This window comes from Kitasatospora sp. NPDC004240 (assembly GCF_053603215.1).
In genome coordinates, this window is sequence record NZ_JBSGFD010000013.1 from 1 (window position 1) to 56,144 (window position 56,144).

At 74.4% G+C, this 56,144-nt stretch carries 54 protein-coding genes and 1 pseudogene; 42 read left to right on the forward strand and 13 right to left on the reverse strand.

Translation table 11 applies throughout. The features are described from left to right. The coding region (locus ACWEQL_RS05815; RefSeq protein ID WP_452148914.1) for a helix-turn-helix domain-containing protein at positions 1-1,212 on the reverse strand (1,212 nt) is incomplete at its 3' end. A gap of 311 nt (positions 1,213-1,523) precedes the next feature. On the opposite strand from ACWEQL_RS05815, the gene ACWEQL_RS05820 reads away from it, so the two are divergent. The 24 genes from ACWEQL_RS05820 to ACWEQL_RS05935 all read left to right on the forward strand — a co-directional run bounded on the left by ACWEQL_RS05820 (position 1,524) and on the right by ACWEQL_RS05935 (position 36,584). Beyond that, complete coding sequence (locus ACWEQL_RS05820) at positions 1,524-4,718, forward strand: M28 family peptidase (protein WP_452148915.1); 3,195 nt, start codon at positions 1,524-1,526, stop codon at positions 4,716-4,718. Between the two features lie 218 nt (positions 4,719-4,936). After that, positions 4,937-6,910, forward strand: a complete 1,974-nt coding sequence (locus ACWEQL_RS05825; protein WP_452148916.1) for a phage tail sheath family protein — start codon at positions 4,937-4,939, stop codon at positions 6,908-6,910. Between the two features lie 13 nt (positions 6,911-6,923). Beyond that, positions 6,924-7,442 carry a phage tail protein gene (locus ACWEQL_RS05830; RefSeq protein ID WP_452148917.1) on the forward strand — a complete coding sequence of 173 codons (519 nt, stop codon included), beginning with the start codon at positions 6,924-6,926 and terminating at the stop codon, positions 7,440-7,442. Next, the gene (locus tag ACWEQL_RS05835; RefSeq protein ID WP_452148918.1) at positions 7,439-8,368 is read left to right on the forward strand and encodes a hypothetical protein; all 930 of its coding nucleotides are present in this window, start codon (positions 7,439-7,441) and stop codon (positions 8,366-8,368) included. Before ACWEQL_RS05830 ends, ACWEQL_RS05835 begins: the two co-directional genes overlap by 4 nt. Then, the gene (locus tag ACWEQL_RS05840; RefSeq protein ID WP_452148919.1) at positions 8,365-9,285 is read left to right on the forward strand and encodes a hypothetical protein; all 921 of its coding nucleotides are present in this window, start codon (positions 8,365-8,367) and stop codon (positions 9,283-9,285) included. Before ACWEQL_RS05835 ends, ACWEQL_RS05840 begins: the two co-directional genes overlap by 4 nt. Continuing rightward, entirely contained in the window at positions 9,282-10,517 is a 1,236-nt protein-coding gene (locus tag ACWEQL_RS05845; RefSeq protein WP_452148920.1) for a Pvc16 family protein, read from the forward strand. Before ACWEQL_RS05840 ends, ACWEQL_RS05845 begins: the two co-directional genes overlap by 4 nt. Next, positions 10,514-12,754, forward strand: a complete 2,241-nt coding sequence (locus ACWEQL_RS05850) for an AAA family ATPase (protein ID WP_452148921.1) — start codon at positions 10,514-10,516, stop codon at positions 12,752-12,754. The genes ACWEQL_RS05845 and ACWEQL_RS05850 overlap by 4 nt, the downstream gene beginning before the upstream one ends. Then, positions 12,745-13,008, forward strand: a complete 264-nt coding sequence (locus ACWEQL_RS05855; protein ID WP_452148922.1) for a hypothetical protein — start codon at positions 12,745-12,747, stop codon at positions 13,006-13,008. The genes ACWEQL_RS05850 and ACWEQL_RS05855 overlap by 10 nt, the downstream gene beginning before the upstream one ends. Continuing rightward, positions 13,005-16,238 (forward strand): eCIS core domain-containing protein, encoded by a 3,234-nt coding sequence (locus ACWEQL_RS05860; RefSeq protein ID WP_452148923.1) that lies wholly within the window; start codon positions 13,005-13,007, stop codon positions 16,236-16,238. The genes ACWEQL_RS05855 and ACWEQL_RS05860 overlap by 4 nt, the downstream gene beginning before the upstream one ends. Beyond that, positions 16,239-16,907: a hypothetical protein gene (locus ACWEQL_RS05865; RefSeq protein ID WP_452148924.1), complete on the forward strand. Its 669-nt coding sequence runs from the start codon at positions 16,239-16,241 to the stop codon at positions 16,905-16,907. A 75-nt stretch (positions 16,908-16,982) separates the two neighbouring features. Then, positions 16,983-17,288, forward strand: a complete 306-nt coding sequence (locus tag ACWEQL_RS05870; protein ID WP_452148925.1) for a tail protein X — start codon at positions 16,983-16,985, stop codon at positions 17,286-17,288. Further along, entirely contained in the window at positions 17,285-18,385 is a 1,101-nt protein-coding gene (locus ACWEQL_RS05875) for a phage late control D family protein (RefSeq protein ID WP_452148926.1), read from the forward strand. The genes ACWEQL_RS05870 and ACWEQL_RS05875 overlap by 4 nt, the downstream gene beginning before the upstream one ends. A gap of 5 nt (positions 18,386-18,390) precedes the next feature. Next, on the forward strand, positions 18,391-19,092 hold the full coding sequence (locus ACWEQL_RS05880; RefSeq protein WP_452148927.1) for a phage baseplate assembly protein V: 702 nt from the start codon (positions 18,391-18,393) through the stop codon (positions 19,090-19,092). Between the two features lie 91 nt (positions 19,093-19,183). Then, positions 19,184-19,624: a GPW/gp25 family protein gene (locus tag ACWEQL_RS05885; RefSeq protein WP_452148928.1), complete on the forward strand. Its 441-nt coding sequence runs from the start codon at positions 19,184-19,186 to the stop codon at positions 19,622-19,624. Beyond that, complete coding sequence (locus ACWEQL_RS05890) at positions 19,621-22,221, forward strand: hypothetical protein (protein WP_452148929.1); 2,601 nt, start codon at positions 19,621-19,623, stop codon at positions 22,219-22,221. Before ACWEQL_RS05885 ends, ACWEQL_RS05890 begins: the two co-directional genes overlap by 4 nt. Next, the gene (locus ACWEQL_RS05895) at positions 22,218-24,866 is read left to right on the forward strand and encodes a baseplate J/gp47 family protein (RefSeq protein ID WP_452148930.1); all 2,649 of its coding nucleotides are present in this window, start codon (positions 22,218-22,220) and stop codon (positions 24,864-24,866) included. The genes ACWEQL_RS05890 and ACWEQL_RS05895 overlap by 4 nt, the downstream gene beginning before the upstream one ends. Before the next feature lie 148 nt (positions 24,867-25,014). Beyond that, on the forward strand, positions 25,015-27,246 hold the full coding sequence (locus tag ACWEQL_RS05900; RefSeq protein WP_452148931.1) for a hypothetical protein: 2,232 nt from the start codon (positions 25,015-25,017) through the stop codon (positions 27,244-27,246). A 97-nt stretch (positions 27,247-27,343) separates the two neighbouring features. Then, positions 27,344-30,823 (forward strand): DUF6519 domain-containing protein, encoded by a 3,480-nt coding sequence (locus ACWEQL_RS05905; RefSeq protein WP_452148932.1) that lies wholly within the window; start codon positions 27,344-27,346, stop codon positions 30,821-30,823. Positions 30,824-30,857: 34 nt separating this feature from the next. Then, positions 30,858-31,283: a hypothetical protein gene (locus ACWEQL_RS05910; RefSeq protein ID WP_452148933.1), complete on the forward strand. Its 426-nt coding sequence runs from the start codon at positions 30,858-30,860 to the stop codon at positions 31,281-31,283. Continuing rightward, a complete protein-coding gene (locus tag ACWEQL_RS05915; RefSeq protein ID WP_452148934.1) occupies positions 31,274-31,642 on the forward strand; it encodes a hypothetical protein in 369 nt (122 codons plus the stop codon). The genes ACWEQL_RS05910 and ACWEQL_RS05915 overlap by 10 nt, the downstream gene beginning before the upstream one ends. Beyond that, positions 31,632-32,369 carry an AfsR/SARP family transcriptional regulator gene (locus ACWEQL_RS05920; RefSeq protein ID WP_452148935.1) on the forward strand — a complete coding sequence of 246 codons (738 nt, stop codon included), beginning with the start codon at positions 31,632-31,634 and terminating at the stop codon, positions 32,367-32,369. Before ACWEQL_RS05915 ends, ACWEQL_RS05920 begins: the two co-directional genes overlap by 11 nt. Before the next feature lie 214 nt (positions 32,370-32,583). Further along, on the forward strand, positions 32,584-34,014 hold the full coding sequence (locus tag ACWEQL_RS05925; protein ID WP_452148936.1) for a CBM96 family carbohydrate-binding protein: 1,431 nt from the start codon (positions 32,584-32,586) through the stop codon (positions 34,012-34,014). Positions 34,015-34,203: 189 nt separating this feature from the next. Next, positions 34,204-35,589 (forward strand): MFS transporter, encoded by a 1,386-nt coding sequence (locus ACWEQL_RS05930; RefSeq protein ID WP_452148937.1) that lies wholly within the window; start codon positions 34,204-34,206, stop codon positions 35,587-35,589. Then, positions 35,586-36,584 (forward strand): TolB family protein, encoded by a 999-nt coding sequence (locus ACWEQL_RS05935; RefSeq protein ID WP_452148938.1) that lies wholly within the window; start codon positions 35,586-35,588, stop codon positions 36,582-36,584. The genes ACWEQL_RS05930 and ACWEQL_RS05935 overlap by 4 nt, the downstream gene beginning before the upstream one ends. A gap of 95 nt (positions 36,585-36,679) precedes the next feature. On the opposite strand, the gene ACWEQL_RS05940 is transcribed toward ACWEQL_RS05935, so the two are convergent. Further along, positions 36,680-37,294 carry a TetR/AcrR family transcriptional regulator gene (locus ACWEQL_RS05940; RefSeq protein WP_452148939.1) on the reverse strand — a complete coding sequence of 205 codons (615 nt, stop codon included), beginning with the start codon at positions 37,292-37,294 and terminating at the stop codon, positions 36,680-36,682. 79 nt (positions 37,295-37,373) lie between these two features. On the opposite strand from ACWEQL_RS05940, the gene ACWEQL_RS05945 reads away from it, so the two are divergent. After that, positions 37,374-37,973, forward strand: coding sequence for a peroxiredoxin-like family protein (locus tag ACWEQL_RS05945; RefSeq protein ID WP_452148940.1), 600 nt, complete (start codon positions 37,374-37,376; stop codon positions 37,971-37,973). A gap of 64 nt (positions 37,974-38,037) precedes the next feature. Here the strand turns inward: ACWEQL_RS05945 and ACWEQL_RS05950 are convergent, their stop codons facing one another. After that, a complete protein-coding gene (locus ACWEQL_RS05950; RefSeq protein WP_452148941.1) occupies positions 38,038-38,640 on the reverse strand; it encodes a helix-turn-helix domain-containing protein in 603 nt (200 codons plus the stop codon). An 82-nt stretch (positions 38,641-38,722) separates the two neighbouring features. On the opposite strand from ACWEQL_RS05950, the gene ACWEQL_RS05955 reads away from it, so the two are divergent. Both ACWEQL_RS05955 and ACWEQL_RS05960 read left to right on the forward strand, forming a co-directional pair. After that, positions 38,723-39,223, forward strand: a complete 501-nt coding sequence (locus ACWEQL_RS05955) for an SRPBCC family protein (RefSeq protein ID WP_452148942.1) — start codon at positions 38,723-38,725, stop codon at positions 39,221-39,223. 90 nt (positions 39,224-39,313) lie between these two features. Then, the gene (locus tag ACWEQL_RS05960) at positions 39,314-39,619 is read left to right on the forward strand and encodes a hypothetical protein (RefSeq protein WP_452148943.1); all 306 of its coding nucleotides are present in this window, start codon (positions 39,314-39,316) and stop codon (positions 39,617-39,619) included. Here ACWEQL_RS05960 and ACWEQL_RS05965 read toward each other — a convergent pair. Continuing rightward, positions 39,612-40,019: a DUF3224 domain-containing protein gene (locus ACWEQL_RS05965; protein WP_452148944.1), complete on the reverse strand. Its 408-nt coding sequence runs from the start codon at positions 40,017-40,019 to the stop codon at positions 39,612-39,614. The genes ACWEQL_RS05960 and ACWEQL_RS05965 overlap by 8 nt on opposite strands. Before the next feature lie 106 nt (positions 40,020-40,125). Here ACWEQL_RS05965 and ACWEQL_RS05970 point away from each other — a divergent pair, with 106 nt between their 5' ends. The 3 genes from ACWEQL_RS05970 (at position 40,126) to ACWEQL_RS05980 (ending at position 42,388) form a co-directional block, all read left to right on the forward strand. Then, positions 40,126-41,178: a helix-turn-helix transcriptional regulator gene (locus ACWEQL_RS05970; RefSeq protein WP_452148945.1), complete on the forward strand. Its 1,053-nt coding sequence runs from the start codon at positions 40,126-40,128 to the stop codon at positions 41,176-41,178. Then, positions 41,139-41,486: a hypothetical protein gene (locus ACWEQL_RS05975; RefSeq protein WP_452148946.1), complete on the forward strand. Its 348-nt coding sequence runs from the start codon at positions 41,139-41,141 to the stop codon at positions 41,484-41,486. The genes ACWEQL_RS05970 and ACWEQL_RS05975 overlap by 40 nt, the downstream gene beginning before the upstream one ends. A gap of 155 nt (positions 41,487-41,641) precedes the next feature. Beyond that, positions 41,642-42,388, forward strand: coding sequence for a hypothetical protein (locus ACWEQL_RS05980; protein ID WP_452148947.1), 747 nt, complete (start codon positions 41,642-41,644; stop codon positions 42,386-42,388). Positions 42,389-42,620: 232 nt separating this feature from the next. On the opposite strand, the gene ACWEQL_RS05985 is transcribed toward ACWEQL_RS05980, so the two are convergent. The 3 genes from ACWEQL_RS05985 to ACWEQL_RS05995 form a co-directional block, all read right to left on the reverse strand. Beyond that, positions 42,621-43,436 (reverse strand): NAD-dependent epimerase/dehydratase family protein, encoded by an 816-nt coding sequence (locus tag ACWEQL_RS05985; protein WP_452148948.1) that lies wholly within the window; start codon positions 43,434-43,436, stop codon positions 42,621-42,623. A 33-nt stretch (positions 43,437-43,469) separates the two neighbouring features. After that, on the reverse strand, positions 43,470-44,168 hold the full coding sequence (locus tag ACWEQL_RS05990; protein WP_452148949.1) for a signal protein: 699 nt from the start codon (positions 44,166-44,168) through the stop codon (positions 43,470-43,472). Between the two features lie 109 nt (positions 44,169-44,277). Then, positions 44,278-44,463 carry a DUF397 domain-containing protein gene (locus ACWEQL_RS05995; RefSeq protein WP_452148950.1) on the reverse strand — a complete coding sequence of 62 codons (186 nt, stop codon included), beginning with the start codon at positions 44,461-44,463 and terminating at the stop codon, positions 44,278-44,280. A 189-nt stretch (positions 44,464-44,652) separates the two neighbouring features. On the opposite strand from ACWEQL_RS05995, the gene ACWEQL_RS06000 reads away from it, so the two are divergent. The 4 genes from ACWEQL_RS06000 to ACWEQL_RS06015 all read left to right on the forward strand — a co-directional run bounded on the left by ACWEQL_RS06000 (position 44,653) and on the right by ACWEQL_RS06015 (position 48,064). Next, on the forward strand, positions 44,653-46,152 hold the full coding sequence (locus ACWEQL_RS06000; protein ID WP_452148991.1) for an ISL3 family transposase: 1,500 nt from the start codon (positions 44,653-44,655) through the stop codon (positions 46,150-46,152). A 50-nt stretch (positions 46,153-46,202) separates the two neighbouring features. Further along, the gene (locus tag ACWEQL_RS06005) at positions 46,203-46,487 is read left to right on the forward strand and encodes a DUF6221 family protein (RefSeq protein WP_452148951.1); all 285 of its coding nucleotides are present in this window, start codon (positions 46,203-46,205) and stop codon (positions 46,485-46,487) included. A 105-nt stretch (positions 46,488-46,592) separates the two neighbouring features. Further along, entirely contained in the window at positions 46,593-47,402 is an 810-nt protein-coding gene (locus ACWEQL_RS06010; protein WP_452148952.1) for a hypothetical protein, read from the forward strand. Between the two features lie 161 nt (positions 47,403-47,563). Next, on the forward strand, positions 47,564-48,064 hold the full coding sequence (locus tag ACWEQL_RS06015; RefSeq protein ID WP_452148953.1) for an SMI1/KNR4 family protein: 501 nt from the start codon (positions 47,564-47,566) through the stop codon (positions 48,062-48,064). A 63-nt stretch (positions 48,065-48,127) separates the two neighbouring features. On the opposite strand, the gene ACWEQL_RS06020 is transcribed toward ACWEQL_RS06015, so the two are convergent. Next, a complete protein-coding gene (locus ACWEQL_RS06020; protein ID WP_452148954.1) occupies positions 48,128-48,328 on the reverse strand; it encodes a DUF397 domain-containing protein in 201 nt (66 codons plus the stop codon). Continuing rightward, the gene (locus ACWEQL_RS06025) at positions 48,325-49,158 is read right to left on the reverse strand and encodes a helix-turn-helix domain-containing protein (RefSeq protein ID WP_452148955.1); all 834 of its coding nucleotides are present in this window, start codon (positions 49,156-49,158) and stop codon (positions 48,325-48,327) included. Before ACWEQL_RS06025 ends, ACWEQL_RS06020 begins: the two co-directional genes overlap by 4 nt. A 112-nt stretch (positions 49,159-49,270) precedes the next feature. Between ACWEQL_RS06025 and ACWEQL_RS06030 the strand changes: the two genes are divergently transcribed. The 5 genes from ACWEQL_RS06030 to ACWEQL_RS06050 all read left to right on the forward strand — a co-directional run bounded on the left by ACWEQL_RS06030 (position 49,271) and on the right by ACWEQL_RS06050 (position 51,154). Continuing rightward, positions 49,271-49,498, forward strand: a complete 228-nt coding sequence (locus tag ACWEQL_RS06030; protein ID WP_452148956.1) for a hypothetical protein — start codon at positions 49,271-49,273, stop codon at positions 49,496-49,498. Beyond that, positions 49,495-49,758 (forward strand): hypothetical protein, encoded by a 264-nt coding sequence (locus ACWEQL_RS06035; RefSeq protein ID WP_452148957.1) that lies wholly within the window; start codon positions 49,495-49,497, stop codon positions 49,756-49,758. The genes ACWEQL_RS06030 and ACWEQL_RS06035 overlap by 4 nt, the downstream gene beginning before the upstream one ends. Next, positions 49,718-49,918, forward strand: coding sequence for a hypothetical protein (locus ACWEQL_RS06040; protein WP_452148958.1), 201 nt, complete (start codon positions 49,718-49,720; stop codon positions 49,916-49,918). The genes ACWEQL_RS06035 and ACWEQL_RS06040 overlap by 41 nt, the downstream gene beginning before the upstream one ends. A 288-nt stretch (positions 49,919-50,206) precedes the next feature. After that, on the forward strand, positions 50,207-50,425 hold the full coding sequence (locus tag ACWEQL_RS06045; RefSeq protein ID WP_452148959.1) for a hypothetical protein: 219 nt from the start codon (positions 50,207-50,209) through the stop codon (positions 50,423-50,425). A gap of 168 nt (positions 50,426-50,593) precedes the next feature. Beyond that, positions 50,594-51,154 carry a hypothetical protein gene (locus ACWEQL_RS06050; RefSeq protein ID WP_452148960.1) on the forward strand — a complete coding sequence of 187 codons (561 nt, stop codon included), beginning with the start codon at positions 50,594-50,596 and terminating at the stop codon, positions 51,152-51,154. Positions 51,155-51,321: 167 nt separating this feature from the next. On the opposite strand, the gene ACWEQL_RS06055 is transcribed toward ACWEQL_RS06050, so the two are convergent. From ACWEQL_RS06055 to ACWEQL_RS06065, 3 genes are all read right to left on the reverse strand, one after another. Continuing rightward, the gene (locus ACWEQL_RS06055) at positions 51,322-51,768 is read right to left on the reverse strand and encodes a hypothetical protein (protein ID WP_452148961.1); all 447 of its coding nucleotides are present in this window, start codon (positions 51,766-51,768) and stop codon (positions 51,322-51,324) included. A gap of 236 nt (positions 51,769-52,004) precedes the next feature. After that, positions 52,005-52,196, reverse strand: a complete 192-nt coding sequence (locus ACWEQL_RS06060) for a hypothetical protein (protein ID WP_452148962.1) — start codon at positions 52,194-52,196, stop codon at positions 52,005-52,007. Between the two features lie 10 nt (positions 52,197-52,206). Beyond that, entirely contained in the window at positions 52,207-52,671 is a 465-nt protein-coding gene (locus ACWEQL_RS06065) for a hypothetical protein (RefSeq protein WP_452148963.1), read from the reverse strand. Positions 52,672-52,855: 184 nt separating this feature from the next. Between ACWEQL_RS06065 and ACWEQL_RS06070 the strand changes: the two are divergent. The 3 genes and pseudogenes from ACWEQL_RS06070 to ACWEQL_RS06080 all read left to right on the forward strand — a co-directional run. After that, positions 52,856-53,539 (forward strand): annotated as a pseudogene (locus ACWEQL_RS06070) (maleylpyruvate isomerase N-terminal domain-containing protein); the annotation flags it as partial. A gap of 80 nt (positions 53,540-53,619) precedes the next feature. After that, positions 53,620-54,273: a class I SAM-dependent methyltransferase gene (locus tag ACWEQL_RS06075; RefSeq protein ID WP_452148964.1), complete on the forward strand. Its 654-nt coding sequence runs from the start codon at positions 53,620-53,622 to the stop codon at positions 54,271-54,273. A 537-nt stretch (positions 54,274-54,810) separates the two neighbouring features. Beyond that, entirely contained in the window at positions 54,811-55,194 is a 384-nt protein-coding gene (locus ACWEQL_RS06080; protein WP_452148965.1) for a VOC family protein, read from the forward strand. Here ACWEQL_RS06080 and ACWEQL_RS06085 read toward each other — a convergent pair. Continuing rightward, the gene (locus tag ACWEQL_RS06085; protein ID WP_452148966.1) at positions 55,181-56,095 is read right to left on the reverse strand and encodes a DUF6896 domain-containing protein; all 915 of its coding nucleotides are present in this window, start codon (positions 56,093-56,095) and stop codon (positions 55,181-55,183) included. The genes ACWEQL_RS06080 and ACWEQL_RS06085 overlap by 14 nt on opposite strands. Between the last annotated feature and the right edge of the window lie 49 nt (positions 56,096-56,144).

Consider the following 56,144-nt stretch of genomic DNA (forward strand, 5'->3'; position numbering starts at 1 on the left):
GTCGCCGCGCGGGGGGGGGTGGTGGGGAAGCGCGGGGGGGGCGGCCGACTCGACGCGTAACTGCATGGAGGCGATGGACAGCCAGGGGGCGTCGGTCTCGTCGCCCTCGCCGATGTGGTCCAGGTGCAGCCGGGCGCGGGCGATGTGACGGACGGTCTCGCGGACGTCGCCGGCCAGGGCGTGCGCGCGGGCCTGGCCGGCCTGGGCCATGGCGCCGGCCCAGTGCCGTCCGGGGGCGACCCGGGCGATCTCCCGGGCGTAGCCGAGGGCGGTGGCGGGGTCGCCGTCCATCCGGGCGAGGGTGCTCATGTCGCTGAGCGCGGCGACCTGGGTACCGCGGTCGCCGGCGAGTTCGGCCCAGGTGAGGGCCCGGTCGAAGCAGGTCATGGCGGTGGCGTTGCGGCCGTGGCGCATCCGCAGTCCGCCGGCCGCGTGGGCGTACTCACCGGCCAGGCGCACCAGCGCGCGGCCGGGGTCGGCGGGGGTGAGGGTGAGCCGGCGGACGATGGCGCGCAGGGTGTGCTCGACGAGCGGGATGCCGGCCTGCGGGTGCTCCTCGCCGGCCCGCAGGTGGACGGCGAGCATCCCGGCGAGCGCGTGCGCGGTGTCCGCGTCCAGGGGTGGCGGGGCGGCGTCGCCGGCGGCGCAGAAGGCGGCGTGCAGGGCGGCGGCCGCGGCGGGCGGCGGGACCTCACAACCGGCGGCGCCGTGCAACGGGCAGAGCAGTCCGTAGTCGGGCAGCCGGGCCGGCAGCAGCAGGGCGAGCGCGGGCGGCGGGACGGCCACCGGCGCGGAGGCGCCGGGCAGCGGCGGCCGGGCGGGGGCCAGTGGTACGGGCGGGGCTCCGGGGCCGCCGTCCTCGGCGGCGCGGCAGGCGGCGAGGAGGTCCCCGCCGGCGGCGAGCAGGGTGTCGAGCCGGTCGGCGAGGCGGACGGTGGCGCGGCGGGTGCCGTGTTCGAGCTTGCTGATGGCGGTGTGGTCGTAGCCGACGGCGGCGGCGAGTTGGGCCTGGGTGAGTCCGGCGCGGCGGCGCCAGTGGCGCAGCCGGGCGCCGAAGCAGCGCCAGGGGTCGCCGCCGCGCGGTGCGGCGGCCGCGGGCCCGACGGGGGTCGTGGCAGGGGTCGCCGCGGTGGCGGGCGGTGCGGCGGTGGCGGCCCGCGGGGCGACGGTCGGTGCCCCGGCGGGCGGTGCGGCGGCGTCGGCGCGGTACACGATCGGCCCCTCCCCCTGGTCGCGGCGGGCGGCGTGGGGTGCCGTCCGCCTGCGAGGACGGTACCGGTCCGGGTGCCGCTTCGTACATGAGGTGGTCTCAACCACTTGGTACCAATGGGCCTTTGACAGAACTTGCCGAAGCCCCTCCGCACTTGTCCAGACCATTGACCGAGCCATGACGACGTGTGAGTGTTCCGGCACCCGAGCGCGGACCTCACCCCCACAGCAGCGGCCGTCCGCAAGACGGCGTGCCGAGAGCGCCACGAGGGCGCCGTCCGCGATCGAGGACCCCCACACCCCGAGGAGCCTCGATGCACCACAGTCCGATCAAACGCCGGCTACTGACGGCCGGGACAACCCTGGCCGTGGTGGCCGGGCTGGTCACCGCGACCGCCGGCACCACGGCGGCCGCGGCCGAGCCGGCCCCCACTCCCCCGCCGAGCGCACTGGCCGCCGCCGTCTCCGCCGCCGACCAGGCCGCCTCCGCGGGCCTCGACGCCCTGGCCAAGGGCCCGGGCGAGGTCTACGAGCGGCGCACCGTCACCCCGTGGGTGGACGGCCTGTTCTCGGTCGCCTACGAGCGCAGCTACCAGGGCCTGCCGGTGGTCGGCGGCGACGCCGTCGTCATCGCCGACGGCCAGGGCCGGATACGCGGCCTGCAGTCGGCGTCCACCGGCCCGGTCGGCGTGCCGACCAAGGCGAGGATCAGCGCCGCCAACGCCGAGAAGACCGCGCGCGCCCAACTCGCCGTCGTGGAGAGCGTGGAGGAGCGCCGCCTGGTCGTCCGGGTCAAGGACGACACCGCGCGGCTCGCCTGGGAGACCGTCGTCACCGGCGCCACCGCCACCGCGCCCAGCCGGCTGCACGTCTTCGTCGACGCCCGCACCGGCGAGGTGATCGACAGCTACGACGACGTCCGCGCGGGCACCGCCAACAGCAAGTGGAACGGCCCCTCGCCCACCATCAGCACCACCAACTCGGGCGGCACCTACTCGCTGCGCGACCCGAACCGGCCGGGCCTGAGCTGCGCCGACTACACCAGCGGCCAGGTGTTCTCCAAGTCCACCGACACCTGGGGCAACGGCAGTTCGACCAGCAAGGAGACCGGCTGCGCCGACGTGATGTTCGCGGCGCAGAAGGAATGGGACATGCTCCGCGAGTGGCTGGGCCGCAACGGCCACAACGGCAACGGCGGCAGCTGGCCGGTCAAGGTCGGCCTCAACGAGGTCAACGCCTACTGGAACGGCTCCTCCGTCTCCATCGGCCGCAACAACGCCAACGAGTGGATCGCCTCGATCGACGTGGTGGGCCACGAGTTCGGCCACGGCATCGACCAGTTCACCCCCGGCGGCGCCAACAACGAGAACGGTCTCGGCGAGGCCACCGGCGACATCTTCGGCGCGCTGACCGAGGCGTACGCCAACCAGAGCGCGCCGTACGACAGCCCGGACTACCTCGTCGGCGAGATGATCAACCTCGTCGGCAACGGTCCGATCCGCAACATGTACAACCCCTCGCAGGTGAGCAACAACCCCAACTGCTACTCGTCCTCGATCCCGAGCACCGAGGTGCACGCGGCGGCGGGCCCGCTGAACCACTGGTTCTACCTGCTCTCCGAGGGCTCCAACCCGGGCGGCGGCAAGCCCACCAGCCCGACCTGCAACAACTCCACCGTCACCGGGGTGGGCATCAAGGACGCCGGCCGGATCTTCTACGGCGGCATGCTGCTCAAGACCAGCGGCATGACCCACAAGAAGTACCGCACCGCCACCCTGACCGCGGCCAAGACCCTGGACCCCGGCTGCAACCTCTTCACCCGCACCAAGGCGGCCTGGGACGCGATCAGCGTGACCGCGCAGCCCGGTGACCCGACCTGTACGCCGTCCGGCGACAACGACTTCTCGCTCGCCGTCGCGCCGTCCAGCGGTTCGGTCCAGGCCGGCGCCTCCACCAGCGCCACGGTCAGCACCGCCGTCACCTCCGGCACCGGCCAGACGGTGAACCTCAGCGCCAGCGGCCAGCCCGGCGGCGCCTCGGTCACCTTCAGCCCGTCCTCGGTGCAGGCCGGCTCCTCGGCGACGATGAACGTCTCCACCTCGTCCTCGACCCCGCAGGGCACCTACACCATCACGGTGACCGGCACCGGCAGCGCCACCCACACCGCGCAGTACACGCTGACGGTCGGCGGCGGCAACCCCGGCGGCAGCGCGCCCGACATCGACGTGGCCAAGGTCCAGGCGCACCTGAGCCAGCTCAACACCATCGCCTCGCAGAACGGGGGCAACCGCCGCACCGGCACCGCCGGCTACACGCAGTCGCTCGCCTACGTGAAGGGCAAGCTGCAGGCGGCCGGGTACACGGTCACCGAGCAGCCCTGCAGCAGCTGCACCTACGGCTCCAACAACCTGATCGCCGACTGGCCGGGCGGCCCCGCCGACCAGGTCACCATGTTCGGCGCCCACCTGGACGGCGTGTCGGCCGGCCCGGGCATCAACGACAACGGCTCCGGCTCCGCCGTGCTGCTGGAGAACGCGCTCGCCCTGGCCCAGCAGAACCCCACCCTGACCCGGCACGTCCGGTTCGCCTGGTGGACCGGCGAGGAGCAGGGCCTGCAGGGCTCCCAGTACTACGTCGGCCAGTTGAGCGCCTCCCAGCGCAGCGCCATCAAGGGCTACTACAACTTCGACATGGTCGGCTCGCCCAACGGCGGCTACTTCATCAACAACATCAACTCCGCCGCCTCGGCGCCGATGAAGGCGTACTGGGACTCGCTGAACGTCCAGCCGGAGGAGAACGTCGAGGGCCAGGGCCGCTCCGACGACTACTCCTTCCAGCAGGCCGGGATCCCGACCTCCGGGTACGCGGCCGGCGCCAGCGCCACCAAGAGCTCCTCCCAGGCCGCCAAGTGGGGCGGCACCGCCGGGCGGGCGTACGACTCCTGCTACCACTCGGCCTGCGACACCGCGAGCAACATCAACGCCACCGTGCTCGACCGCAGCGCCGACGGCGTCGCGTACACGCTGTGGAAGACCTCGGTCGGCGGCACCACCCCGGCCAACGACTTCAGCGTCTCGGTGAACCCGGCGACCGGCAGCACCACCCCGGGCAACTCGCTCACCGCGACCGTGAACACGGCCACCACCTCGGGCTCCGCGCAGACGGTGAACCTGAGCGCCAGCGGCCAGCCGAGCGGCGTCACGGTGAGCTTCAGCCCGTCCTCGGTGCAGTCCGGCTCGTCCTCCACGGTGACCTTCGCGGTCGGCTCCGCCGTCCCGAACGGCACCTACACCGTCACGGTGACCGGCACCGGCAGCGCCACCCACTCCACCAGCTACTCGCTGGTGGTCGGCACCGGCAACCCGGGCGGGACCTGGGCGGCCGGCACCACCTACCAGGCGGGCGACACGGTGACCTACGGCGGCGTCGGCTACCGCTGCATCCAGGGCCACACCGCCCAGGTCGGCTGGGAGCCGCCGAACGTCCCGGCCCTCTGGGGGCGCGTCTGACCCCTGAACCACCCGGCGACGGGTGAACTCCGGACCGGTTCCGGACGCACGACGCGCTGTGCCGCGACCTGTCGAGGGGACGGGTCGCGGCACAGCCGCGTCCGCATACGACCGATCGGGTGAACTCTGGCGATGTGACGCCGATGTGACGCTACGGCAGACGGCGTAGTGACGGCCCCCCGGGAGACTGACGGCGTCCCCCGAGGAGAGGAGCGCTCATGCCCGTCGCACCCACGTTCCCGGGCGTGTACGTCGAGGAGGTGCCCAGTGGGGTGCACCCGATCGCCGGCGTGCCCACCGCGATCGCGGCCTTCGTCGGCTGGTTCCCGCGCGGCCCGATGAACACCGCCGAGGAGGTCCTCTCCTTCGCCGACGTGGAACGCCGGTTCGGCGGACTGCACCGGGAGAGCGACACCTCCTTCGCCCTCCAGCAGTACTTCCTGAACGGCGGCGCCCGGGCCTGGGTGGTCCGGGTCGCCGGGGCCGCGGGGCTCGCCCGCGCCCACGCGGACGTCCCCCTCGCCGGCGGCGGCACCGCCTTCGTCGTCCGGGCCAGGGACGAGGGCGCCTGGGGGAACGCGCTGCGGGTCCAGGTCCTCGGCGGCGCCGCAGCCGACCGCTACGACCTGGTGGTCAGCCTGGTCGGCACCGACGGCGGCCGCCCGGCCGTGCTGCGCCAGGAGGAGTTCCGGGGGCTCACCAGCACCGCCGCCGGCGACCCCAACTTCCTGCCGACCGCGGTCAACGACACCTCCGAGCTGATCGTCGTCGAGCCGCCCGCCAGCGGTTCCTACGGCACCCCGGCCCTCAGCGGACTGGTCTCCACCGAGAGCTTCGCGGCCCCGCCGGACCGCGAAGCCAAGCGCCGGATCAAGATCGGACTGTCCGCCACCTCCGACACCTACCCCGTCACCAGCGCCGAGCTGGAGCTCCCCGGCAAGCTCGGCTCCCTGGAACAGATCGCGGAGACCCTCCAGTCCGGCGTCCGCACCGCGCACGCCGGCGACCCGCGCTGGGCCCAGGCCGTGGTCCGGCTGGTGCCCGACCCGGCCGACGTCACCAAGGGCCGGCTCCAGTTGCTGCCCGGTGTGGCCGACCCGCTGATCTTCAAGGCCACCGACGCCGAGCCCAGCGGCGGTGGGGGCGGTGGGGGCGGCGGCACCGAGCCCACCGTCAAGGAGCTGAGGCTCGACACCCTCACCCCGGCCGCCGGATCCGTCGGGCTGACGGGCGGCGGCGACGGCGCCCGCCCCGGCGCCGCCGACCTCGTCGGCAGCGCGACCGGCACCGGCAGCGGCATGTTCGCCCTGGAGAACACCGACTTCACCCTGCTGTGCCTGCCCAGCCTCGGCAACCAGCGCGCCGGCGACCCCGACCGCTTCGCCGACTCCGCCACCGTGGACGCCCAGTACGCCAACGTCATCGGCAACGCCGTCGCCTACTGCCGGCACAAGCGCGCCCTGCTGCTGGTCGACCCGCCGGACACCCAGGACAGCCCGGCCGAACTGCGGACCTGGCTGCAGGGCCGCAGCTTCGTCCGCGACGAGTTCAGCGCGCTGTACTTCCCCCGGCTCACCATCGCCGACCCGACCTCCAACTACCGGCCCCGCTCGGTCGGCCCGGGCGGCACCATCGCCGGCCTGATGGCCCGCACCGACGCAGCCCGGGGCGTGTGGAAGGCCCCCGCCGGCACCGAGGCCAAGCTCCTCGGGGTGCAGCGGATCGACCACGACCTCACCGACCCCGAGAACGGCGTACTCAACCCGATCGCGGTCAACTGCCTGCGGACCTTCCCCGCCTACGGCCAGGTCTCCTGGGGGGCCCGCACCCTGGCCGGCTCGGACGCCTCGCCGTCCGACTACAAGTACGTGCCGGTGCGACGGCTGGCCAACTTCCTGGAGTCCAGCCTGCTGATCGGCCTCAAGTGGGCCGTCTTCGAGCCCAACGACGAGCCGCTCTGGTCCCAGATCCGGCTGAACATCGGCTCGTTCATGCACGGCCTGTTCCGGCAGGGGGCGTTCGCCGGACTCACCCCCAAGGAGGCCTACCTGGTCCGCTGCGACGCCACCACCACCACACCCACCGACCAGGGGCTGGGCGTGGTGAACGTCCTGGTGGGCTTCGCACCGCTGCGGCCCGCCGAGTTCGTGATCCTGCGGGTCCAGCAGCTCGCCGGCCAGACGCAGAGTTGAGGGGAGCCCGTCCATGGCACAGTTCGCGGTCAACACCAACCGGTTCGACCCGTACAAGAACTTCAAGTTCCGGGTGAAGTGGGACGGCCGCCACGTCGCGGGCGTCAGCAAGGTCAGCAGCCTCAAACGGACCACCGAGGTGGTGGAGTTCCGCGAGGGCGGCGACCCGTCCAGCGCACGCCGCTCCCCGGGGCGCACCAAGTACGAGGCGATCACCCTGGAGCGCGGGGTCACCCACGACCTGGAGTTCGAGGCCTGGGCCTCCAAGGTGTGGCAGCACGGCGCCGCCCTCGGCGCCGAGGTCAGCCTCGCGGACTTCCGCAAGGACATCGTCATCGAGCTGTACAACGAGGCCGGCCAACTCGTCATCGCCTACAACGTGTTCCGCTGCTGGGTCAGCGAGTACCAGGCGCTGCCCGACCTCGACGCCAACGCCAACGCGGTGGCCCTCGCCCACCTCAAGCTGGAGAACGAGGGCTGGGAACGCGACCCGGCGGTGGTCGAGCCCAAGGAGGTCACCTTCACACCGTGATCGCCGGCATCTCTGGGACCACCATCGCCCCGGGCCTGCGGGTGCCCCTGCGGCACGGCCTGGCGGCGCGTCCCGCGAAGACCGCAACCATCCGGGTGCTCACCGGCGCCGACGAGGCCGCGCTCGGCGCCGCCCTCGCCGGCGGACCGGCCGGGGAGCACTGGGTCACCCGGGTGCTCGCCACCGTGGTCGAGGACCTCGGGGGCAGCCGCCCGGAGCCCGCCGAGCTGCGGGCGCTGAGCGTCGGCGACCGCAACGCGCTGCTGCTCGGGGCCGTGGCGGGCACCTACGGCGCGCTGGTGGAGTGGGTGCTGGACTGCCCGTCCTGCGGGGAACGGCTGGACGCCGGGGTGGACCTGGCGGAGTTGGTCGCAGACGCGGGGGCCGGGGAGGGGGCCGCTCTCGGGGCCGCCGCCCCGGTGGCGGGCTTCCGGCTGCCGAACGGCGCCGACCTGGAGGCGGTCGCCGAGCTCTCGCCCCCGGGCGCGGCCGGGTGGGCCCCTCAGCCCGGCGGCGAGACCGGGGTCGACACCGAGACCGCTGCGGCCACCGACGCCGATCCCGCTGACGCCACCACCACCGCCGATCCCGCCGAGTGGGCCCGCCGGCTGCTGCTCGACCGGTGCGTCACCGCCTGGCGGGAGCTCGACGAGGGCACGCTCGCCGCCATCGAGAGCGCCATGGCCGCCGCCGACCCGCTCGCCGACATCGAGCTGCTGCTCGGCTGCGCGGCCTGCGGCACCGCCGTCCCCGCCGTGCTGGACCCGGCCGCCGAGCTCGCCGCCCGGCTGTCCCCGTACCGGCTGCTGATGGCCGACGTCCACGCCCTGGCCCTCGCCTACGGCTGGACGGAGCCCGAGGTGCTCGCGCTCCCGGCGCCCCGACGGGCCGGCTACCTCACCCTGGTCGCGGACGGTGAACTGTGACCGCCCCGGGGGGAGGCGCCGCCACCGGCCACCTGCGCCGCCTGGCCGTACGGGCCCGGGTCGCGGCGGGCGCCGAGCACACCGCCCGTGGCACGGCCGCGCCCGCGCCACGCCGTTCACCCGAGCACGGGCTCGCCTGGTTCGCCGCCCGGGCCTCCGCCGTCCGAACACCGTCGGACGCCGGGCCGCCGTCGCCCGAGGCACCGTGGTGGCCCGCTCCCGGCACCATCGACCGCCCCGAGCCCGCCGCGCACCGCCACCCTCCGGCCGGCCGGTCGTCCGGCACCCCGGCGCCGGTCGGGGACGCCGCACCCCCGGCGGTCCGGCTCACCCCGCCCCGGCGGGCCACCGCGCCCGCCGTCCGTCCGGGCCCCGACCCCCGGCCCACCGAGGCGACCGGGCCGACCGGGGGCCCCCGCCCGTCCACCGTGTCACCCGACCCGGCGGCGGATCCGTCCGGCCCGCCCCGGCCACTCACTACACCCGCCGCCTCCGCCACCGGCCCCCGCCGTCCGGCCTCCGGCCCCGCGCCGGCCCCCGCCGCCCGCGCGGACGCCGCACCCGCGGGCCGTCCGGAGCCCGCCGGGCGGACGGTGCTGGTGCCCTCGCCGGTGCCGGTCGTCCCGCCGCGCGTGGAGGCGGAGGCGCCCGCCGTACCCGCCGTGGTCCTGCGCCCCTCACCCGCCGACCGGGTACCGGCCCCGGTCCCCGCCACGGGCCGGGCGGGCCGCCGCGAGCGGGCCGCCGAACCGGCCGTACCCGCACCGGTGGTGGTCCGGATCGGCCGGGTGGAGCTGGTCGTCCGACAGCCCGCGCCGACCGCCGCCCCGGTGGCTGCCTCCGCCGCCCCGGCCGCCGGTCACCCCGACCTGCTCGCCGCGCACCGCCGCCACGACCACGGGGGGTGGCCGGTTTGAGCAACGCGCTCGCGGTGCCCACCGTCACCGCCGCCCTGGTCACCCTGATCCAGGCCCGGCTGGACGCCGGGCACGTCAACCCCCGGGTGCTGGTCGCGCCCGGCCCCCTGGACGACGACGGCGTCACCCCCCGGGTCGGCGTGCACCTCTACCGGATCAGCCGCAACGCCGCGCTGTTCACCGAGGACCTGCCCACCCGGGCCTCCTCCGGCGAGATGCGCAGCACCCCCCGGGTGGCGCTCGACCTGCACTACCTGTTCACCTTCCGGGGCTACAACGCCTACCAGTCCGAGCAGATGCTCGCGCTGTGCGCGGCCGCCCTGCACGCGGTGCCGGAGCTCGGCCCCGAGCTGATCGAGGCCGCCGTGGCCGCCCATCCGGACATCCACGAGACCGACCTGGCGCAGGCCCGGGAGCGGGTCAGACTCACCCCGGAGTCGCTGAGCCTGGACGACGTCAACCGGCTCTGGGCGCTCTACCCGCCGGGCTCCTTCACGGTCACCCTGGCGCTCACCGCCGGCCCGGTGATCGTCGAGGCCCCCGAGGTCCCCGGCACGGTGCTGCCGGTGCGCCGGGTCGGGCTGGGTGTGCGCACCCTGTCCGCGCCGCGGCTGGACGCGGCCGCCGGGCCGGACGGGCCGGGCGCGCCGATCCGTTCGGCCACGCCGATGCCGGAGCTGCGGCTGTTCGGCGCGGGCCTCGCCCCGCAGCCCGGCGAGACGCTGCGGGTGCTGGTGGACGGGGGCGAGGTCCCGGCCACGGTGGTGGACGCCGGGCAGCTCACCGTCCCGCTGGCCGGTGTCCGGCCGGGGACGCACTCCGTCCGGGTGCTGCGGCTGATCCCGCCGCCCGACCCGACGCTCTCCTCGACCAGCCCGGCGGCGACCAGCAACGCCGTCCCCTTCACCGTGCTGCCCACGCTGACGGCCGTCTCCGCCACCCCGGCCGCCGGCCCGGACGACTACACGGGCACCCTCGCGGTCCAGGTGCTGCCGGCGGTCGCCGCGCCGCAGCGGGTCCGGGTGCTGCTCGACCGGGTCGGCCCGGACGCCACGGTGGCGCTGGCGGTGGCCGTGCCGCTGCCGTCCCCGACCCCGCAGACCGCGCTCACCACGGAGCTGACGCACACCCCGCGGGGCCGCTACCGGGTCACCCTGGAGATCGACGGCACCCGCAGCATTCCGCCGGTGGACGCCCACGGACGCTTCCAGCCGCAGGAGGTGACGCTGTGACGACCACCGCCGACGACGCCCGCCCGACCGGGCCCGGCCCCACCCCTCCGACCGACCCGCAGGCCGACCCGCACGCCGACGAACGCGCCGAGGAGCGTGCCGCGCTCTGGGCCCGCGACAACCAGCGCTACCTCGTGCTGCACGCCGAGGCGGTCGCCGCCCGCCTGGACGGCCGCCCCGGTGACGCGGCCCGGCCGGAGCGGGCGGCCGCGCAGCTCGCCGAGGAGGTCGTGGCGGCCGCCGGGGCGCCGGTCGCGCCGACCCGGATCGCCCAGCTGTTCGGGCTGACCCGGTTCGAGCAGGACATCCTGGTGGCCGCCGCCGCCCCGGAGCTCGGGCTGCCCCGCGCCGCCGGCACGGTAACCTTCGCCCGGGCGCTCGCCGCCCTGCCGGACGCCCACTGGAGCGCGCTGCTGCCCGACGCGCCGCTACGGCACTGGCGGCTGGCCGACCTGCCGGGAGAGCTCCCGGCAGCCCGCTACGGCGGCCTGCCGCAGCTGCCGCTGTCCCTGGACGAGCGGGTCCTGCACGCCCTGGTCGGGGCCGTCACCCTGGACGAACGGCTGCGCGGGCGGGCCCGGCTCGCCGAGCCGGTCTGCGCCCTGTCCCCGCGCCAGCGCGAGGTGGCCGGACGGCTGGCCGCCCTGGCGGCCCCGTCGACGGGCGGGCGGCCGGGCGGCCGTCCGCTGGTGCTGACCGGGGAGGACCGGCTGACCCGCCGGCAGGCCGTGTTGGCGGCCGCCTCCTCGCTGGGGCTGACCACCCTGCTGGCCGACGCCTGGGAGGTGCCGCCGGACGCGCCCACCGCCGACCTCTACGGCCGGATCCTCGCCCGCGAGGCGGCGCTCGGTGGCCGCCTGCTGCTGGTCGAGGCCGGTCCTCCCGGCACCGGCCCGTCCGGGGCGCTCTCCCCGGCCGCCTCGGTCTCCGCCGCACTGGCCGACGCCGCCGGCGAGCCGCCGCCGGGTGCGGTGCGGCTGGCGGCGGACGCCGCCGGGTACGGCGTGCCGGTGGTGCTCTCGCTGCCCGAGCCTCCCGGCACCGGCTCCGGCACGACATCGGCGTCCACCGCCATGGCCGCCACCGCCGCGGCCGCCGCCGCGATGCCCGTGCTCCGGCTGCCCCCGGCGGGCCCGGAGGAACGGCGGGCGCTGTTCGCGCGGGCCCTGGCCGACGCCGGGCTGCCCGCCCCGGCGGGTCTCACCGAGCTGGCCGACCGCCATCCGCTCACCGCGGCCACCATCGCGCTGGGCGTGGAGCGGGCCGCCCGGCTCACCCCCGGCACCGGCACCCCCGGCACCGGCACCCTCGGCACCGGCACCCCCAGCAGCACCATTCACGGCGGCACCACCACCCACGGCTCCACCGCGGCGGCCCCCACCGTCGAGGACCTCGCCGCCGCCTGCCGCACCCTCACCGACCGGCCCCTGCACGGCCTCGCCCAGCTGCGCCGCCCCGCCACCGGCCTGGCCTCGATGGTGCTCGCCGAGCCCGCCGAGCGCGCGCTGCGCGCCCTGCTGGCGCAGGTCCGCCAGCGCCACCGGGTGCACGAGGAGTGGGGCCACCCGGGCGGGGCGGGCGGGCGCGGGCTCGCGGTGACCGCGCTGTTCAGCGGGCCGAGCGGCACCGGCAAGACCACCGCCGCCGAGGCGCTGGCCGGCGAGCTCGGCCGGGACGTGCTCCGGGCCGACCTGGGCCAGCTGGTCAGCAAGTACATCGGCGAGACCGAGAAGAACCTCGCCCGGCTCTTCGACGCCGCCGAGGCGGGCGCGGTGCTGGTCTTCGACGAGGGCGACTCGCTGTTCGGCCGGCGCACCACCGTCCGCGACAGCCGGGACCGCTACGCCAACCTGGAGGTCAGCTTCCTGCTCCAGCGGCTGGAGTCCTTCGCCGGCATCTGCGTGGTGACGACCAACGCCAAGGAGGCGCTGGACTCGGCCTTCCTGCGCCGGATGCGCTTCGTGGTCAACTTCCCCTTCCCGGACGCCGAGCAGCGGGCGGGCCTGTGGCGGCGGGCCTTCCCGCCCGGCGTCCCGGTGGACGGGCTGGATCCGGTACGGCTGGCGCAGCTGGCCGTCACCGGCGGCAGCATCGCCCAACTCGCCCTGCACGCGGCCTTCCTGGCCGCCGACGCCGGGGAGCCGGTGCGGATGGCGCACGTCCGGGAGGCCGTGCGGATCGAGTGCGAGAAGCTGGAGCGGCCGCTGTCGCCGCACGAGCTGCGGGGGTGGGAGTGAACGCGCCGGTCGAGGTGGAGATCGATCAGCTGGTGCTCGACGGGGTCCGGGAGCCGGACGTGCCGGCGGTGCTGGCGGCCTTCCGGCGGCACCTGGCGGTGCTGCTGGCCGATCCGGCCACCCCCCGCACCCCGGTGACCGGGGAGTGGGCGGAGGGCCTGGACGGCCGGGAGCCGGTGGCGGGCGGGCCGCCGCCCGGTGAGCGCCTGGGCCGGGAGCTGGCGGCGGCGGTGGCCCGGGCGGTGCGGCGATGAGCGGCACCGAGCGCGGGGGCGGCGCGGGCACGGCCCGTACGCCCGCCTCGTACGCCGCGGCCGGACTGGCCGGCCGGGGGCGGCCACTGGAGGCGGGGGTCCGCGACCAGCTGTCCGCCCGCTTCGGTCACGACTTCGGGCCGGTCCGGGTGCACACCGGCCCGGAGGCGGACGCGGCCACCCGCGCGCTGGACGCGAAGGCGTACGCGGTCGGCCACGACGTGGTGTTCTCACAGGGGTCCTACGACCCGCTGACCGCCTCGGGCCGCTCGCTGATCGCCCACGAGCTGGCGCACGTCGCCCAGCACGGCGGCCGGGCGCACGCGCCCAACTTCCTCACCCGGGGCGGCCGGGGCGCCGACGGCACCCATGGCGTCCGGGGCCCGCTGCCGGCCGCCTCGGCGGCCCTGGAGCGGCAGGCCGACCTGGCCGCCGCGCTGTCCGGCGGGCCGCTGCCGGCCGGCTGGGCGTGGCAGCGGGCCACCGAGCCCTTCCTCGGCCGGGCCGAGACGACCTGGCAGCCGTTCGACATCGAGTACGCCGGCGGTCCGGTCACCGTGGAGAAGGTCCGGCAGCTGCCGGAGGACCCGTCGGTGGTCCTGGTGGAGCTGGGCGAGTTCGTGCTGCCGCGGGAGAAGGGGCCGTGGCTGAAGGAGTACGAGGCGCTCGCGAGGCTGAACGCCAAGGGCGGCGGCGCGCTCCAGGCGGTGACCGACGTCGGCGGCAAGCGGATCAGGACCGAGCTCTGGCAGAAGCGGGCGCCCTCCGACGAGCTGCGGCAACTGTGGCTGCAGCGGGTCAAGTGGCCCGCCGAGATGGCGGGGAAGTGGTGGCACGAGGCAGGCGGCAAGGCGCAGCCCCCGGGCGAGTTCAAGCCGTACTCGACGGGCGACCGCACCGAGATCGACCACGTGCTGGAGCTCCAGCTCGGCGGCACCAACGTGCCGGACAACCTCGCCCCGCACGACTCCAAGGAGAACCGGGCGAGCGGGCTGCTGATCTGGCAGAACGTCCGCGCCGCGGCCGACCGGGTGGTCAAGGCCCTCGACGAGCAGCACCCCGAGGTGGATGTCAGGAGCCTGACCCTGCGTTTCTCCCGGGTGCGCCAGACCGGCGCCTATCCGGTGGCCGAGCCCACCCCGCTGCCGCAGGACCCGGACGGGCGGGCGGCCGTGATCAAGAAGCGGCAGGCCGAGACGAAGACCTCGGTGCAGGTGCACCTGAACGCGATGGCCGACCTGGCGGCGGGCGCCCGGCCGTCCCCGGCGGACCTGGCCGAGCGGGAGAAGGGCCTGGGGCAGCGGGTCGACTACCCGATCCGGGCCGGCGCGGCCACGTTCACCCTGCGGGTGCGGCCGGACATCAGGGGCCGGGACCCGATCGAGGGGGACGAGCTCAACCACCCGGCGCGCGAGTTGATCCCGGCGATGGCCCTCAGGTCGCTCAGGCGCACCGCGAACCGGCAGGGCGACGAGGTCGCCGGAAGCTTCACCGGCACCCGCTCGGGCACCCGTACGCCGCTGGCGGTCAGCGGCTCCGGCGACGTGGTGCTGAACGTGGTCGACCCGGGGCCGAAGGCGCGGCTGAGGTTCGCCCAGCGGTCGAGGCAGCTGCAGTTCACCTATCCGTACCTGAGCCCGGGCTTCCTCGACCTGGAGATGGGCGAGCAGGGCCTGGTCGGCAAGGGCCGGATCAGCCCCACCGTCCCGCTGCTGAGCAGGGTGCCGATCGAGGTGACGCTCGACCAGGACGGCCTGCGGGCCGCGGTGACCCCGGACCGCAAGGCGCTGTCGCTGCCGCCGTTCACGGTGACCGAGGCCTCACTGGGGATCTCGCTGAACCCCGACCTCAAGGCCTCCGGCCGGCTGGGCTTCGAGCTGGGCCGGATCGTCACCGGCACCCTGGACGCCGGCGCGGACACCTCCGGGCTGTTCGCCACCGGCACGCTGAACGCCGTGGTGCCCGGCCTGGAGCGGGCGCAGGCCGATGTGAGCTACCGCCCGGGCACCGGGCTGAGCGGCCGGCTGGACCTCACGGCCACCCCCAGGGCCGGGCTGGTGCAGGGCGGTTCGGTGGTGGTGGCGTTCACCGGCAGCCGGTGGGACGCCAGCGGCACGGTCGACCTGCTGGTCCTGGGGAACGCGATCGCGCTCACCGTGGAGCGCCGGGAGAACCGGCTGCGGTACGCCGGCGAGGGCCGGGTGACGGTGCCCGGCCTGCGCCCGGTGGATCTCCGACTCGCCTACGACGGCGAACGGGTGACCGGCTCGGGGCAGACCACCTTCACGATCCTCGGGCTGAACGGCGACATGACGCTCGCCTACCGCGACGGGCGTTTCACCGGCGAGGGAACGATCGCGCTCAAGCGCGACCGGATCGCCGGGCAGCTCACCGCGGTACTCGACGAGCAGGGCCGGATCTCCGGCAGGGGCCAGGCCCAGGTGGAGATCCGGCCCGGCCTGGTCGGCACGGTGGGGGTGGTCCTCTCCCCGGAGCGGCGGCTGCGGGTCGAGGGTGAGCTGAGGTTCCCGCCGTACGTGTTCCTGAAGCCGAGCTCCGGCCGGTACCCGATCTTCGACATCCCCTTCCCGGAGATCCCGATCTTCGCCGTGCCGCTCGGCCCGACCTCGGTCGGCCTGGTGGCGCAGCTCAGCGCCGCGGCGGCGTTCCGGTACGGCTTCGGGCCGGGCACCCTGCACGACCTGGTGATCTCCGCGGGCTTCGACCCGCTGGAGGCGGACACCGATCTGAAGGTCGCGGCCCGGGCCCGGCTCTCCCTGCCTGCGGAGGCGGGCCTGGAGCTGAGCCTGCGGGCGGCGGCCGGGCTCTCCGTCGGGGTGGGCAGCGTCACCGCCGGGATCCGGGTGACCGGCGGGGTGCTGCTGCGTGGCGGCCTCGACGCGCAGGCGGCGCTGGTCTACGAGAAGCGGGTGCTCTCCTTCGACGCCAACGCGGAGATCAAGGTGCAGCCGGTGCTGACGCTGGCGATCGCGGCGGACATCGTGGCCGCCGCGAGACTGATCGGCGAGAAGAGGTGGGAGTACGCGCTCGCCTCCTACGCGTACTCCACCGGCCTGGAGTTCGGGCTGAGCGCGCCCTTCCACTACCGCTCCGACCAGGAGCTGCGGCCGCCGGAGGCCAAGGACATCAAGTGGATCACCCCGCAGATCGACGTCCTGGCGCTGGCCGACCGGATCACCGACCGCGTGCGCACCGGATTGGGGCTGTAGATGAGTGAGTTCCCGGGCCGTCCGAAGGTCGCCAAGGGCGCGTTGCTGGCCTACGGGCCGCTCTCGCCGGTGCCGGTCCAGTTGATCGTCTTCCCGTTGAACCCGGAGAGCCTGGCCCGGCGCTTCGAGCTGGGGCAGGCCGCCGGCGCCAAGCCCGCGCCCGGCGCGGCCGAGCCGGCCACCCCGGCGACGGTGCCGGTGGAGTCGCTGACGGTGTCGCTGGCGCTGGACGCCGCCGACCGGTTGGAGCACCCGGCGGCCAACCCGGTCACGGTGGTGAGCGGGCTGCTGCCGGTGATCGCGGCGATCGAGCAGCTGGTCCTCCCGTCCACGCTGCTGGTCAAGCAGTCGCAGGGGCTGGCCCAGGTGGGCCTGGCGACCATCACCCCGCCCAGCCTGCCCTGGACGGTACTGGTGTGGGGGGCGGGCCGGGTACTGCCGGTGAAGGTCAGCGGCCTGTCGATCACCGAGCAGGCCTTCGACACCCGGCTCAACCCGATCAGCGCCCGCGCCGAGCTCCAACTGACCACCCTGGGGCGGGACGAGCTCATGGCCGCCCCGGCCCACATCCGCGCGCTGGTGGAGGTGCACGCGGCCGCCCGGGAGGTGTTCGCGGCGGTCAACACCGCGCAGTCCGCGGCGCAGGACCCCTCCGTGCTGCCGATCTGACCGCCCGTCCGACCGCCCGTCGGCCCCGGCCGACGCGCCACCGCCGTGTACCCGAGACCCGTCCGAGGAGGCGTGATGTTCGATCCGGCCAGCCGTTACCGCGACGTCCCGGTGGCCGTGCACGTCGACGAGCAGGGCCGCCCCCGCCCGTGGGTCACCCTGCGCGTGCCGCCCGCCACCGGCCCGACCACCGGGTACCTCACCCGCCCGTACGACCGGCTCGACCTGCTCGCGCACCGGGCGTACGGCGAGCCGGGGGTCTGGTGGCGGATCGTGGACGCCAACCCGGCGGCCGCCGCCGACGGTCCGGACGCGCTGCTGGAGCCGCCCGGCGCCCGGATCGAGCTGCCGCAGCCGGTCTCCTCGGAGGTGCTGTCGTGACCGCGGTGACCGTGGTGCTGCTGCTGGGCACCGGCCCGGCCCCCGCCGAGGTGGTGGACGCCCTCCAGGAGCTGGTCGTCGAGACCACCCTGGACTCGGCCGGCACCTTCCGGCTGCGCCTGGGCACCGGGCTGAGCCCCCGCGGCGAGTGGCCGCTGCTGGACGCCGAGCGCTTCGCCCCCGGCCAGGGCGTGCGGATCGGCGCGGTGATCGGCGCGGGCCCGCTGCCGGTCTTCCTGTTCGCCGGGTACGCCGCGACCCGCTCGGTGGTGTACGGGGAGACCACCGGCGGGTCCTCGGTGGAGATCGGCGGGCTGGACGCCACCGGCCTGATGAACCTCCAGGACCGCACCCGGTCCTGGCCCAACCTGCCGGACGCGCTGATCGCCACCCAGATCTTCGCCGGGTACAAGCTGCTGCCGAAGGTGTCCCCGACCGGCCCGGTGCTGATCGAGCCGGAGGGCACCACGGTGCAGCGCGGCAGCGACATCCGCTTCCTGCGCCGGCTCGCCCGCCGCAACGGCTTCGAGGTGTACACCCTGCCCGAGCCCCACACGGGCCTGGAGGTGGGCCACTTCCACCGGGTCACCGCGGACGGCGTCCCGGTCGCCACCCTGGCCGTCCGGGCCGGCGAGGCCAGCGGGGTGAGCGACCTGCGGATCAGCCACGACCTGCTGCGGCCGACCACCGCCGTCGCCGACGCGCTGGACCTGAGGCACGGCGGCCGGAGCGCCGAGGTGACCTCCGTGAGCGAGGTAATCGGCCGCACCAGCGGGCTGGCCGCGATCAGCCCGGCCCCACGGGTCCGGCTCACCGGCACCGGACTGACCGGCGCGGGCGATCTGCGCACGGCCGCCCAGGCGCTGGTGGACCGGGCGGCGCTGGCCCTGGTCGCCGAGGGCACGGTGGACGCCTCCGTGGGGCCGCTGCGCCCCGGCGACCTGATCCGCCTGGCCGGGGCCGGCCCGACGTACAGCGGCCCCTGGGTGGTGCGCAAGGTCGTGCACCGGATCACCCCCAGGGCCTACAGCCAGCGCTTCACCGCGGCGCGCAACGCGGTGGGCGACTCCGGGCTCCTCGGCGCACTGGGAGGGTGAGCGGGATGCTGGACCACACGCTGCTCGCGATCGGCGCGGGCACCGACCGCTTCTACGGCAAGTACCGGGGGAAGGTCACCGATGTCGACGACCCGCTGAAGGCCGGGCGGCTGAAGGCCACGGTGCCGGAGGTGCTCGGCGAGGTGGAGACCGGCTGGGCGCTGCCCTGCACGCCGTACGCGGGCAGGCGCTCGGGCCTGTACGCGGTGCCGCCGGTGGGCTCGCCGCTCTGGGTGGAGTTCGAGGCCGGCGATCCATCCCGTCCGGTCTGGGCGGGCTGCTGGTGGGGGCCGCTGGAGGCGCCGGGCGCGCCGACCGCGCCGCTGCCGAGCCCGGCCCGCCGGGAGCTGACCAGCGAGAGCGGGCTGACCGTGGCGCTGGACGACGACGGCCACACCCTGACGCTCAGCGACGCCACCGGGCAGAACCTGCTGGAGATCAAGGCGCAGTCCGGCCAGGTCACGCTGAAGGCGCTCACCCAGGTGACCCTGGAGGCCCCGCTGATCAACCACGGCAAGCAGGCCGCCGAGCCGGCCGTGCTGGGCACCCAGCTGGTGAGCTACCTGAGCCAACTGGTGACCCTGTTCAACGCCCATGTGCACCCGGGTCAGGTGGCGGCCGGGGTGCCGGTCACCCCGGCGCCCCCGATGGCGCAGCTGACCCCGCCGCCGCCCGCCCTGCTCAGCGTCAAGAACCTGGTGGAGTAGCCCTGATGGCAGTCTTCCGGCCCGGCGGCCCCGTCCGCGAGGGCACCCCGGCTACCCCGGGCACCCCGTCGCCGACCGTGGTGGAGCCGTCATGACCGTTCCCCTCCCCCCGCCGGGCCCGTTCTCCCCCGGGTCCGCCTCCCAGGGGCCCACCGCCCAGGGGTCCGCCTTCCCCCCGCTGGCCTTCCCCCTGCGGGTGGACGGCACCGGGCGGACCGCCTCCGCCGACCCGGACCGCCATGTGCGGGAGCTGATCGAGCTGGTCCTGCTGACCGAGCCGGGCGAGCGGGTGATGCGCCCGGACTTCGGCTGCGGGCTGCGCGCCCTGGTGTTCGCCCCGCTCGGGGACGTGCTGGTGACGGCCACCCAGGCGCTGATCAAGGCCCAGCTGCACACCTGGGTGGACGACGTGGCCGCCGTCGACCGGGTGGACGCCGAGGCCCGCGAGGACGGTTCGCTGGTGGTCACGGTCGCCTACCGCCGCCGGACCGACCAGGTGGCCGGCACCGCCCGGGTGGTGGTGCCGGCATGAGCGGGGCGATCCTGCCGCCGGGCCCGCTGTCCCGGCGCCGCGCCGAACTGCTGGTGGAGGAGGGGCGCGGCAACGGCATCGACCACGTCGAGGTGGACCCGGCCGACCACCGGCTGCTCACCGTCGGCCTGCTGCGCGACCTGCCCGCCGACGACGACCCCTGGCAACTGGTCAGCCACCCGGACCACGTGCTGGTCAAGGGCGGCGAGCGGATCCGCGGCATCCGGGTCACCGCGGTCACCGTCACCGGGCCGCGCACCCTGCTGGTGCGCACCGACCGGGCGGGCGACCACTCCCGGTACGAGCTGGAGCTCGCCGTCCCCGACCTGGACCCGGTGCTGCGCCGGATCGGCTTCTCGTTCATGGCCGCCTGCCCGTCCGACCTGGACTGCCGCACCCCGTCGGCGCCGGACGGTCCGGCCGGGCCCGAGCCGCTGCTGGACACCCTGGCCAAGGACTACCCGAGCTTCCGCCGGATGCTGCTGGACCTCGCCGCCCAGCGCCACCCCGGCCTCTCCGACCGGCACCCGGCCGACCTCGCCGTCACCCTGCTGGAGCTGCTCTCCTTCCACGCCGACCGGCTCTCCTACGCGCAGGACGCCGCCTACCTGGAGGCGTACCTGGGCCTGGCCCGGCGCCGGGTGTCGGTGCGCCGGCACGTGCGGCTGGTCGACCACGCGCTGCACCAGGGCCGCAACGCGGTCACCGCCGTGCACCTCGCGGTGGCCTCCGAGCTGACCGTGCCGGCCGGGACACGGCTGCTGACCCGGATCCCCGGCCCGCTGCCCGCCACCCCGGGCGGTCCGCCCGCCGCGGGCACCGTGCCGCCGCCCGGGATCGACGCCGGGCTGCTCGGCCCCGAGGCTCTGGCCGCGCCGCCGCTCAGCGGTTCGGTGGTGTTCGAGACCACCCACACCCTCACCGCCCGCCCGCGCGGCAACCTGCTGCACCTGCACCACTGGGGCGAGGACGTGTCCTGGCTGCCGGCCGGCGCCACCACCGCCTGGCTCTGGGCGGAGGACCCGGCGCGGCCGGGCACCGCCGTGGCGCCGTCGCTGGCGCCGGGCGAGCTGCTGACCCTGGAGCAGGTGCGTTCCCCGCGCACCGGGCTGCCCGCCGACGCCGATCCGACGGCCCGCTGGGTGGTGCGGCTGACGCAGGTGCAGGCCGGCTCCGACCCGGCGTACCTGGCGGCGTTCACCCGGGACGCCGACGGACGCCCGCGGCTGACGGCCCGTACGGCGGAGACGGCCCCGGCGCTGCCGCTGCTGGCCGTCCGGTGGGCCGCCGCCGGGGCCCCGGAGCGGGCGGTGTGCGTGCGCGCGGCACAGCCCGACGGGGACGTGCTGGAGGACGTCTCGGTCGCCCGGGGCAACACCGTGCTCGCCGACCACGGCGTCACCTTCGACGACGTCGAGGTCACCCCGCCCGGCTGGGACCCCTCCGCCGCCGACCCGCTGGGCGGGCCGCCGGTGCCGCGGCTGCGGCTGCCGCACGCCCCGCTGACCCACCAGCTCGGCGCGTTCGGCACCGAACGCCCCGACCCGGCCGGCGGCCCCGAGCGGGCCGTGCCCGCGCTGACCGTCACCGCCCGGTCCGCCTCCGGCCCCGACGAGGTCTACTCACCGGTGCCGGACCTCCTGGACAGCGGGCCCGACGACCTCGACCTGGTGGTGGAGGTCGACGACACCGGCCACGGTCTGGTCCGCTTCGGCCGCGCGCCGCACGGCCGGCCGCCGCTGCGGGCGGCGGAGTTCCGCGCCCGCTACCGGATCGGCAACGGCACCGCCGGGAACATCGGCGCCGAGGCGCTCGCCCACATCGCGCTGCCCCCGGCGGCCGCCGCCCGGGTGCTGGCCGTCCGCAACCCCGTCCCGGCCACCGGCGGCGCCGAGCCGGAGAGCGTGGAGCACGCCCGCCGGATCGCCCCGGACGCCTTCCGCGCCCGGCAGGAACGCGCGGTCACCGAACGGGACGCGGTCGACGCGGTGCTGCGGCTGCCCTCGGTGCGCGCCGCGGTGGCCGCGCTGCGCTGGACGGGCAGCTGGTACACCTGGCTGGTCTCGGTGCTGCCCGCCGACCCGGCCGACCTGGTCGACACCCTCGCCGTGACCGGCCTGAGCGGCGGTCACCAGGAGCTCTCCCCCGTCCTGCGCGAGCAGGTGCTGGCCGCGCTGGACACCGTCCGCCTCGCCGGGCAGGACACCGACGTCCGCCCGCCCCGGTTCGTCGCGGTGGAGCTCGCCCTGCACGTCTGCACCGCCCCCGGCCACAGCCGCTCGGCCGTGCGCCGGGCCGTCCGGGACGCCCTGCTCGCGCCCCGGCTGCCGTCCGGCCGCCCCGGTCTGCTGGCCGGGGCGGCGCTCACCTTCGGCCGTCCGCTGCTGCTGGGCGAGGTGTACGCGACGGTGGCCGCCGTGCCGGGCGTGGACTCGGTGAAGGCGCTGGACCTGCGCCGCCACCGCGCCGCCGACAACGGCGAACTCGCCGCCGGGCGCCTGGACGTGGCGCCCTGGGAGGTGCTGCGGCTGGACGACGACCCCAGCCTGCCGGAGCGCGGCCTGCTGCGCCTGGACATCGACGGAGGTACCCCATGAGGCCCCCCGGCGGCCTGCCCGGCACCCCGCTGCCGGTCCACAACCCGCCCGGCCAGCCGACCCTGCGCACCCGCATCGGCGGCTTCGCCTCCTTCCGGCGGACCATGCTGGAGCGGATCGCCGCCCACCCGGAGCTGGCCGCGCTCACCACCCGTGACCCGGACGACCACGCGATCGCCCTGCTGGAGCAGTGGGCCGCGCTCGGCGACGTGCTCACCTTCCACGGCGAGCGGTACGCCAACGAGCGCTTCCTCGGCACGGCCGTGCTCGACGGGAGCGCGCACCGGCTGGTCGAGCTGATCGGCTACCGGCCGCGCCCGGGCGTCTCCGCCACCACCACGCTGGTCCTCACCCTCGCCGCGCCCTCCGCCACCACCCCCGGCGCGGCCCTCACCGTCCCGGCCGGCTTCCCGGTGCAGAGCGTGCCCGGCCCCGGCGAGCAGCCGCAGACCTTCGAGACGCTGGCCGACTGCCCGGCCGACTGGCGGCTCAACGCGCTGCCCGTGTACGGGCGGCCGCGGCCGGTCGACCCGCTGCGGGAGCCCGGCGGCGCGCTGGTCCACCCGGCGGTCGCCGCGCTCTGGGCGGAGCGGCTGCGCCCCGGCGACCAGATGCTGATCGTCACCCCGGGCCGACCGACCCGGCCGAGGTTCCCCGGCGCGGTGGTGCGCACCACCGTCGCCGCGCTGGACGCGGGGCCGGCCGGCCTGCGGCTGACGCTGCGGCACACCGCCGAACGGGCCGGCGCGACCCTCCACCGGCCCGCCCGCACCCTGCTGCTCAACGGGCACGACGCGCCCGACACCCAGCCGCCGACCCCGGTCGGCGACTCCACCGTCCCGGGCGGGATCCGCTGGGAGTACAACCTGCCGACCGATCTGTCGATCGCGTCGGACGGCCCGCTGCCGCTGCACGCCCGGCACGACACCCTGGCGGTCGGCACCCTGCTGCTGGTGCACTCGCCCGGCCGGTTCACCCGGGTGGTCCGGGTGACCGCCACCGCACCCGGCACCGAGCGGCTGCTCGGCCCCGCCGGCCCCACCACCACGACCGTACGGGCCACCGTCGCCCCCAAGCTGCCCCGGATCCCCGACCGCCGGGCCGTCCAGGTCACCGAGCTGGACGGCGAGGAGGTGCGCTGGCTGGGCCTGGAGTACCCGCCCGCGCTCGGCAACGAGCTGTGGGTCCCCGGGGTCGCCGTCGGCCCGGCGGACGCCCCGGCCACCGCCCTGCGGGTGCCCGGCCCGCCCGGCGCCGACCCGGCCGCCGAACCCGTCCTCGCCCCCGCCGACCTGCCCCGCCGCCGGCCGCTGGTGCTCGCCGACACCGGCGGACGGGCCGTCGGCACCACCGTGCAGGGCGCGGCCCGGCTGGAGCCGCCCGGGGTGACCGGCGGCCAGGCCTGCCACCTGGTGGTGCCGGTCACCGCACCGGCTGCGGAGACCGCGCCGCTGGACGCGGGCGCCACCGCGCTGCTGGGCAACGCCGTCCCGGCGAGCCACGGCGTCACCGTCCGCGGGGAGGTGCTGGGGTCCGGCGACGCCTCGGCCGCCTTCCAGCGCTTCACCCTCGCCCAGGGCCCGCTGACCCGGGTCCCGGCGGCCACCCCCGAGGGCTCGGTCGCGGCGCTGACCGTCCGGGTCGGCGGCCAGGCCTCCCGGGAGGTGCCGCGGCTGCCGGGCGCCGGCCCGGCCGACGAGGTGCACGAGCTGCGCACCGGGCCGGACGGCTCCACCACCGTCCAGTTCGGCGACGGCGTCACCGGCGCCAGGCTGCGCAGCGGCGCGGCCGACGTGGTCGCCGAGTACCGCTACGGCGCCGGGCTGGCCGGGCGGGTCCCCGCCGGCACGCTCACCCAGCCGCTGGTCCGGCTGCCCGGGGTGGAGGCCGTCGTCAACCCGGCCGCCGCCCAGGGCGGCGCCGACCAGGAGGACGGCCGGGCGCTGCGCGAGCGGGCGCCGGGCGCCGTCCGGGTGCTCGGACGGGCGGTCAGCGCCGCCGACTGCGCCGATCTGCTGATCACCACCGGGCAGGTGGCCAAGGCCCGCGCCGCCACCGTCTGGGACGGCCGGGGCCTGCTGATCGCGGTCACCGTCGCCGCCCCGGCCGGGGGTGCGCTCGACCCGGCCGCGCGCCGGCTGCTGGCCCGCACGGTGGCCTCGGCGAGCCCGCCGTACCGGCGGGTGGTGGTGGCCGACTTCGTCCCGGTCCCGGTCGCCGTCGCGGCCACCGTCGCCCCGGATCCGCGCGCCGACGCCGAGACGGTGCTGGCCGGGGTGCGCGGGGCGCTGGAGGGCCGGCTGTCCTTCGAGCGGACCGGGCTGGGCCGGGCCGTCCACCTGTCCGATCTGTACCTGGCCACCTCGACCGTGCCGGGCGCCGGCGCGGTCACCGTCACCCGGCTCGCCTTCGCCCGTCCGCCGGGGCTGCCGGACGCCGACTGGGCGCGGTTCCTGGAGGAGCACGGCGCCGGGCCGGTCACCGGCGGGGCGGCCGGGCCGCCCGAGCGGCTGCGGCTGCTGGACGTGCGCACCGGCCCGTACGGCGCGGTGCTGGCCGCCGAGCTGCCGGTGCTCACCCCCGACCGGCTCACCCTGACCCTGGCCGCCGCCCCGCCGGCCCCGACCACCGGAGGCCTCGCGTGAGCACCCGCACCCGCGGCCCCGCCGGCCGTCACCACGTTGTCCGTTGCCGTGCCGACCGGGGAACCGCCAGCCGCTGCCCCGCCGGCCGGGGAACCGCCGCACGCCCGGGCGCCCGAGGCCCCGTCGCCCTCCGGAGGAGGTGGCCCGCGTGAACGCCGCAGACCAGCTGTACGCCCGACTGCCGGCCGCGATCCGGGCCAGGGACGCCGAGGTCGGCACGCCGCTGCGGGCGCTGCTGCGCATCGTCGGCGAGCAGGCCGACGCCCTGGCCGCCGACATCGCCCGCGAGTACGACAACCACTTCATCGAGACCTGCGACGACCAGTACGTCCCGTACCTGGCCGAGCTGGTCGGCACCGTGTCGCTGTACGACGGCTCGGCCGCCGAGGACGACGCCACCGCGCTGACCGAGTTCGACGACCTGCGCGGCCCCCGGCTGCTGCCGCCCGCCGGGGCGAGCGCCCGGGCCGACGTGGCGCGGACCATCGCGATGCGCCGCCGCAAGGGCACCGTCGCGGCCCTGGACGAGGTCGCCCACTACGCCTGCGGGTTCCCGGTGCGGCTGGTGGAGGGCCTGGCCAGGACGGTGTGGACGCAGCACCTGCGGCACGCCCGCTCCGATCTGACCACGCCCCGGCTCCCCACCCGGCTGGACACCGCGCTGGCCGGCACCCCGTTCGACCGCACCTCCCGGCTGGTCGACGTCCGCCGCCCGGACGGCCCGGTCGGCTGGTACCACCCGGCCCACGTCACCGTCGCCGTCTTCCGGGAACGCGCCGCCGCGCACCGGCGGGTGACGGCCCGCCCGGCCGACCGGCCGTGGCGCTACCGGCTCGACCCGCTCGGCCTGGACCGCCCGCTGTTCACCCGGGGCGCCCGCGCCGCCGCCCTGCCGCCCGAACTGCGGGCCGCCACCGTGCCCGCGCCGCTGGACCCGGCGCTGCTGGAGGCCGACCTGCTGGCCCACCCCCGGGCCCCGCGCGGCGCCGACGGCCGCCGCCCGCCGTCCACCGCGCTCTACGGCGAGGTCGGCGAGCGGCCCGGCGCGCCCGCCGCCTCGCTGGGCATCTGGCTGGACGACGACTTCGTCACCCCGGCGGCCGACGAGGGCGCCCCCGGGCCCGGGTACGCCGCCCAGCTGGTCAGCCGTCGGCTGGACCCGTGGCCGGCCGACCGGCCCCGCGGCCGGGTGGTCGCGGTGGACGTGCGCAACGGCCGGGTCGCCGTCGGCACCGACCTGCCGCTGCCGGCCCGGCTGCGGGCCTCGTTCTTCCACGGCGCGGCCGGCCTGGTCGGCGGCGGCGACTACGACCGCTCCGGCTGGCTGTCCGCCGGGGAGCCCGACCAGGTGCTCACGGTGGGCGCGAGCGGCGCCGACCACGCGACGCTGACCGGCGCGCTGGCCGCGTGGACCGCGAGCGGCGCCCGGCACACCGTCGTGCGACTGCTGGACAGCGAGGAGTACCCGCTGCCGGGTGCCCTCGCGCTGGGCGGGCGCAGCCTCTTCCTGGAGGCGGCGGACCTGCACCGCCCGGTGGTGCGCCCGACGGCCGCCGGCGCGGTGCTCGACGTCTCCGGCGAGGGCACCCTGACGCTGTCCGGGCTGGCGCTGGACGGCCGGATCCGCACCGGCGCCGGCCTCGGGCGGCTACGGCTGCTGCACTGCACCCTGCCGCCGGGCGGCGCCCGGGACGCGACGGGCGGCCCGGTCGCGGACGGGCCGAGCCTGCTGGTGGCCGGGCCCTCGCCCCGGCTGCGGGTGCAACTCGCGTTCTGTCTGCTCGGCCCCGTCCGGCTGGACGCCCCGGCGGACGAGCTGCTGGTGCTGGACTCGGTGGTCACCGGGCCCGCGGCGGTGGCCGGCCCGGCCGCCGACGGCACCGGGCTGCGCGCCGAACGGACCACCTTCCTGGGCACGGTGGCGGCCCGTACGGTCGAGGCGAGCGAGTGCCTGTTCACCGCCCGGCTGACGGCCGCCCGCACCCAGCAGGGCTGTCTGCGGTTCAGCTACCTGCCGCCGGACGAGCCCGGCACCGGCGCGCCGGGCCGGGCGCCGCGCCGCTTCGCCTGCCAGCCGGAGCTGGCCGTGGCCCGGCTGCTGGCCGCCCGGCCCGGGGTCACCGGGGCGCGGCGGGAGGCACTGGTCGCGGCCGAGCGGCGGCGGGTGCGCCCGGTGCTGGTCTCCCGCCGCTACGGCGACCCGGGCTTCGCCGAACTGGACCCGCGCTGCCCGCCGGAGATCGCCGCAGGGGCGGAGGACGGCAGCGAGATGGGCGCGTACGGCCACGTCAAACAGCCGCAGCGGCTGGACAACCTGCGCCGGCGGCTGGACGAGTTCCTGCCGGCCGGGGTGACGGCGGGGGTCAGCGTCGTGGTCTGACCCGCGCCCGCCGCGCCTCCCGACCGTGGCCCGCCGTCCGGGCCCCTCGAACCATCCGTGCCATCCGTGGCATCCGTGCAGCACGAAGGAGCCGTACATGCCGGGCGACTACACCCGTCTCAGCTTCGACCCCCTGGAGGACTTCAGCCGCCCCCGGGCCGAGCAGGGCCGGATGCTGCGGGACGCCTACCTCAACGAGCTGGCCGACGGCCTGGACCACCGGCTGCGCGCGCTGGCCCTGGACGTCCTCGGCCCGTGCACCGCGCCGCTGGACGCCGGCTCCGGGCCCGACCCGGAGGCGACCGGCTTCCGGATCGCCCCGGCCGGCCGCTCCTTCACCATCGGCCTGGGCCGGCTGTACGTGCACGGGCTGGCGCTCGACAACCACGGCGGCCCGCCCCGCCACGTCGAGCCCGGCCTGCAGGACCCGCGGGGCGCGGCGCCCGTCCCGTACGAGCACCAGCCGTACCTGCCGGAATCCGCGCCGCTGCCGATCGGCCGTCATCTGGTCTACGTGCACGCCTGGGAGCGCGAGGTCACCGCGGTGGAGCGGCCCGAGCTGATCGACCCGGCGGTCGGGGTGGAGACCGACGTCCGGATGCAGACCGCCTGGCAGGTGCGGGTGCTGGAGGAGGTGCCCGACGACACCGACTGCGCCACCCCGGAGTCCGACATCCCCGGCTGGGCCGAGCTCACCGCCCCCTCCGCCGGACGGCTGAGCACCGCCGCGGTGGCGGTGCCGGCCGAGACGGACCCGTGCAGCGTGCCGCCGGACGGCGGCTACCGGGGCTGGGAGAACCGGCTCTACCGGGTGGAGGTGCACGACGGCGGGCCGCTGGAATCGGCGACCTTCAAGTGGGCGCGGGACAACGCGAGTGTGGCGAGCGCCGTGCTGGGCGTGGACAGCACCCGGACGGTGCTGTCCGTGGCGCGCACCGGCCGCGACGACGTCCAGCGGATCACCGAGGGCTCCTGGGTGGAGGTGCTGGACGAGGTCCGCGAGCTGACGGGGCGACCGGGCTTCCTGGCCCGGGTGGTGACGGTCGACCGGGTGGACGATCCGACCCAGCAGGTGACGCTCTCCGCCCCGCTGCCCGCCGATCTGAACCCGACGAACGGCGCCCGCCGGACCAGGCTGCGCCAGTGGGACCAGTTCGGCCCCGCGGTCGGCGCCGACGGCGCGGTCAGGGCCGCCGACGCCACCGGCGGGCTGGTGCTGGAGCACGGCGTCCAGGTCACCTTCTCCGCCGACCCGGAGGGCGGGCCGCTGTACACCGGCGACCACTGGACCTTCGCCGCGCGCTCGGCGGACGGCTCCGTGCAGCCGCTCGACCAGGCGCCGCCGCAGGGCCCGAAGCACTACTTCGGCCGGCTCGCGGTGATCGAGGTGCCGGAGGTGGTCGAGCCCTCGGACGGCGGCGGCGAGGGCGACGGCGGCGAGCCGGAGACCGAGGTACTGGACTGCCGCGGCGTCTGGCCGCCGTGCGACGAGGGCTGCGGCGACTGCACGGTGTGCGTCACCCCCCGGTCGCACGCCTCCGGCCGGCTCACCGTCCAGGACGCGGTGGACCTGGTGGCCCCGACCGGCGGCAAGGTCTGCCTGGCGGTGGGCCGCTACGAGCTCACCGAGCCGGTGGTGATCGAGGACGCGCGCGGCCTGACCCTCGCCGGGCACGGTTCCCGGACACTGCTGTACTACCGCGGCGAGGGGGCGGCCCTGACCGTGGTCGAATCCCGGGAGGTGACGATCGCCGACCTGCGGGTGGTGGTCGACCCGCGCGCCCCCTCGGGGGAGGGCGAAGCGGAGGACGACGGCGGAGACGGCGAGGGCGACCGGACCGCCGCCCTGCTGGTGACCAGCTCCAGGGACGTCGTCGTCGAGCGCTGCGAACTGAGGCGGTACCAGAACACCACCGCCACCCTGCGCGGCGGCGCCGGGGAGCGCCGCCGACCCCGCCTGCACCGACACCTCACGGTCACCGCGCTCGGGCTGGCGGGCTATGTGCGCCGGCTGAGCGTCCGCGACTCCTGGCTCTCCGCCGACCTCGGCATCGCCGACCTCTCCCAGCCGGCCCCGGACGCCACGACGCGGATCCCGGCGGCGGCCCTGCGCCGCTTCCTGCTGCTCGACGGCTTCGAGCTGAGCCGCTCCACCGTCGTCGGCGGCCTGGGCGGCATCGAACTGGCCGAGGGCGTCCAGCTCTCCACCGGCGCCGAGTTGTGCGAGAGCCAGATCGTCGGCTTCTCGGGACCGGCCGTGGACTGGCGGGCCAACTCGCTCGACGCCCCGCTGCTGATCCGCGACTGCCTGCTGGACGGCGGCGGCTCCGGCATCGAGCTGGGCACGCCGTACAGCTCGTTGGTCCGCTGCGGCATCACGGCCTTCCCGGTGGGCCTGCTCACCGACGGCGGCACGGACGCCGGCCCCGGCGACACCGCCGAGCCACCGCTGCCGCGCTCCGACGGCACGGGCATCTCGCTCACCGCCTCCGAGCTGGACGGTCTGCTGACCGGGGTCCGGATCTCCGACTGTGTGGTCACCGCCACCGGCTACGCCGTCGCAACCCGAGGTCGGCAGGAGGACCTGTGGATCACCGGCAACCGGCTGGCCGGGGAACTGGGCGGGGTGGTCATGGCCCCGGGCTCCAGCGGCGCCCGGATCACCGTCCGCGACAACGAGGTGCTGCGCACCCGCCGGCCCGAACCGACCGTCGGGGACCCCGGTGGCAACGACGGCGACGAACCGCAGCAGACCGCGGTGATGGGTGTCTGGCTGGTCCAGGTCACCGACGCGGAGGTCCGTGGCAACCACATCCGCGGGCTGACCCGGGGCGAGCGGGCCGATCTGATCGGCGGTGTGGCGCTGCAGGAATGCCGGTCCGGCACGGTCGCCGGCAACCGGATCGACCTTCCGGGCGACCGCCTCGACACCACGATGATCGTCGGAGTCACCGCGCTGACCCGTTCCGGCCGGCTCGACCTGATCGACAACCTGATCACCAGCGGCGCCCCGGACCACACACCCGTCCGGCAGCTGTGCCCGGCCGTCCACGCCTTGGCCGGCCGGGAACTCATCAACACCAAGGTTTTCGGCTCGGACAAGCAGCGGCGCGGCATCGACGACCCCTCCGACACCGCGCAGATCTTCGCGAGGCTGAGCCCCTCCTGGTACGCCGCGCGTGAGGGCGGGGACCTGGCCTGGGTGACGCCGAAGGGCGTGTTCACCGCCCAGGCCGCCGGCAGGTCCGTTTTCACCGTCCGGGGCAACCGCATCCGGTCCGGGACCACGAAGGTGGTGGTCCAGCTGGCCTGCGACGGGCCGGCGCTGATCAACGACAACCAGATCCGCCATGGCGACGACCTCGACGACCCCGGGGCCAAACAGGTCGCCGTGCTGGACGCCGGCGGAAGCTCCCTGGTGATGAACGCGAACCACATCGAGACCAACCTGTCCGCGGCCAGGCTGTCCACGGGCAGCCGGACGGCCGCCGTCACCGGCAATGTGACCAGCGGCCCGATCCTGCTCAACAACTCGCCGCTGCCGGCCCCCTGGAACACCATCAACGTGATCATCTGACCATCCGCCACACCGAGGAGAGGTGTTCGCGCCCGTGCGCCGACAGCCCGACGAGACCGACGAGAACTACGAGCTCAGTGACATCATCCCGCCGCGGAACGCGCCCCCCGGCCGGGCGGACGCGCCGGACGACCCCGACGACGAGGTGCCGGCCGCCGAGGACGACCCGCTGCGCCGCCTGCTCGGGACGGCCGCCGCCGGGGTCGACGCGGTCGAACGGGCGCGGGTCGCCGAGCTGAAGGCCCAGCTGGACCTGATCCGCGAGATCGCCGGGGGCGCCCGGCAGGGCCTGCGCCGGACGGTGGTCGCCCAGGCCCGGCGGTCCACCGAGGGGGCGCTGCGCGCGGTGGAGCGGCTCGCCGCCGAGCGGCGCGAGGCGCTGGAGCTGGCCGCGGCGGAACTGGCCGCGCAGGCCCCGGGCCGGGGCCGTCGCCAGCGGACGGACCGGGGGTGCCGTTGACCGGCCCCGAGAGCGACGGCACCTCCCCGGCGGCGGCCCTGGTGACCGTACGGCTCACCGCCCGGGCCGGCGGCGGCTTCCAGGCCCGGATCACACTCGTCGAGGACCTCGCCGCGCCCGGCGAAGTGGTCAGCCTGACCGCCGGGCTCGACGAGCTGCGGCACACCGTCGACGCCTGGCTCACCGCTGCCACCGCCCGGCTCTCCGCGCCGGCGCCCGCGCCGTCCACCCCGGCGCCGCCGCCACTCGTCCGGGTCATCGCCCATCCGCGCGCGGCGGTGGACGTTGACAGGCCGCCCGGCGACCGACAGGGTCGGCACCGGCCGGTCCGCCCGTGGGGAGCAGCAGATGACGTGTGACGACTCCGCCGGCCCGCCCCGCACGCCCGCCGCGGACCTCCAACTCCTCGGCACCTGGCGGCTGTCGCTCGGCGGGCGGGCCGTCGAGATGCCGCCGACGGCCCGCCGGATCCTCACCCTGCTCGCGCTGCGCGGCCCGGTGAGCCGGGCGGCGGTGTCCTGCACGCTCTGGCCGGACGCCGACGAGTCCACCGCGGCCGGCCGGCTGCGCACCGCGCTGTGGCGGATCTCCCCCGGCCGCCGGCTGGTCGACGCGCACGGCGAACTGCTCTCCCTGGACGCCGCGGTGCCGGTGGACGTGCGCCGGATGCTGGGCGCGGCACGGGAGTTGCGCTCCGGTGCGGAGGTGTCCGAGCCGCCGGTGGAGCTGTTCGAGCAGGACCTGCTGCCGGGCTGGTACGAGGACTGGCTGGTGGTGGAGCGGGAGCGGATCCGGCAGTGCCGGCTGCACGCGCTGGAGGCGCTGTCGGAGTTGATGCGCCGTCAGCGGCGGTACGCCGAGGCGGTGGACGTGGCGCTGGCCGCCGTCCGGGCGGAGCCGCTGCGGGAGAGCTCGCACCGCGCGGTGATCCGGGCGCACCTGGCAGAGGGCAATGTGGTCGAGGCGGTGCGGCAGTTCGCGGTCTGCCGGAGGGTGCTGCGCGAGCAGCTCGGCGTGGAGCCCAGTACGGCGCTGGCGGCCCTGCTGCCCCACCACCCGCACCCCCAGCCGTCGTTGTCCCGCTGAGCGACGGCGGTCGGCACACGAACCGGTGCACGGGCCGAGCGCGCGCGTATCGTACATGTCGTGTGCATGTCGCGAAACATCCGGCACCGTAGTCGACCCGGCACCGTCCGTTCACCCGCCCGCCATGGGGCGAGGCCCTGGCTGTCGCCGGGGCGCCCGGTCCCGTCCCTAACCTCTCGCGACGCACCGCCCCCCACTCACGAAGGGTCACCCCATGCCCGGACGCAGGCTCGTCGTCGCGACCACCCTCGGCTCCATGACCGCCGGAGCGCTCGCGGTCACCGCCTTCACCGGTTCCGCCACGGCGGCCGTCGGCACCACCACCTTCACCCCGGTCGCCGACACCTACGCGTACAGCAGCAGCCCGAGCACCAACTACGGCACCTCCGGCCAGCTCGGGGTGGACAACAGCCCCGCCAAGAAGGCCTTCCTGAAGTTCACCGTCTCCGGCCTGACCGCCCCGGTCACCAGCGCCAAGCTCCGCCTCCACACCGACGACGTGGCGGGCTCGGAGAGCGACAACGGCGGCACCTTCCGCTCGATGACCAACACCACCTGGTCGGAGACCGGCCTCACCTGGAACAACCAGCCCGCCGTCGACGGCCCGGTGCTGGCCTCCCTCGGCGCGGTGGCCCGCAACGGCTGGTACGAGGTCGACGTGACCTCGTACGTCAACGGCAACGGCACCTTCAGCATCGGGGTGACCTCCACCTCGTCCAACGGCGCCGACTACGACTCGCGCGAATCCGGCGCCACCGCACCGCAGTTGGTCGTCACCACCAACGACACCACGCCCACCCCGACCCCCACCGTCACGCCCACCCCGACCCCGACCCCCACCGCGACCCCGACCGGCGGTGGGGACCCGGTCCTGGTGGGCGCCGGTGACATCGCCAACTCCGGCTCCGGCGACGAGGCCACCGCCAAGCTGCTGGACGGCATCCCCGGCACGGTCTTCAACGCGGGCGACAACGCCTACCCGAACGGCAGCGCCTCCGACTACACCAACTACTACGCCCCGACCTGGGGCCGCCACAAGGCGCGCACCAAGCCGTCCCCCGGCAACCACGAGTACAACACCTCGGGCGCCACCGGCTACTACGGCTACTTCGGCGCCGCGGCCGGCGACCCCGCCAAGGGCTACTACTCGTACGACCTGGGCAACTGGCACATCGTGGCCCTGAACTCCAACATCTCCACCTCGGCCGGCTCCACCCAGGAGCAGTGGCTGCGCGCCGACCTGGCCGCCAGCACCAAGCCCTGCACCCTGGCCTACTGGCACCACCCGCGCTTCACCTCCGGCTCCAACCACGGCCCGAGCACCGCCGTCGGCCCGCTGGTGCAAGCGCTGTACGACTACAACGCGGACGTCATCGTCACCGGCCACAACCACCAGTACGAGCGCTTCGCGCCGATGAACCCGAGCGGCGCGCTCGACACCACCCGCGGCATCCGGCACTTCGTCGCCGGCATGGGCGGCGCCAGCCACTACTCCTTCGGCACCATCCAGGCCAACAGCGAGGCGCGCAACAGCGACACCTACGGCGTGCTGAAGTTCACCCTCCACCCCAACGGCTACACCTGGCAGTTCGTCCCGGAGGCGGGCAAGACGTACAACGACAGCGGCACCAACAGCTGCCACTGACCCGTCGGCGCGGTCGGGGCATCTCCCGGGGGGCGCGGTCCGCCGCGTCCCCCGCACCCCCGCGCACCCGTACGCCCGCGCGGCTCCCGGGACGCGCTCGGTGCCCGCGCGCCCGTACGCCCGCGCTGCCCGCGGCACGGCGCTCCCCCGGACCCGCCGCCCGCGCCTCCTCCGGCGAAAGGCCTCCCCGTGTACCTGTCCACCCTCGGCCGCCCGGGTGCCGCCGGCGCCGCCCCCGGCCGGCGCCGCTGGGCGCTGGTCGGCGGCAACGTCGCCGCCCTCGGGACGGTCAGCCTGATCACCGACGTCTCCTCGGAGATGGTCACCGCCGTCCTGCCCCTCTACCTGATGACCGGCCTGCACCTGGGCCCCGCCACGTACGGGGTGATCGACGGCCTGTACGGCGGCGCGACCGTGCTGCTGCGCCTGGTCGGCGGCTACCTCGCGGACCGCGTGCAGCGCCGCAAGGCCGTCGCCGGGGTCGGCTACGCGCTGTCGGCGGGTGCCAAGCTGGGCCTGCTGGCGGCCGGTTCCTCGCTGACCGCGATCGGGGCGGTGATCACCACGGACCGGGCCGGCAAGGGCCTGCGCAGCGCGCCTCGGGACGCGCTGATCACCCTCTCCACGCCCCCCGACGCGCTCGGCCGGGCCTTCGGACTGCACCGGACCATGGACGCGGTGGGCGCCTTCGCCGGCCCGCTGGTCGCGCTCTGGGTGCTGGCCGCGGCCGGGCAGGCCTTCGACGCGGTGTTCGTCACGAGCTTCTGCGTGGCGCTGTTCGGCGTGCTGGTGCTGGTCCTGTTCGTCCGCGACCACCGCACCCCGCTGCCGGCCACCGCCACCGTCTCCCCGCGGGCGGCGCTCGGACTGCTGCGCCGGGCGCCGGTGCGCCGGCTGCTGCTGGCGAGCGCCCTGCTCGGCCTCGCCACGATCGGCGACGGCTTCGTCCACCTGCTGCTCCAGCGCCGCGAGCAGCTCTCGCTCGGCTGGTTCCCGCTGCTGGCCGTCGGGACCAGCCTCGCCTACCTGCTGCTGGCCGTCCCGCTGGGCGTGCTCGCCGACCGGGTCGGCCGGCTGCCGGTGCTGCTCGGCGGCTACGCGGCGCTCGCCGCGACCTACCTGCTGCTGCACGGCCCGCTGGGCGGGACGCCGCTGCTGGTCACGGTGCTCGCGCTGCACGGCCTCTTCTACGCCGCCACCGACGGGGTGCTGATGGCGCTCGCCGGGCCCCGGCTGCCGGAGGCGCTGCGGACCACCGGCATCGCGCTGCTGCAGAGCGGGCAGGCACTGGCCTACCTGGCCTCCTCGGTGCTGTTCGGGCTGGCCTGGCAGCTGTGGGGCCCGGCCGCGGCGGCGCGCGCGGCCGGGGTCGCGGTGCTGCTCGCGATGGGCGCCACCGCGCTGCTGCTGTCCACCGGCCCGCTGTCGCCCGGAGCCCTCGCCTCCGACCCCCTCACCCCTGGCTCCCCGTCCGACCACTCGTCTTCCGACCACTCAGCGTCCGACCACTCAGCGTCCGACCTTCCCTCGTCCGACCTTCCCTCGTCCGACCACTCCGCGGAGAACCCCCGTTGAACCTCTCCACCCGCGCCCGGATCGTCGCGATCGCCACCGCCGCGCTGCTGCTCGGCGGCGCCGCGGCCGGCTACACCCTCAACGCGGGCCCCGACTCCGCCGTCTCCCCCGTCCAGGCCGGCCCGGTGGCCGCCGACCCCGACGACGCCCCGGCGGCCGCCGGCCCGCGCATCCAGGTACTCAGCAACGGCCTGCTCTCCTCGGTCTCCCGCCAGGACCCGGGCGGCAGCCGCGAGGTCGGCTCGCTGCGCTGCGAACGCGCGTACGCCGCCGCCGACACCCTCGCCTGCCTCGCCCCCGCCGGCGCGCTGGAGGGCCCGAAGCTGCTGGTGACGGACCGCCGGCTGAACGAGCGGCGCAGCGTCCCGCTGACCGGCATCCCCAACCGGCTGCGCGTCTCGGCGAGCGGCCGGATGGTCTCCTGGACCCTCTTCGTCGGCGGCGACTCCTACGCCGGCGGCGCGTTCTCCACCCGCACCGGCGTCCTCGACACCACCGGGGGCCTGCTGCTGGAGACCCTGGAGGACTTCGCGATCACCCGCGACGGCCGCCCGTACCGCGCCGCGGACGTCAACTACTGGGGCGTGACCTTCACCTCGGACGACAACCGCTTCTACGCCACCCTGGCCACCGACGGCCACCGCTACCTGGTCGAGGGCGACCTCGCTGCCCGGACGGTGCGCACCCTCGCCGACAACGTCGAATGCCCCTCGCTCTCGCCCGACGGCGGCCGGATCGCCTTCAAGCAGGCGGTGGACGCCGACCCCGTCAAGGGCTGGCGCCCGGCGGTGATGGACCTCGCGAGCGGCCGGATCACCCGCCTCGCCGAACAGCGCTCCGTCGACGACCAGCCGGCCTGGCTGGACGCGGCCACCGTCGCCTACGCCGTCCAGCGCCCGGACGGCGTCAACGACGTCTGGGCGGTGCCCGCCAACGGTTCCGGCGCCGCCGCACTGCTCGTCCCGGGGGCCAACTCCCCCGCCCCGCTGGCCTGATCGAGCACTCCCGTACGGGCCGGCGGCTGGGCGGCCCGGCGGCTGGGCGGCCCGACGGCTGCCCGGGAGGGCGGGGCCGGCAGCCGGCCCCGCCCTCAGGCGCCCAGCCCGCGCAGGACCAGCGCCAGGCCGCCCTCGAACTCCTCGTCCGCGTCGACCCCGCCGGCGCTGCGGGCGGTCTCGGTCAGGTACGGGAAGCCGTCCGTGGGCAGCTCGGCCATGGCGGCCGTGCCGCGGCCGGCCAGCGGGCCGAGGTGCTCCAGCTGGATGGCGCCGTTGAGGTAGCCGACCAGTCCGCGCAGCGCGATCACCCGTCGCCGGCCGGTGAAGCCCGCCTCGGTGAGGATCGCCAGCACGCCCTCCGACCAGCGCAGCCCGCCGAGCGCGTGATGGCGGTGGACGAGGGTCAGCGGCACCACCGCCGGGTGCGCGCCGATGGCCTCGCGCAGCCGGCGCGCCATCGTCTCGATCCGCCGGGGCCAGGGCAGTTCGGCGGGCGGCGGCTCGGTGTCCATGGCGCCGAGGACGCGTTCGACGACGAGGAGTTCGAGCTCCTCGCGGTCCGCGACGTACCGGTAGAGCGCCATCGTGCTCATCCCGAGCTCGGTGGCGACGGCGCGCATCGACAGGCCGGCGAGGCCGTCGCGGTCGATGACGGCGAGGGCGGCGGCGGCCAGGTGGTCCTGGGTGAGGGAACGCGGGCGGGGCATGACGGTTGACAGTGTATGACATACGCCTACAGTGGGTCATGAGCGTACGTCGTACGCCTACAGGGAGGGACCCACCCGCATGCCCGTGCCACGGGGGCCGCTCGGCCCCGGATCCACCGTCACCACCCGCGCCCTGACCACCGTCGACGGCCCGCCGGCCGCCGCCCCCGACCCGGACCGGCTGGTCCACCTCCAGTTCCGCCGCTTCGCCGGCTGCCCGGTCTGCAACCTGCACCTGCGCTCGGTGGCGCAGCGGCACGCCGAGATCGAGGCGGCCGGGATCCGCGAGGTGGTGGTCTTCCACTCACCCGCCGAGGAGTTGCGCGAACACACCGCCGAGCTGCCGTTCGCGGTCGTCGCCGACCCCGACAAGCGGCTGTACCGGGAGTTCGGGGTGGAGTCCTCCCCCCGCGCACTGCTCGACCCGCGCGCCTGGGGGCCCGTCCTGCGCGCCCTGCTGCGCAGCACGGTCACCTTCGCCCGCGGCCGGGAACGTCTGCCGGCCTCCCGGCAGGACGGCGGACGGCTCGGCCTGCCCGCCGACTTCCTGATCGCCCCCGACGGCCGGATCCTCGCCGCCAAGTACGGCGAGCACGTCTACGACCAGTGGCCGGTGGACGAGTTGCTCGCCCACGCGGCCGCCGGCGCCACCGGCGACCCTCGGAGCCGAACGCCCTGATCGGGCCCGCCACGGACCTCGATCAGGACCGCCACGGACCTCGATCAGCCCCGGCCCGGCCCGATCAGGACCGTCGCGACAGCGCCCCGATCAGGTCCGTGGCGGCGTCCTCGGCGAGCTGCTCGGCGTACGGGGGCAGGCCGCCGCCCTCGCGGGTGTGCCGCCGCACCAGCGCCAGCGGCAGTTCGACCAGGGCCAGCGCGACCCGCTCGTGGTCGGCGGGCGTCGCGGCGCCGAGCCGGACGCCCAGCCCGGCGACCGCGCCGAACACCCGCATGTTGTCCTCGTCGGCCCGCCGGACGCACTCCGCCGGCCACTCGGCCCGCCCGAAGGCGTACGGGCCGTGCAGCAGCAGCGCCGCCTCCGCCGGGTTGGCCCGGCTCCAGGCGATCACGTACCGGGCGCCCGCCCGCGCCGCGGCCGGCGGGTCCGCGGCGTGGGCGTCCAGCGCCGCCAGGTAGCCGCCCTGGAACCGGCCCACCGAGCGCAGCCACAGCTCGGCCAGCAGAACGGCCCGCTGCGGGAAGCGGTGGTACACGGAGCCGTTGGGCGCGCCGCTCTCCTTCGCCACCGCCGCCATGGTCACCGCCGCCGGCCCGGAGGCGGCGGCGATCCGCACGGCGGCGTCGAGCAGGACGGTGTCGTCATAGCGGGGTGGCCTCGGCATGTAATGGAGAGTACCCTCCAATTGAATTGGAGGAACCCCTCCAATACGTGGAGCGGGCACGCCCGCACCTGGGGAGGACACCATGGCGGTACTCAACGTCCACGAGCGCACCCTGCCGGCCGGCGAGGCGGAGGTGGGCGCGCTCATCGACACCCTCGCCGGCCCCGGGGACAGGCTCTGGCCCGGGGCGGCGTGGTCGCGGATGGAGCTGGACCGCGGCCTCGCGGTCGGCTCGGCCGGCGGTCACGGCCCGGTCCGCTACACCGTCGCCGCCCGCGCGCCGGGCCGCTGGGTGCGATTCGCCTTCACCGGGCCGACGGGCTTCCTCGGCTTCCACGAGTTCACCGTCCACCCGGCCCCCGGCGGCCGCAGCACCCTGCGCCACACCCTGGCCATGCGCGCCGCCGGCCCCGCCCGCCTCAGCTGGCCGCTCGCCTACCGCTGGCTGCACGACGCCCTCCTGGAGGACGCCCTCGACCGTGCCGAACGCGAACTCACCGGCACCGTGACCACCCCCGCCCGCCACTCCCCCTACGTCCGCCTCCTCCTCCGCCTCGCCACCCTCGCCCTCCGCCGCCGCTGACCCCCGACCGGTCGCCGACCCCCGCTCCCCGGTCGCGCGAGAAGTCGGCCGGGCCCGACTTCCCACGCTCGGGGCGGTAGTGTCCGCCGGATGACGGACACTCACCCGCCCCTGCTGGCCGCGGTCTTCCCGGAGCTGGCCGCCGAGATCACCGAACTGCTGCGTGCCGACGACGACCACGCCCTGGCGGACACGGTCGCCGGCCTCCCGTACCTCGGGCGCTGCGACTGCTCGCCGACCTGCACCAACCTGCTCACCGCCCCGCGCGGGTCATCGGGGCCCTACCTGGCCCAGCTCGAGCGCGACGATGAGGTCGTGATCTGGCTGAGCCTCACCCCGGACGTCTCGGGGATCACCGACATCGAGATCCTCGACGGCCGCGGTGAGCTCAGGTGAGCTCGTAGGAGAAGGTGTACTCGGTGGTCGGCTGGCCGGCGGCGGCCGCGAAGCGGCCGGTGCCGGTGAGGCCGGCCAGGTCACCGGTGGCCGTGCCGGGCACCACCTCGAAGGTGCAGTGGACGGTGCCGTCCTCGACGAAGTGGCCGCGTTCCTCGACCACGAAGGTGCCCCGGCGGCCGTCGACCGCGCCGGAGAACAGCTCCAGGCCGGTGAAGGTGCCGGTCTTCTCGGTCGCGTAGACGAGGATGTACTCGCAGCTGGTGGCCGCCGCCTCGATGCCACCGGTGAAGTCGTTGGCGACGGAGGCGTGGGCGAGCCTCGGGTACTCCTCCCGCGTCCCGACCGGCTGCTCCTTCCAGTCGGCGAACGTGAACTGGCCGGTGATCTGCGTGGGCATGGCTCGTCCTTCTGGTTCTGGTTCGTGGGGCCCGGTGCGGCCCGGTGATCACTCTGGCGCCCGTACCTGACACCTTCTGTCAGGTACGGGGGGCAGAATGTCCCGCATGCGCGCCGACCGGCTCCTCTCCCTCCTCCTGCTGCTCCAGAACCGCGGCCGGATGACCGCCCCCGAGCTCGCCGCCGAGCTGGAGGTCTCCGTCCGGACGGTCTACCGGGACGTCGAGGCGCTCGGCGCCGCGGGCGTCCCGGTCCTCGCCGACCGCGGCCCGGCCGGCGGCTACCGGCTGGTGGCCGGGTACCGCACCCGGCTGACCGGGCTCACCGACGCCGAGGCCAACTCGCTGTTCCTGGTGGGCGCCCCCGGCCCCGCCCAGGACCTCGGCCTCGGCGCCGTACTGGCCTCCGCCCGCCTGAAGCTGGAGGCCGCGCTGCCGGACGGGCTCGCCGAACAGGCCCGCCGGGTCCAGGACCGCTTCCACCTGGACGCCCCCGCCTGGTTCGCCGACGCCGACCCGGTACCCCACCTCACCGCGATCGCCCGGGCCGTCTGGGAGCAGCGGGTGCTGACCGCCCACTACCGGCGCTGGCGCGGCGAGGTCCACCGGGAGCTGCGCCCGCTCGGCCTGGTCCTCAAGAGCGGCATCTGGTACCTGCTGGCGACGGCCGCCCCGGACGACACCGTCCGCACCTACCGGGTCTCGCGCTTCCTCACCGTGGAGAGCACGGAGGAGGAGTTCGAACGGCCGCCCGGCTTCGACCTGGCCGCCCACTGGGAGGAGACCTCCCGCCGGCTGGAGTCGGCCCTGCGGCACACCACCGCCCGGCTCCGGGTCTCGCCCGAGGCGCAGCGGCTGCTGCCCATGCAGTTCGGCCGGGCCGGCGTCGAGGCCCTGCGGGAGGCCGGGCCGCCGGACGAGGAGGGCTGGGCGGAGGTCGAGCTGACCGTCGAGCAGACCACCGTCGCGGTCGGCGACCTGCTGCGGCTCGGCGGCCACGCCGAGGTGCTCGGCCCGCCGGAGCTGCGGCGGGCGCTCGCCGAGGAGGTGGCGAGGATGGCCCGGCGGTACGCCCCGGCCGTCACGGGGCATGAGGGTGACACGACGGAGGGAGCGAACCCATGGCCATACCGGACTGCCCCCGATGTGGCGGCCACCTGAACACCTACGAGGTCCTGCGCCGGCGCAACAACTGGGGTGGGTACCCGCCCCGGCCGCGCCCGGAGCTCTGGTGGCGGTGCGCCCCCTGCGGCTGGCTGGGCCTCCAGCACCGCGAGGACGGGGAGTTGCGCACCATGCGTCCGCTGACCGGCGACGACGGTGACTGCCCGTTCTGCGGCGAGGAGGAGTCGAACGTCGCCGGCCCGCCGTGGCCCGGCGAGGACGGCCGTCCGCGCGAGCTGCAGGTCTGCCTGGCCTGCGGCACCGGCAACGTCCGCTACTCGCACCCGCCCTCGCCTGAGGCCTGAGAAGCCATTGTCGTTGAGAAGCCATTGTCGTACCGATCTCGGTGAGCACGGGTTCGAATGCGGCGGCTCGGTCGGGCGATCCTCGGTCTGTCCGTGTGACGGCATCCCGCGGCCCGAACGGGAATCGTGTCAGAGGCCTGGTCTAGGTTCGGCCTGTGAACCACAGCAGCTCCGAGGCCGGAGCGCCCCGCGAGCCTGACGTGCCGCCCTACCAGGTAGTCCTGGCGGAGACCGACTGGGGTTCGCTCCGGACGGCTTTCGGGAACGGCGAGTGCCTTCCCGAAGTCCTGGCACGGTTGCTGGAGCCTGATCCCAGGGTGCAGGTCACCGCTCTGTCGGAACTGAGTGAGCTGGTCGCCCACCAGAACAGCATCTACGAAGCCACCGCCCCCGTCGCCGTGTATGTCGCCGGCATCCTCGCCCACCCGGCGGCCATGACCCTCCGGCCGTATCGCAACGTCCCCATCCGCGCGACATTGTTGAACTGGTTGGCCTCCACGGCCTACGACGCCTCCGACGAGACCGTCGACCGCACCGAGCAGCACTTCCCCGGCTTCCTCTCCCACGGCACCACGCTGGCGGCCTTCCGGGACCTACGCCCGATGCTCTATCGAGCCGTCGCGCCCTTCCTGCGGGACGGGAACGAGGACGTGCGCGAAGCCGCCGGCCTCGCCGCGCTCATCCTCGCCGAACACCCCGCGCTCGCCGAGCGCCGCGATCACCTCGCCGTACACGCGCGCCGCATCCTGGACACCAGCAGCGACGGCCATGACCGGCGCGTTGCCCGGAAGGCCCTCGAAGCATGGGGCCACGACGTCACCGACATCGAACCTTTGCAGGAGGCGCCCTGGGACTGCGGGCCACACAGCGATGGCCGCGGCAATCTCGAACCTCCCTTCTGACCGATGGGCGAACGGCCCACCGGCCCAAGGGTGTGTGGCCGGCTGAGTACCGGCGGAACGAAAGGCGGTGTGCCACATCCGTACCCGATCGAGCGGGGAGTCACGGGGAACGAGGGGGCGTTAGCGGGTCCTGGCGGTCGATCGGCTCTCCGAGCATCCACTCAGAAGCCGCTGTCGTAACGATCTCGGTGAGGATGGGTGGGCTTCCGAGTTCCGGGGGCCTGAGCTCCGGTCAGTGCCGGATGTGCCGCAGGGTGAAGGCGGGGTCTGCGTACTCCCCGGCCTGCGGCCCGTCCGGGTCCAGCGGCAGGTGCCCGTCGGGGATCCCGGCGGCGTACGCCTCCGCGTCGTCCAGCGGCGTGTACGCGAGCGTGTCCGCGTCCGGGAGCTCCCAGAACCGCCGGGTGTTGGCGGACACCGCGTACGCCGCGGTGAACCCGGCGGCGAAGCCGGCGCCGGCCGGTGCGGTGAGGGCGGCCCGGACGAAGCCGACCGCGTCCCGGTGGCTGAGCCAGGTCGCCAGGTGCCGGCGTTCGGTCGGCGTCTCCTCGAAGCTGCCGATCCGCAGGGAGATCACCGAGAGCCCGAACTTGTCGGCGTACAACTGCCCGAGCGCCTCGACGGCCACCTTGCTCACCCCGTACAGGCCGTCCGGCCGCACCGGCGCCCCGGGGCCGGTCGGGCTGGACACCCGGTGGAAGCCGGTGACCCGGTTGCTCCCCGCCAGCACCACCCGCCCGACGCCCAGGCGGCGGGCGGCCTCCAGCACGTGATGGGTGCCCAGGACGTTCGCGGACAGCAGCTCCGGCAGCGGCGCCTCGTCCGGCACCCCGCCGAGGTGGACGACGGCGTCCGCCCCGGCCAGCGCGCCCTCCACCGCGGCCGGGTCGAGCAGGTCGACGACGTGGGTCACCTCGTTCGCCCCCTCGGGGCGCAGCCGGACCCGGTCGAGCAGGATCAGCCGCTCGGCCTCCGTCCGGAGCGCCCCGCGCAGCACCGACCCGATCCGTCCGGCCGCACCGGTGACGGCCACCGTTCCCAGACCCATCGCGACTCCCCCTGTCCGTCGGTCACACCATCATCAGGCAGCGGGCTCGGTGACCGTGAGCCAGTAGTCGACACCGACGGAGAAGCCGCCGGAGGAACCGCGGAAGACGATCTCGTGCCGCCCGGGCGCGAGCGTCCCCACCCGGACCCAGAGACCGCAGGAGGAGGTGCGGAAGGACTCCTCCTCGTCGCTGATGGGGTTCCCCGGCTCCGTCGAGACAACCACCGGGGTCGCCCAGAACTTCTCCAGCGTGAGGGTCTTCCCGTCCACGACGGCGCTGCCCTCCGCGCCGTCCATGAACGCCTTGCACTCCTCGCCCGTACCGAGCCGGTTCACCACCGGGAACGCCACCTGCGCGTCCGAGGGCAGGGTGCAGTTGCGGGTCACCGTCCCACCGAAGGTGCCGGCCAGCAGCCAGACGCCGTCCTTCTGCCCCTCTGCGCAGAAACGCCCGTCCGGATCGGACACCGGATGGCGCGCCTCCTCGATCGAGGCCGCCCAGCTCCACCAACGGCTCTGCAACTGCGCGGGGCTGAGCCCGCTCAACGCCACCCGGGTCGGCGTCGGCGACGGCGCCTTCCCGGCGGACGGCGAGGAGGACCCGGACGGCGCCGGCTGGGCCGCGGTGGCGGTCGGGGCCGTCGTGGCGGTCGCGGGCTTCGAGCCCTCGGTGCAGCCGCCGACCATGAGCACAGCCGCGGCGACCAGCACCGCACTACGAACGAAACGCATGATCGAAATCGTACGGATCACCGGTGTGGCTCCCCACGCCGGGGCTCGGACTGCGCGAGAAGTCGGCCGGTCCGACTTCTCGCGCGCGTCGGGGCACCGGGGGACGAGATCAGAGCGCTCCGAACTCCTCCGCCCGGACGGCGGTGAGGAAGGAGTCCCACGCTGCGGAGGAGAACAGGAGCACCGGCCCACCGGAATCCTTGGAGTCGCGTACGGGGGTCACGTTCGGGAGGTCGTCGGAGACCTCGATGCACTGCCCGCCATCTCCGCTGTAGGAGCTCTTGCGCCAGCTCACCTCGTGTCGAGGTACGCGTCCCGATGCCCAGCCGGGTACACCGGAACGGGCTCTGTCGCCGATCTTGTGACGTTGCAGCAGTTCAATCGTTTCGGATGGGTGTGCGGTTCAGGGGGTTTGCGGGAGGTTCTGCCGCATCTGGCGGACGTGGCAGTCGATTCGGTGCACCGGGACGTGGGCGTGGTCATGATGCGTGCCCGTTCACGTGCGCGTTCAGCGCGGTGTCCGGGGTGTGGGAGGCTCTCGGGCCGAATACACGGCCGGTACGAGCGGCGGCTCGGGGACGCGCCGCTGGGCGGGCTACCCGTGGTGATCGTGGTGCTGATGCGACGGTTCAAGTGCCTGACGGCCGAGTGCCCGGCTGTCACGTTCGCCGAGCAGATTCCGGGACTGACCCGGCCGCACGTCCGACATACGCCTGTCCTGCGGGACCTCCTCGGTCGGGTCGCCCGGGCGCTGGCCGGACGGCCCGGTGCAAGGCTCGCCCGAAGGCTGGGCATGACCGCGGCGAAGGACACCCTGCTGCGGCTGCTGCGGACCACCGCGCTGACCGGTCCGGGGCCTGTCCGGGTCTTGGGCGTCGACGACTTCGCCCTGCTCAAGGGCCATACCTATGCCACGCTGCTGGTCGACCTGGAGGCCCGTCGGCCCATCGACGTGCTGCCCGGTCGCGAGGCCGCACCGGTGACCCGTTGGCTGGCCGACCACCCCGAGGTCCGGATCATCTGCCGGGACCGCGCCTCCGCCTATGCGGAAGCCGCCAGGACAGCCGCTCCTCAGGCCGTCCAGGTCGCCGACGCCTGGCACCTGTGGAACAACCTCGCCAAGGCCGTGGAGAAGACCGTCACCAGCCACTACGGCTGCCTCCGCACAGCCCACCAGGCCATGCACCAGCCCGGAGAACCGCAGCCGCCGGCAGAACCGGACGGCACGCTCGACGTCCGCGGCCGGCCTCGCCGGATCGTCGCCACCATCCGCGAACGCCACCGAGCTGTCCAGGAACTCCTCGCCCAGAGCCGGTCCCTTCGCGGGATCAGCCGTGACCTGGACCTCGACTACTACGCCGTCCGCCGATACGTCCGCACCGCCGACGTCGACGAACTGCTGGTGAAGGTCACCCAGCGCCGGACCCTGCTGGACGACTACAAGCCCTACGCCTACCAGCGCTTCACCCAGGGATGCCGAAACGCCAGCCAACTCCACCGGGAGGTACGCGACCAGGGCTTCCCAGGAGACCGGAGCGTGGTCAACTCCTACGTCCGTCTGCTGAAGCAGGGCACCGTCACAGCGCCACCGCCCCCAGCACTGCCGAAACCCAGGAGAGCCCTGCGCTGGATCATGAGCCGCCCCGAGCGCCTTCGCCCCGACGAGGCCGTGGGCCTGAAGGAGGTCCGGGCGGCCTGTCCCGAACTCGACGCCGCAGTCGAGCACGTCCGAGCCTTCGGCGCGCTCATGCACGAGCACCGCGGCGAAGACCTCGAAGGATGGATTGAGCAGGTCAGACAGCACGATCTGCCCGCCCTGCGGCAGTTCGCCGACGGACTCCTCCACGACCGGGACGCGGTCGTGGCCGGCCTGTCGAGCCCCTGGAGCTCCGGCCAGGTGACCAGGGTGAAGCTCCTCAAACGCGCCGGCTATGGCCGGGCCAAGCTAGACCTCCTCCGCACCCGCATCCTCCTGCGGTCTTGAGGCAGGTAGGAGCCTCGCCGGCATCCCCAAGAGTGGAGGAAAATCATCTCATGGACGACCTTCTGAAGTTCCTTCACGCCCGTTATGAGGCGGACAACCATGCCTATGCCTACGTGGCCCATTGCTTCGGAGGCGACGCCCTCCTCGACAGTCACCTGCCGATGCTCGACCTGGTCGACATGCTGGCGCGCGACTACGAGGCCATGGAGCCCTCCGATACCCGCTTCGCCGGGCTCAGGTATGCACTCCGCGTGCTCGCACAGTCGTACGCCGAACACCCCGACTACCGGGAGGTGTGGCGACCCGAGACACCTGAGCCAACAGAAGGACCCTGAGCGTCACAAGATCAGCGACAGAGCCCCGGAACGTGCCCAGCGGCGGGCCAGCTACATGATGCAGACCCTCGAGTGGCCCGTGGTCGCAACTGAGATCATGAACCTATGCCCGAGGAATCGAACCTGTTGTCAGACCTGTGGCCGCTCGCGCCGGCCGGCGCGACGGACTGGTTGCTTGAGCTGTGCGGCGACGGTTTGACCGGGTTCATGCCGCCGGCGATGCCCGATGCGGTCTGGGTACTCAACGCCATGTACGAGCATGAGCACGGGCCGGGCGACGTATCGCATCACGAGTACCGCCAGGCACGTCTGGCAGGCGGGAGCACCCCGCGCGACATCGTCGGGGGCATCGATCTCGACACCGTGGGCGTCGCCATAGGAGGCGGCCTGGGCCGCGCCGAGCACCCCGGCCCCGGCTGGCGGCGGCTGCGCTGGGCGGAACTCGCCCGGCGGACCGGCGACCCCATCGTCCCCGACGGGCTGCTGCCCTCTTACCGTTGTTTCCCCTCGGCCACGAAGAACGGCAGCTGGCCTCTCGGCATCGCCCCACCCACCGAGGGGAGCCTGGACCGTGAGACCTGGATCCGGCTGATCGACATCCTCACCGCGCACAGCCCCGCGGGCCCGGACACTCGCTGCCTGGCCTACTACAACCCGCTGACGCTCGGGGCCGTCGACTTCGACAACCTCCATGTGCGGGCGGGGCGTCTCGGCGACGCTGAGATCCTCTATGACATGCCCGAGGCCGACCTGGCCGACTTCAGCCCCGCCAACCTCTGGGCCGAAGACCGCTCATGGGTTCTGTGCACCGACTATGACCTGTGGGCCACCAAGGTCTCCGGGTCTCCAGCCCTCATCGAGGCGCTGCTGAACGACACCGGTGTCGAGGCGGTACGGCTGCTCTGGGCAACCTGAGGGCGAGCTGCACTGACCCGTCCCCGACACGAGCGCATTCACATGCACCAGGCTGAGCACATTCACCTGTACGCCGACACCTCGTCGAGAGTCATACCGTCAAGGCTGACAGGGTTGACCATGGGCGTCCTGTGTCGGGGCAGGCTCCTACGATGCCCGCCATGGCACGCTTCGAGGACCTCCAGCAGTCCCTGTGGGACACCGACACCGACTACGCGGTGCAGCCGCCGCTGACCCCCGAGGCGATCGCCGAGGCGCAGCGGTTGCTGGACGTCACGCTCCCCGCCGACCTGCTCGACCTCCTCCGCCATCGCAACGGCGGCGAGGTCGCGGAGAGCCGGAACGCCTTCCCCACCAGTCGGCCGACCTCCTGGGCCGCCGATCACGTCGCGTTCGACGGCGTGATGGGCATCGGCCGCCGCGAGGGGACGATGTCACTGCTCGACAGCCCGTACCTGGTCGAGGAGTGGAGACTCCCCGCCGAGGTGGTCGTGTTCTCGGGCGAGGCACCGTGCTGGATCGGCCTCGACTACCGGACATGTGGACGGGCCGGGGAGCCGTCCATCACCTGGTTCGACGCGGAACTCGGGACGGAGCTGGTCCTCGCCCCGGACCTCCGCTCCTTCATCGAAGGCCTCACCCCCGCCGCCGACTTCGGGTGAGAGCGAGGGAGGACGAAGGTCGCGCCGCCCCGCACCCGGGGCGGCGCGACCCGAAGCAGCAGCTCAGAGGTTGCCGAAATCATCCGCACGGACAGCGGCGACAAAGGACGCCCACGCGGCAGAGGAGAAGAGGAGCACCGGCCCACCGGGGTCCTTCGAGTCACGTACGGGCGCCAGACCCGGGAGGTCATCGGACACCTCGATGCACTGCCCGCCATCTCCACTGTAGGAGCTCTTGCGCCAGCTCACCTCGTCAAAGGTCATGTTGATAGATCCTTCCGGGCTTCGCGGATCATCTCCAAGGACATGGACCGCATCGGGGATTCAACCTGGAGTCGATCGTATCGCCTACGCCAAGTCGCCACCGTGGACCGGTCTCGCTCCAGAAACCCGCGGTTCGGAATCTCGGCGTAGGCAAGCTGCGAGTCGTCCGGCATTGTGAGGAGGGTGACCGCAGACTTGAACGGCCGTGTGGGCAACGAGAAGGGCGCCACCTGGATGAGGATGTTCGGCTCCGACGCCAGATCCTCAAGGCGCTTCAGCTGACCTCTCATCACTGATTGCCCGCCGACCGACCACCGAATGACACTCTCCGCCAGCAGTACATAGATCAGCGGCAACGGCTTGCGTTGGAGTTGCCGCTGACGAGCGAGCCGGAAGCCCAATCTCTCTTCTGCCTGATCCGTGGTGATCTCTCCACGCTCCACGCCCTCGGCGATTTCAGCCTCTGCGTACTCAGGTGTCTGCAGCAGATCGGGCACAAGGCTGATCTCGACCAGCCTTATTTCTCTGGCCTTCGCCTCCAGGGCAGCGAACTCCGTGAACCCCTCAGCCAGTCCAGCGCTGTTCGACGCCTGCATCCACATCAGCGCCAGCGTCCCCTGAGTACCCAGCGCCTCGTCCGCCGCCTTCGCGAATCTCAGTGACACCTGCTTCGAGGCAAGTTCCGCAACGCACACGGTCGACGGGTTGCACCCGATGCGCGCAGCGAGCGCCACCTGCGTGAGCCCGGCCGACTCGCGCGACCTGCGAAGTTGCACCCCGAACGGCGCCCATCGTCCCGATGTTGGATCAATCTCCTTGCGGTTGACCATGGTTGCTCCAACTTGGATGGCCCGAAGGACAAGTCCAGATTCACTTCCGATGGTAGCCACTCGACAGCCAGCATGGACACATAACGTGAAACTCCAACTGCGGAGAGTTCCAATGAACCATGCCCCCACACCACCCAGAGACGACGATCCCCCCACCCACACCCACGGCTACGGTGTCCGCTTCGAGCCGGCCGCGCGGCTCTACCGGGTGCGCAACGAGCTCACCGGGGAGTGGAAGCGGGATGCCGACGGGGTGCTCTGCGGGTGGACGTCCTTCCTCAAGGCGGATGCCGCGTGGCGGGCGTTCCAGCCCCGGAGTTCGGAGGTGTCCGGCCGATGAGTTCCATCCTCACCCGGGCCACCGCCGATCAACGCCGCGCCGCCGCCGAGGCGTTCGACGACCTGCTCGCCGTACTGGCCCTCGCCGGGATCGTCCTCCCGTCCGCCGCCGTCGACTGGCGGGCCGGCCGTCTGACCGGCGCCGTCCTCATCGAACTCGGTGCCGCCCGGCCGGACGTCGTCCTCCGGCTCGTCGATCTCCTCCGGAAGGGCCTCCTCCATGAGCGACAGGAACGACGGAACCCGCCCCACCGGCCGTGAACTCCTTCGCCTCACCGCCCTGTTGGCCGCCTCCCTCACCTTCGCCACCGCCTGCTCCTGGCTGGTGCCGCACGATCATCCCGGCGAGCGTCGGCTCGTCTGGTGGATGTTCCTCGCCACCGCGTTCATCGCCGGCGGCAACCACCTCGACCGTCCCTGAACCACCGGAAGTCCCCATGCACATCACGCCCGAGCCCGTTCCCGCGCCCGCGCCCCGCCGCCCCCACGCCCTCGTCCTGCTCCGTGCTCCCGCCGGACGGCTCCTGCTCCTCAACCCCGTCCACGTCGACGGCCTGGTCCTCCCGGAGGGCCCGCCGAGCCCGACGAGCCGCCGCACCACGCCGCCGGCCGCCACCTGCTGGCGCAGACCGGACTGCACCGGCGGCCCACCATTCTCCTCGCCGTCGACTACGCGCCCGCCGACCGCTACCGCGAGCGCCTGACCCTGGTGTTCGACGGCGGACGCGTCACCGCCTCCGAGGTCGCCCGCATCACGCTCCCCGCCCCGAGCGTCTCCGGGCTGCTCGGCGTGCAGTTCATCGATCCGGCCGGGCTGGAGCGCCGGATGGCCCCGTCCCAGGCCGCCCGCACCCGCGAGGCCCTCGCCGGGCTGGGGCGGGCCGCCGCACCGCTCCTCGTCCACGGTCAACGGGCCGGGTCCGCCTGAACAGATAGCTGGAACGGTTCAACCGGCCCACGCCTGGTCACCGTCGACGAGTGACGGGCCCGGGCGGGGCGGAGGCCGTCCGGTCGCTGGTCCCGACTCCCCCGGCGAGGGACCCGGCCACGCCCTGCGCACGATTCGACGGAACAGCCCGCCGGCCAGCATGGAGCCATGCCCACATCCGGATCACCCACCGCTGCCGCCGCCCACAACAGCCCACCACTGCACGCCCGTTGGGTCGTCCGGGTCGCCCACATCACGGCCCTCACCGCCGTGCCGTCCGGGATCTGGCGGATCGCGATGGGACTCGGCATCCCGGTGGGATTCGACACCTCCGAGCTGAACGTCCCCGGCTGGTTCAGCGTCGTGTGCGTCGCGATGAGCCTAGGCGTCGAAGGCCTCGCCCTCCTCACCCTCGGCCTGGTCCGGCCGTGGGGCGAGGTGGTCCCGGGCTGGATCCCGCTCATCGGAGGCAAGCGCGTGGCGCCGCCGGCCGCCGTAATCCCGGCATCCCTCGGCGCAGCCGCCCTGATGCTTCTGACGATCCCCAACGCGCGCGGCTTCGGAGGCGCCCCGGGAGCCCCGACCGGAGCGGCCCTCGCCGTGATGAACGCCTGCTACGCCCCGCTGCTCCTGTGGGGCCCGCTGCTCGCGATCGTCACGTTCGCCTACCACCGGCGCCGCGTCCGGGGCGCGTCCTTCCGGCCTGCCGGAGTGCGCATCGAGTCGTGATCGTCGGAAGGTCCGGGGGATCTCTCCGGAGTCAACGTCGCTGACGACACGGCGGTCCTGCCATCGGGGCACCGGACGATTCGAGGCCGGTTTCTCACACGGGTGGCGCCCGGCCTTCACGGCCCGGGCGCCACCTGGAGGAGGCCGCATTACTTGCGGCCGCCGTCCTACTCCTCGTCGATCGGGCGCACGAACTCCAGCGTCCAGGTCTGCTGGAATTCGGGCTTGGGTACGGCAAGCTCGATCTGCTGTCCCCGGTGGCCGGCGCTCATGGCGAGGCCCTTCTCCGAAAGGATCTTGACGCCTCCGAGAACGGACTCGAAGGTGAACTTCGCCCAGTCGGAGCGCGGAACGCCGTTGACGAAGAGCTTGTCCTCGGCGACCACGAGACCGGCCGAATCATGCGCGGCGAGGCGGAGGACGTAGGGCGCCCCCGGGATCTGCTCGGCGGGCTCGATGGCCCACTCCTGCTCGATCGGAAGGGGGTTGAACCGGTCGACGATGACGGGCGCGCCATGCTGGACGGCGTACTCGGTCGCCGTCATCAGCGCACCCGGGCCGATGATGTGAGCGTGGATCTTGTAGATACCCGGCCTGATCGGGATCGGAGGCATAACAACTCTCCCTGGTTTCGAAGTACCCGGAGTGGTACTTTGCATGCCAACTCCACCACAGGACCGGCGCCGATCCGCAGGGAAATTCCCTAGGATTGAATAGGTCGTAAAATATCCAACCCGACCGGCATGTCGATGATTAGATCAGACCTTAATATGCCCATTTGACTTCGATCAGCTATCCCGATAACGCCAACCTCAGGGCCGAGGCCGAGCGCCATCACACCGGCAGGACGTCACCCCCTGGCAGCGGCGAACACGTCCTGGAGGATCCGGGACGCGACGAGGACCACCGGGTCCTCGCCGTCGTCCGGGCCGACCACGTCCGGCTCGTCAGCGGCGACGAGTTCCTCGAAGCTCCGACCGCTGAAGGGGCTCTCCCACGCAGCGGTTACGGGCTCGGCTCGGACGCCAGGATCAGGATCCACAGCCGGAGTGCTATCCGTACGGGTTGAGCGCCCGGAAGCGGACGGTGTCACTGCCACGGTCGAACCACAGCTTGGTGGAGCGGCCGTAGCCGTCGCGGTCGAGCTCGGGCGACCGGATCCACTGCGGGTTCTTCGGCCCCTCGCCCTTGAGCGGCTTCTCGAACCACAAGGAGAAGTCGGCGGCCGGCCCCTCGGAGACGAAGGCGTGGGCCGCCGTCAGCTCGGAGATCTTCCCCGGCGCCAACCGGGCGAGGCCCGAGATCACCAGCTCCGGCGACGGCATGCCCCGGTCGTTGTCCCGGCTGCTCACCCACTTGGCGTCAGTGAGCCGGCCCAGCGACGGGAACGCCTGCTCCAGCGGCGCCGTCTCGGTGTGCCAGTCCCCTTCGGCCCCGTTCGCCACCTGACTCACGGCCCACCAGACGGGCAGGACCGCCAGCCCCGCCCCGATCCCGATCAGCTTCCGTCGCTCCAAGGCGATCCCCCACACCTCTGATTCCGGAGGCACCTTATCCGGTTCGAGGTCCTCCACAAGGCCGCTGGACCTCCGGAGCGATCACCACCAGGTTCGGCGAGCGCCGCCACGTCCACCCCGGCACCATCGCCGCAGCCGCACGCGTTCGTCCACACATTCGCTACCCGGCCGCCGGAGTGCCGTGATCCACAACCGACGTGCAAAGCATCTTGGAGTTCCTGAGGTCCTGCGGCTGATCGAAGACCGCTCGGCCGCGTTCCGTGCCGCGATCGTGTCCGCCCCCGACCTTGACGTCCAGGTCCCGACCTGACCGGACTGGACGCTGCGCGAACTGGCGCAGCACCTCGGCGCCGGCCGCCGCCGCCAGGCCGCCATCGTCGCGGCGAGCCCGGGCACCGAGCCCCCGGCGAGGACGGACCCGAAGGGTGCCCCGACCGCACCCCGCGACCGCGAAGCCCTGGATGCCTGGCTCGCCGAGTCGACCGAGCTCATGCTCGACGCGATGCGTGAGGCCGGCCCGGACCGCGGCTACTGGACCTGGTGGGGCCGCTCGCAGGCCCCGGAGACCAGCGGAGCCGTGGCCCGGCACCAGATCCAGGAGATCGCCGTCCACACCTGCGACGCCCAACTCACCCAGGACGCCGCACAGCCGCTGCCGAAGGTCGTCGCGGTCGAGGGCGTCGACGAGTTCCTGACAACCGTCTCGGCGACGACCGTCCCCTGGCCGTTCAAACCGGCGACCATCGACCTGCACACCACCGAGGGCCGCTCCTGGCGCCCGACCCTCAACGCCGAAGGCGTCCGCTGCGACGACCTCTCCGCCGACACGGAGCCGGGCGACATGGCGATGCGGGGCGCAGCGAGCGAAAGCGGTGGACGGTGGATGCCGCGCAGGTCAGCTGAAGGTCGTGCCACGGCCTGTCAGTTGCCTGGACTAGGGTCGCACGCATGGCTGAGCCCTCCTTTCTGACCGCCGTCCGCGAGTCGTACGACACGGTCGCCGCCGATTACGTCGAACGCGTCCCGCCTCCAGCCGAGATGGACCCGCTGTCACGCGCGATGCTGGCGGGGTTTGCCGAACTGGTACGGACGGCCGGTCTGGGGCCGGTCGCGGACCTGGGATGCGGCCCCGGCCGCGTGACGGCGCACCTGGCCGGGCTGGGGGTGTCCGTCTTCGGCCTCGATCTGTCGCCGAAGATGGTCAAGCTGGCCCGGCACGCCTATCCGAACCTGCGGTTCACTGAGGGCTCGATGACCGCACTGGAGACGAGGGACGACGGGCTCGGCGGCATCCTGGCCTGGTACTCCACCCATCACACGCCCCCGCAGTGGCTGCCGGACGTGTTCGCCGAGTTCCACCGCACGCTCGCGCCCGGCGGCTATCTGCTCTGGGGAGACTATGTCGGCAATGAGCGGCTGCGGCCGACCCACGGCTTCGGCCGTCCGGTGTCCTACGAGTCGTACCTCCTGCCCCTGGACCACATGGTCGATCTGCTGGACCAGGCCGGACTCGTCGTCACCGCGCGACTGGAACAGGGGCCCGGCGGACTCGCGAACAGACCGCATGCCTGCCTCCTGGCCCGCAAACCCGAAACGGCCTGACGATGCTCGTTCCCGGGGTGAGGCCGCTCGGCTGGGCCGCCGACGATCACGGGGCGGGCGGTCACACCGCTGGGTTGAGAGGGCGGCCGCCCCAGCGGATTCCTTTCTCGCTGCGAAGGCGCGGAGCCCGTCCAACGCGGCCTGGAACGCCTGCGTCGTCTCCGGGCCCACCGACGGGGACGGCGTGACGTCCGTACCGTTCACGCAGTCCTCGACCACGGCGGCGTACCACAGCCACGCGCTTCTGCAGAGGCCCGTGCACCGGCCGAGTTCGTTGCCGAAGCCTGCCCACACATCCCTGGCCAGCCTGCCCTTGGTGCACGCCAGGAGGTGGTTCAGTTCAACGTAGGCGGCGATCAACTCGCCGGTCAGAGCCTTCCGATGGGCACCCGCGTGGCGGTGGGCCAGCACGTCGATGAACACGTCCACGACACTCGGCCCCCTCATCGCCCTTCGGCCGGTCGGCCGAACTCAACGCCCCTCGATGGAAAGCGTACTGACGCCCCGTCCCCATCTGCTCGCCGTACACTGACGGACATGGCATGCCGCATCAGTGAGCTGGTCATCGACTGCGTCGATCCGGAGCGGCTCGCCGCGTTCTGGAGTGACGTCCTGGGGTACGTCGAACTCGGGCGGGAGAGTGACGGGAGCATCGAGATCGGGCCGCCGGACGCCGGCTTCGGGGGGCCGCAGCCGACCCTCATCCTCAGCCCCAGCGACGACCCGCGAACGGGCAAGCTCCGGTTGCACATCGACGTCAACCCCACCGACCGCGACCAGGACGCCGAGCTGGAGCGCCTGCACGCCCTCGGCGCCAGGCCCGTCGACATCGGCCAGACCGGCACCGAGAACTGGCACGTCCTGGCCGACCCCGAGGGCAACGAGTTCTGCCTCCTCCACACCCGGCTCAAGGCTCTCTGACGGACGGAGCGCCCTCGCCCTCGCTCACCGGGCTGAACCATCCCGGCCGCACCTCGGTGAGCTGCGGCAGCGCGGAGGCGGCGGCGCGAAGGGCGTCCTGCTCGGGGACGTACGCCTCCGGCAGTCTCGACCCGTAGTACTGGAGTCGACAGGCGTCGAAGACGACCGCGCCCTGCACGGTGAAGTCCACGTCGACCACCGTCCCGTCGGGGCCGGAGAACCGGCAGCCATAGCCGTGCAGCTCGTACAGGTGGTCGCCGGCCACACCGGTCCGCGGGCGGCGACGGCCGAGGAGGTCCCGCGGGTGCGCGACCGGCGGGTCGTCCGCTCGCAGCGCGGTGGAGATCCCGGCGAGCGCCGCCAGGAAGTCGAGGACCAGCTCACGTTCCGTGGTCACCCGGCGCGGCCGGTGCGGCCCGAAGAGCGACGGATCGGCGCCGAGGTGCCATGCCTCGACACGGAGCAGCGCATCGAGGCCGGCCTCGGACCACCCGCTGAACCCGTTCTCGTACTCGGGGGCCAGACCGGTCACCGGGTCGAGCAGTTCGAGATCGTGACCGAACGCGTCGTAGAGCAGCGACGCGAACCGGCGGGGTGACAGCCGCCCGCACATCACCTGCCGGGCCAACGCCCGCGCGCCCGCCTCGTTCGCCTCCCGGCCGCCCGGCTCGTGCCACGGCAGGCCGAGCTCCGCGCACGCCTCCCGCACCAACCCGGGCACCCGGCCTTCGGGGTCGCCTCCCGCCAGCCCACCCAGCAGCCGCAGCGCCGGGCCGTCGAGCCCCTCGGCCAGCGCCTGCGCCGCGGCGTCGATCACATCGGCGGTCCGCAGACCGAGCCGGGCACCCCACAACGCCGCCGCCTCACGAAACCCGAACCCGGGACGAACGACAAGAGTCACCCACCCATGATCGCCCACCCTCGCCGGCCCTGACGCGAGAACATCCGAG

Excerpts from the sequence above, each read along its gene's own strand:
- ACWEQL_RS05940 (WP_452148939.1), bottom strand. The coding sequence starts at position 37,294 with ATGCCCCGCCCGCGTTCCCTCACCCAGGACCACCTGGCCGCCGCCGCC.
- ACWEQL_RS06075 (WP_452148964.1), top strand. The coding sequence starts at position 53,620 with ATGGCTGAGCCCTCCTTTCTGACCGCCGTCCGCGAGTCGTACGACACG.
- ACWEQL_RS05865 (WP_452148924.1), top strand. The coding sequence starts at position 16,239 with ATGAGTGAGTTCCCGGGCCGTCCGAAGGTCGCCAAGGGCGCGTTGCTG.
- ACWEQL_RS05830 (WP_452148917.1), top strand. The coding sequence starts at position 6,924 with ATGGCACAGTTCGCGGTCAACACCAACCGGTTCGACCCGTACAAGAAC.
- ACWEQL_RS05860 (WP_452148923.1), top strand. The coding sequence starts at position 13,005 with ATGAGCGGCACCGAGCGCGGGGGCGGCGCGGGCACGGCCCGTACGCCC.
- ACWEQL_RS05965 (WP_452148944.1), bottom strand. The coding sequence starts at position 40,019 with ATGCCCACGCAGATCACCGGCCAGTTCACGTTCGCCGACTGGAAGGAG.
- ACWEQL_RS05985 (WP_452148948.1), bottom strand. The coding sequence starts at position 43,436 with ATGGGTCTGGGAACGGTGGCCGTCACCGGTGCGGCCGGACGGATCGGG.
- ACWEQL_RS06015 (WP_452148953.1), top strand. The coding sequence starts at position 47,564 with ATGGCACGCTTCGAGGACCTCCAGCAGTCCCTGTGGGACACCGACACC.
- ACWEQL_RS06050 (WP_452148960.1), top strand. The coding sequence starts at position 50,594 with ATGCCCACATCCGGATCACCCACCGCTGCCGCCGCCCACAACAGCCCA.
- ACWEQL_RS06010 (WP_452148952.1), top strand. The coding sequence starts at position 46,593 with ATGCCCGAGGAATCGAACCTGTTGTCAGACCTGTGGCCGCTCGCGCCG.
- ACWEQL_RS05955 (WP_452148942.1), top strand. The coding sequence starts at position 38,723 with ATGGCGGTACTCAACGTCCACGAGCGCACCCTGCCGGCCGGCGAGGCG.
- ACWEQL_RS06025 (WP_452148955.1), bottom strand. The coding sequence starts at position 49,158 with ATGGTCAACCGCAAGGAGATTGATCCAACATCGGGACGATGGGCGCCG.
- ACWEQL_RS05905 (WP_452148932.1), top strand. The coding sequence starts at position 27,344 with ATGCCGGGCGACTACACCCGTCTCAGCTTCGACCCCCTGGAGGACTTC.
- ACWEQL_RS05925 (WP_452148936.1), top strand. The coding sequence starts at position 32,584 with ATGCCCGGACGCAGGCTCGTCGTCGCGACCACCCTCGGCTCCATGACC.
- ACWEQL_RS06030 (WP_452148956.1), top strand. The coding sequence starts at position 49,271 with ATGAACCATGCCCCCACACCACCCAGAGACGACGATCCCCCCACCCAC.
- ACWEQL_RS06020 (WP_452148954.1), bottom strand. The coding sequence starts at position 48,328 with ATGACCTTTGACGAGGTGAGCTGGCGCAAGAGCTCCTACAGTGGAGAT.
- ACWEQL_RS05975 (WP_452148946.1), top strand. The coding sequence starts at position 41,139 with ATGGCCATACCGGACTGCCCCCGATGTGGCGGCCACCTGAACACCTAC.
- ACWEQL_RS05825 (WP_452148916.1), top strand. The coding sequence starts at position 4,937 with ATGCCCGTCGCACCCACGTTCCCGGGCGTGTACGTCGAGGAGGTGCCC.
- ACWEQL_RS05920 (WP_452148935.1), top strand. The coding sequence starts at position 31,632 with ATGACGTGTGACGACTCCGCCGGCCCGCCCCGCACGCCCGCCGCGGAC.
- ACWEQL_RS05950 (WP_452148941.1), bottom strand. The coding sequence starts at position 38,640 with ATGCCGAGGCCACCCCGCTATGACGACACCGTCCTGCTCGACGCCGCC.
- ACWEQL_RS05960 (WP_452148943.1), top strand. The coding sequence starts at position 39,314 with ATGACGGACACTCACCCGCCCCTGCTGGCCGCGGTCTTCCCGGAGCTG.
- ACWEQL_RS05970 (WP_452148945.1), top strand. The coding sequence starts at position 40,126 with ATGCGCGCCGACCGGCTCCTCTCCCTCCTCCTGCTGCTCCAGAACCGC.
- ACWEQL_RS05870 (WP_452148925.1), top strand. The coding sequence starts at position 16,983 with ATGTTCGATCCGGCCAGCCGTTACCGCGACGTCCCGGTGGCCGTGCAC.
- ACWEQL_RS05880 (WP_452148927.1), top strand. The coding sequence starts at position 18,391 with ATGCTGGACCACACGCTGCTCGCGATCGGCGCGGGCACCGACCGCTTC.
- ACWEQL_RS05895 (WP_452148930.1), top strand. The coding sequence starts at position 22,218 with ATGAGGCCCCCCGGCGGCCTGCCCGGCACCCCGCTGCCGGTCCACAAC.
- ACWEQL_RS06055 (WP_452148961.1), bottom strand. The coding sequence starts at position 51,768 with ATGCCTCCGATCCCGATCAGGCCGGGTATCTACAAGATCCACGCTCAC.
- ACWEQL_RS05945 (WP_452148940.1), top strand. The coding sequence starts at position 37,374 with ATGCCCGTGCCACGGGGGCCGCTCGGCCCCGGATCCACCGTCACCACC.
- ACWEQL_RS06080 (WP_452148965.1), top strand. The coding sequence starts at position 54,811 with ATGGCATGCCGCATCAGTGAGCTGGTCATCGACTGCGTCGATCCGGAG.
- ACWEQL_RS05990 (WP_452148949.1), bottom strand. The coding sequence starts at position 44,168 with ATGCGTTTCGTTCGTAGTGCGGTGCTGGTCGCCGCGGCTGTGCTCATG.
- ACWEQL_RS06035 (WP_452148957.1), top strand. The coding sequence starts at position 49,495 with ATGAGTTCCATCCTCACCCGGGCCACCGCCGATCAACGCCGCGCCGCC.
- ACWEQL_RS06040 (WP_452148958.1), top strand. The coding sequence starts at position 49,718 with ATGAGCGACAGGAACGACGGAACCCGCCCCACCGGCCGTGAACTCCTT.
- ACWEQL_RS06000 (WP_452148991.1), top strand. The coding sequence starts at position 44,653 with ATGCGTGCCCGTTCACGTGCGCGTTCAGCGCGGTGTCCGGGGTGTGGG.
- ACWEQL_RS05890 (WP_452148929.1), top strand. The coding sequence starts at position 19,621 with ATGAGCGGGGCGATCCTGCCGCCGGGCCCGCTGTCCCGGCGCCGCGCC.
- ACWEQL_RS05885 (WP_452148928.1), top strand. The coding sequence starts at position 19,184 with ATGACCGTTCCCCTCCCCCCGCCGGGCCCGTTCTCCCCCGGGTCCGCC.
- ACWEQL_RS05820 (WP_452148915.1), top strand. The coding sequence starts at position 1,524 with ATGCACCACAGTCCGATCAAACGCCGGCTACTGACGGCCGGGACAACC.
- ACWEQL_RS06005 (WP_452148951.1), top strand. The coding sequence starts at position 46,203 with ATGGACGACCTTCTGAAGTTCCTTCACGCCCGTTATGAGGCGGACAAC.